This window comes from Salinibacterium sp. PAMC 21357 (genome assembly GCF_000247645.1).
GTDB lineage: Bacteria > Actinomycetota > Actinomycetes > Actinomycetales > Microbacteriaceae > Rhodoglobus.
Window position 1 is genome coordinate 113,846 of sequence record NZ_AHWA01000005.1, and the last position, 57,671, is coordinate 171,516.

At 60.0% G+C, this 57,671-nt stretch carries 54 protein-coding genes and 1 pseudogene (1 of these 55 cut by a window edge); 45 read left to right on the forward strand and 10 right to left on the reverse strand.

Annotated features, from left to right (window positions below):
- Positions 1-1,326, forward strand: the 3' portion of a protein-coding gene (locus ON14_RS10800) for a M50 family metallopeptidase (RefSeq protein ID WP_010205110.1). 3 nt of this gene lie to the left of the window's left edge; only the last 1,326 of its 1,329 coding nucleotides appear in the window; the start codon falls outside the window, past its left edge; its stop codon occupies positions 1,324-1,326.
- Positions 1,327-1,434: 108 nt separating this feature from the next.
- Here the strand turns inward: ON14_RS10800 and ON14_RS10805 are convergent, their stop codons facing one another.
- Positions 1,435-2,631 carry an acetyl-CoA C-acetyltransferase gene (locus ON14_RS10805; RefSeq protein ID WP_010205111.1) on the reverse strand — a complete coding sequence of 399 codons (1,197 nt, stop codon included), beginning with the start codon at positions 2,629-2,631 and terminating at the stop codon, positions 1,435-1,437.
- 126 nt (positions 2,632-2,757) lie between these two features.
- On the opposite strand from ON14_RS10805, the gene ON14_RS10810 reads away from it, so the two are divergent.
- The 19 genes from ON14_RS10810 (at position 2,758) to rbfA (ending at position 21,812) form a co-directional block, all read left to right on the forward strand.
- Entirely contained in the window at positions 2,758-3,948 is a 1,191-nt protein-coding gene (locus ON14_RS10810) for a substrate-binding domain-containing protein (RefSeq protein ID WP_010205112.1), read from the forward strand.
- A 14-nt stretch (positions 3,949-3,962) separates the two neighbouring features.
- On the forward strand, positions 3,963-4,718 hold the full coding sequence (locus ON14_RS10815) for an ABC transporter ATP-binding protein (protein ID WP_010205113.1): 756 nt from the start codon (positions 3,963-3,965) through the stop codon (positions 4,716-4,718).
- A complete protein-coding gene (locus ON14_RS10820) occupies positions 4,715-5,440 on the forward strand; it encodes an ABC transporter ATP-binding protein (protein ID WP_010205114.1) in 726 nt (241 codons plus the stop codon). Before ON14_RS10815 ends, ON14_RS10820 begins: the two co-directional genes overlap by 4 nt.
- Entirely contained in the window at positions 5,437-6,312 is an 876-nt protein-coding gene (locus ON14_RS10825; RefSeq protein ID WP_010205115.1) for a branched-chain amino acid ABC transporter permease, read from the forward strand. Before ON14_RS10820 ends, ON14_RS10825 begins: the two co-directional genes overlap by 4 nt.
- Positions 6,309-7,388 (forward strand): branched-chain amino acid ABC transporter permease, encoded by a 1,080-nt coding sequence (locus ON14_RS10830; protein ID WP_010205116.1) that lies wholly within the window; start codon positions 6,309-6,311, stop codon positions 7,386-7,388. The genes ON14_RS10825 and ON14_RS10830 overlap by 4 nt, the downstream gene beginning before the upstream one ends.
- A complete protein-coding gene (locus ON14_RS10835; protein ID WP_010205117.1) occupies positions 7,385-8,947 on the forward strand; it encodes a class I adenylate-forming enzyme family protein in 1,563 nt (520 codons plus the stop codon). The genes ON14_RS10830 and ON14_RS10835 overlap by 4 nt, the downstream gene beginning before the upstream one ends.
- Positions 8,944-9,600, forward strand: coding sequence for a TetR/AcrR family transcriptional regulator (locus ON14_RS10840; RefSeq protein ID WP_010205118.1), 657 nt, complete (start codon positions 8,944-8,946; stop codon positions 9,598-9,600). Before ON14_RS10835 ends, ON14_RS10840 begins: the two co-directional genes overlap by 4 nt.
- Positions 9,597-10,343: a 3-hydroxybutyrate dehydrogenase gene (locus tag ON14_RS10845; RefSeq protein ID WP_010205119.1), complete on the forward strand. Its 747-nt coding sequence runs from the start codon at positions 9,597-9,599 to the stop codon at positions 10,341-10,343. The genes ON14_RS10840 and ON14_RS10845 overlap by 4 nt, the downstream gene beginning before the upstream one ends.
- Positions 10,340-10,978 carry an alpha/beta fold hydrolase gene (locus ON14_RS10850; protein ID WP_237719729.1) on the forward strand — a complete coding sequence of 213 codons (639 nt, stop codon included), beginning with the start codon at positions 10,340-10,342 and terminating at the stop codon, positions 10,976-10,978. Before ON14_RS10845 ends, ON14_RS10850 begins: the two co-directional genes overlap by 4 nt.
- Positions 10,975-11,247, forward strand: a complete 273-nt coding sequence (locus tag ON14_RS16205) for a hypothetical protein (protein ID WP_237719730.1) — start codon at positions 10,975-10,977, stop codon at positions 11,245-11,247. Before ON14_RS10850 ends, ON14_RS16205 begins: the two co-directional genes overlap by 4 nt.
- The gene (locus ON14_RS10855; protein WP_010205120.1) at positions 11,244-12,020 is read left to right on the forward strand and encodes a CoA transferase subunit A; all 777 of its coding nucleotides are present in this window, start codon (positions 11,244-11,246) and stop codon (positions 12,018-12,020) included. The genes ON14_RS16205 and ON14_RS10855 overlap by 4 nt, the downstream gene beginning before the upstream one ends.
- Positions 12,020-12,664 carry a CoA transferase subunit B gene (locus ON14_RS10860; RefSeq protein ID WP_010205121.1) on the forward strand — a complete coding sequence of 215 codons (645 nt, stop codon included), beginning with the start codon at positions 12,020-12,022 and terminating at the stop codon, positions 12,662-12,664. The genes ON14_RS10855 and ON14_RS10860 overlap by 1 nt, the downstream gene beginning before the upstream one ends.
- Before the next feature lie 70 nt (positions 12,665-12,734).
- On the forward strand, positions 12,735-13,793 hold the full coding sequence (locus ON14_RS10865; protein WP_010205122.1) for an alpha/beta fold hydrolase: 1,059 nt from the start codon (positions 12,735-12,737) through the stop codon (positions 13,791-13,793).
- A gap of 40 nt (positions 13,794-13,833) precedes the next feature.
- Complete coding sequence (ispG, locus tag ON14_RS10870; RefSeq protein ID WP_010205123.1) at positions 13,834-14,982, forward strand: flavodoxin-dependent (E)-4-hydroxy-3-methylbut-2-enyl-diphosphate synthase; 1,149 nt, start codon at positions 13,834-13,836, stop codon at positions 14,980-14,982.
- An 18-nt stretch (positions 14,983-15,000) separates the two neighbouring features.
- Positions 15,001-16,782, forward strand: a complete 1,782-nt coding sequence (locus ON14_RS10875) for a proline--tRNA ligase (protein WP_010205124.1) — start codon at positions 15,001-15,003, stop codon at positions 16,780-16,782.
- 74 nt (positions 16,783-16,856) lie between these two features.
- Positions 16,857-17,858 (forward strand): transcription termination factor NusA, encoded by a 1,002-nt coding sequence (gene nusA / locus ON14_RS10880; protein WP_010205125.1) that lies wholly within the window; start codon positions 16,857-16,859, stop codon positions 17,856-17,858.
- Between the two features lie 132 nt (positions 17,859-17,990).
- Positions 17,991-18,281: a YlxR family protein gene (locus ON14_RS15500; RefSeq protein WP_010205126.1), complete on the forward strand. Its 291-nt coding sequence runs from the start codon at positions 17,991-17,993 to the stop codon at positions 18,279-18,281.
- Positions 18,282-18,371: 90 nt separating this feature from the next.
- On the forward strand, positions 18,372-21,170 hold the full coding sequence (gene infB / locus ON14_RS10885; RefSeq protein WP_010205127.1) for a translation initiation factor IF-2: 2,799 nt from the start codon (positions 18,372-18,374) through the stop codon (positions 21,168-21,170).
- A gap of 126 nt (positions 21,171-21,296) precedes the next feature.
- Positions 21,297-21,812 carry a 30S ribosome-binding factor RbfA gene (gene rbfA / locus ON14_RS10890; RefSeq protein WP_010205128.1) on the forward strand — a complete coding sequence of 172 codons (516 nt, stop codon included), beginning with the start codon at positions 21,297-21,299 and terminating at the stop codon, positions 21,810-21,812.
- Here the strand turns inward: rbfA and ON14_RS10895 are convergent.
- Both ON14_RS10895 and ON14_RS10900 read right to left on the reverse strand, forming a co-directional pair.
- Complete coding sequence (locus ON14_RS10895; protein ID WP_010205129.1) at positions 21,809-22,702, reverse strand: A/G-specific adenine glycosylase; 894 nt, start codon at positions 22,700-22,702, stop codon at positions 21,809-21,811. The genes rbfA and ON14_RS10895 overlap by 4 nt on opposite strands.
- Entirely contained in the window at positions 22,699-23,715 is a 1,017-nt protein-coding gene (locus ON14_RS10900) for a ketopantoate reductase family protein (protein ID WP_010205130.1), read from the reverse strand. Before ON14_RS10900 ends, ON14_RS10895 begins: the two co-directional genes overlap by 4 nt.
- Before the next feature lie 136 nt (positions 23,716-23,851).
- Between ON14_RS10900 and truB the strand changes: the two genes are divergently transcribed.
- The 5 genes from truB to ON14_RS10925 all read left to right on the forward strand — a co-directional run bounded on the left by truB (position 23,852) and on the right by ON14_RS10925 (position 27,972).
- On the forward strand, positions 23,852-24,853 hold the full coding sequence (truB, locus tag ON14_RS10905) for a tRNA pseudouridine(55) synthase TruB (RefSeq protein ID WP_010205131.1): 1,002 nt from the start codon (positions 23,852-23,854) through the stop codon (positions 24,851-24,853).
- Positions 24,846-25,214, forward strand: a complete 369-nt coding sequence (locus ON14_RS10910) for a hypothetical protein (protein ID WP_010205132.1) — start codon at positions 24,846-24,848, stop codon at positions 25,212-25,214. Before truB ends, ON14_RS10910 begins: the two co-directional genes overlap by 8 nt.
- 24 nt (positions 25,215-25,238) lie before the next feature.
- On the forward strand, positions 25,239-25,652 hold the full coding sequence (locus ON14_RS10915; RefSeq protein ID WP_010205133.1) for a hypothetical protein: 414 nt from the start codon (positions 25,239-25,241) through the stop codon (positions 25,650-25,652).
- Between the two features lies 1 nt (position 25,653).
- A complete protein-coding gene (locus ON14_RS10920) occupies positions 25,654-26,610 on the forward strand; it encodes a bifunctional riboflavin kinase/FAD synthetase (protein WP_010205134.1) in 957 nt (318 codons plus the stop codon).
- Between the two features lie 114 nt (positions 26,611-26,724).
- Entirely contained in the window at positions 26,725-27,972 is a 1,248-nt protein-coding gene (locus ON14_RS10925) for an MFS transporter (protein WP_010205135.1), read from the forward strand.
- 54 nt (positions 27,973-28,026) lie between these two features.
- Here the strand turns inward: ON14_RS10925 and ON14_RS10930 are convergent, their stop codons facing one another.
- The gene (locus tag ON14_RS10930; RefSeq protein WP_010205136.1) at positions 28,027-28,989 is read right to left on the reverse strand and encodes an ROK family protein; all 963 of its coding nucleotides are present in this window, start codon (positions 28,987-28,989) and stop codon (positions 28,027-28,029) included.
- Positions 28,990-29,178: 189 nt separating this feature from the next.
- On the opposite strand from ON14_RS10930, the gene ON14_RS10935 reads away from it, so the two are divergent.
- From ON14_RS10935 to ON14_RS10970, 9 genes and pseudogenes are all read left to right on the forward strand, one after another.
- Positions 29,179-30,123, forward strand: a complete 945-nt coding sequence (locus tag ON14_RS10935; RefSeq protein WP_010205137.1) for a sugar-binding transcriptional regulator — start codon at positions 29,179-29,181, stop codon at positions 30,121-30,123.
- Positions 30,120-31,133: a deoxyribose-phosphate aldolase gene (deoC, locus tag ON14_RS10940; RefSeq protein ID WP_010205138.1), complete on the forward strand. Its 1,014-nt coding sequence runs from the start codon at positions 30,120-30,122 to the stop codon at positions 31,131-31,133. Before ON14_RS10935 ends, deoC begins: the two co-directional genes overlap by 4 nt.
- An 8-nt stretch (positions 31,134-31,141) precedes the next feature.
- A complete protein-coding gene (locus ON14_RS10945) occupies positions 31,142-32,653 on the forward strand; it encodes an aldehyde dehydrogenase family protein (protein WP_010205139.1) in 1,512 nt (503 codons plus the stop codon).
- Positions 32,650-33,507: an aldehyde dehydrogenase family protein gene (locus tag ON14_RS10950; protein WP_010205140.1), complete on the forward strand. Its 858-nt coding sequence runs from the start codon at positions 32,650-32,652 to the stop codon at positions 33,505-33,507. The genes ON14_RS10945 and ON14_RS10950 overlap by 4 nt, the downstream gene beginning before the upstream one ends.
- Positions 33,508-33,565: 58 nt before the next feature.
- A complete protein-coding gene (locus tag ON14_RS15725) occupies positions 33,566-34,192 on the forward strand; it encodes a CAP domain-containing protein (protein WP_141630043.1) in 627 nt (208 codons plus the stop codon).
- Positions 34,189-34,401 (forward strand): hypothetical protein, encoded by a 213-nt coding sequence (locus tag ON14_RS15860; protein ID WP_158000088.1) that lies wholly within the window; start codon positions 34,189-34,191, stop codon positions 34,399-34,401. Before ON14_RS15725 ends, ON14_RS15860 begins: the two co-directional genes overlap by 4 nt.
- Before the next feature lie 78 nt (positions 34,402-34,479).
- Positions 34,480-35,951, forward strand: a pseudogene (locus ON14_RS10960) (SDR family oxidoreductase).
- Positions 35,952-35,991: 40 nt separating this feature from the next.
- Positions 35,992-36,906 carry a ribokinase gene (locus ON14_RS10965; protein ID WP_010205142.1) on the forward strand — a complete coding sequence of 305 codons (915 nt, stop codon included), beginning with the start codon at positions 35,992-35,994 and terminating at the stop codon, positions 36,904-36,906.
- 76 nt (positions 36,907-36,982) lie between these two features.
- Positions 36,983-37,927, forward strand: a complete 945-nt coding sequence (locus tag ON14_RS10970; protein ID WP_010205143.1) for a glycerophosphodiester phosphodiesterase — start codon at positions 36,983-36,985, stop codon at positions 37,925-37,927.
- A 14-nt stretch (positions 37,928-37,941) separates the two neighbouring features.
- On the opposite strand, the gene ON14_RS10975 is transcribed toward ON14_RS10970, so the two are convergent.
- The gene (locus tag ON14_RS10975) at positions 37,942-39,273 is read right to left on the reverse strand and encodes a M20/M25/M40 family metallo-hydrolase (protein ID WP_010205144.1); all 1,332 of its coding nucleotides are present in this window, start codon (positions 39,271-39,273) and stop codon (positions 37,942-37,944) included.
- A complete protein-coding gene (locus ON14_RS15865) occupies positions 39,270-39,428 on the reverse strand; it encodes a hypothetical protein (protein WP_158000089.1) in 159 nt (52 codons plus the stop codon). Before ON14_RS15865 ends, ON14_RS10975 begins: the two co-directional genes overlap by 4 nt.
- Before the next feature lie 73 nt (positions 39,429-39,501).
- Here ON14_RS15865 and ON14_RS10980 point away from each other — a divergent pair, with 73 nt between their 5' ends.
- From ON14_RS10980 to ON14_RS10995, 4 genes are all read left to right on the forward strand, one after another.
- Positions 39,502-41,283 carry a DUF2207 family protein gene (locus ON14_RS10980; protein ID WP_141630044.1) on the forward strand — a complete coding sequence of 594 codons (1,782 nt, stop codon included), beginning with the start codon at positions 39,502-39,504 and terminating at the stop codon, positions 41,281-41,283.
- Positions 41,284-41,321: 38 nt separating this feature from the next.
- Positions 41,322-41,666: a DUF6804 family protein gene (locus ON14_RS10985; RefSeq protein WP_026037679.1), complete on the forward strand. Its 345-nt coding sequence runs from the start codon at positions 41,322-41,324 to the stop codon at positions 41,664-41,666.
- Positions 41,667-41,860: 194 nt separating this feature from the next.
- The gene (locus ON14_RS10990; protein WP_010205147.1) at positions 41,861-44,005 is read left to right on the forward strand and encodes an SNF2-related protein; all 2,145 of its coding nucleotides are present in this window, start codon (positions 41,861-41,863) and stop codon (positions 44,003-44,005) included.
- A gap of 131 nt (positions 44,006-44,136) precedes the next feature.
- Complete coding sequence (locus ON14_RS10995; protein ID WP_026037680.1) at positions 44,137-45,597, forward strand: aspartate ammonia-lyase; 1,461 nt, start codon at positions 44,137-44,139, stop codon at positions 45,595-45,597.
- An 89-nt stretch (positions 45,598-45,686) separates the two neighbouring features.
- Here ON14_RS10995 and ON14_RS11000 read toward each other — a convergent pair whose 3' ends face one another.
- Together ON14_RS11000 and ON14_RS11005 are read right to left on the reverse strand one after the other, a co-directional pair.
- Complete coding sequence (locus ON14_RS11000) at positions 45,687-46,286, reverse strand: hypothetical protein (protein ID WP_010205149.1); 600 nt, start codon at positions 46,284-46,286, stop codon at positions 45,687-45,689.
- A gap of 9 nt (positions 46,287-46,295) precedes the next feature.
- Positions 46,296-47,771, reverse strand: a complete 1,476-nt coding sequence (locus ON14_RS11005) for a DNA-3-methyladenine glycosylase 2 family protein (RefSeq protein ID WP_026037681.1) — start codon at positions 47,769-47,771, stop codon at positions 46,296-46,298.
- A 126-nt stretch (positions 47,772-47,897) separates the two neighbouring features.
- On the opposite strand from ON14_RS11005, the gene ON14_RS11010 reads away from it, so the two are divergent.
- Both ON14_RS11010 and ON14_RS11015 read left to right on the forward strand, forming a co-directional pair.
- On the forward strand, positions 47,898-48,725 hold the full coding sequence (locus ON14_RS11010; RefSeq protein ID WP_010205151.1) for a hypothetical protein: 828 nt from the start codon (positions 47,898-47,900) through the stop codon (positions 48,723-48,725).
- 42 nt (positions 48,726-48,767) lie between these two features.
- Positions 48,768-50,012 carry a PrsW family intramembrane metalloprotease gene (locus ON14_RS11015; protein ID WP_010205152.1) on the forward strand — a complete coding sequence of 415 codons (1,245 nt, stop codon included), beginning with the start codon at positions 48,768-48,770 and terminating at the stop codon, positions 50,010-50,012.
- 3 nt (positions 50,013-50,015) lie between these two features.
- Here the strand turns inward: ON14_RS11015 and ON14_RS11020 are convergent, their stop codons facing one another.
- Positions 50,016-51,092 (reverse strand): hypothetical protein, encoded by a 1,077-nt coding sequence (locus ON14_RS11020; RefSeq protein WP_010205153.1) that lies wholly within the window; start codon positions 51,090-51,092, stop codon positions 50,016-50,018.
- A gap of 192 nt (positions 51,093-51,284) precedes the next feature.
- On the opposite strand from ON14_RS11020, the gene ON14_RS11025 reads away from it, so the two are divergent.
- From ON14_RS11025 to ON14_RS11045, 5 genes are all read left to right on the forward strand, one after another.
- Positions 51,285-53,531, forward strand: a complete 2,247-nt coding sequence (locus ON14_RS11025; protein WP_010205154.1) for a HelD family protein — start codon at positions 51,285-51,287, stop codon at positions 53,529-53,531.
- 221 nt (positions 53,532-53,752) lie between these two features.
- Positions 53,753-54,553: an NERD domain-containing protein gene (locus ON14_RS11030; RefSeq protein WP_202800947.1), complete on the forward strand. Its 801-nt coding sequence runs from the start codon at positions 53,753-53,755 to the stop codon at positions 54,551-54,553.
- A 51-nt stretch (positions 54,554-54,604) separates the two neighbouring features.
- Positions 54,605-55,069 carry a VanZ family protein gene (locus tag ON14_RS11035; protein ID WP_010205156.1) on the forward strand — a complete coding sequence of 155 codons (465 nt, stop codon included), beginning with the start codon at positions 54,605-54,607 and terminating at the stop codon, positions 55,067-55,069.
- 64 nt (positions 55,070-55,133) lie between these two features.
- Positions 55,134-55,520 (forward strand): lysoplasmalogenase family protein, encoded by a 387-nt coding sequence (locus ON14_RS11040; protein WP_010205157.1) that lies wholly within the window; start codon positions 55,134-55,136, stop codon positions 55,518-55,520.
- Between the two features lie 107 nt (positions 55,521-55,627).
- Positions 55,628-56,311, forward strand: coding sequence for a hypothetical protein (locus ON14_RS11045; RefSeq protein WP_141630045.1), 684 nt, complete (start codon positions 55,628-55,630; stop codon positions 56,309-56,311).
- Positions 56,312-56,314: 3 nt separating this feature from the next.
- Here the strand turns inward: ON14_RS11045 and ON14_RS11050 are convergent, their stop codons facing one another.
- Positions 56,315-57,496, reverse strand: a complete 1,182-nt coding sequence (locus ON14_RS11050; protein WP_010205159.1) for a MarP family serine protease — start codon at positions 57,494-57,496, stop codon at positions 56,315-56,317.
- Positions 57,497-57,671: the final 175 nt, after the last annotated feature.

The window sequence follows — 57,671 nt, forward strand, 5'->3', positions numbered from 1 at the left end:
GAAAACGTGCTCTTGTATATTCTCGGCATCTTGGTTGTTGTCGTCGGCCTTGCCGTGTCTATCGGCCTGCATGAGGTTGGCCACTTGCTCCCCGCCAAACTATTCGGTGTGCGCGTAAGTCAGTACATGATCGGTTTCGGCCCGACGATTTTTTCCCGCAAGCGCGGCGAAACTGAGTATGGTTTCAAGGCTATTCCGCTCGGTGGGTATATCGCGATGGCCGGAATGTATCCTCCCGGAAAGGCCAACGACAAAGGGCGCACGGCCACAACGGGCATTTTCCAGACTCTGGTTCAGGACGCTCGCACCGCGAGTGCTGACACTCTCGTCGACGTCGACGAATCGCGGGCTTTCTATAACTTGCCCGTCTATAAGCGTGTAATCATCATGCTGGGCGGCCCGCTGATGAACCTACTCATCGGAATTGTGATGTTTGCGATCCTGCTCATGGGTTTCGGTATTCCACAGACGACGACCACGATTAGCAGCGTTTCGGAGTGCGTGATCCCAGCGACGGCAGACCGTCAGGCCTGCGAGAGTACTGATCCTGAAGCTCCGGGGTATGCGGCGGGAATGCTTCCTGGAGACCGCCTCGTGTCAATGAATGGCGAGTCGGTAAATTCTTGGGCTGAAGCCACTGAATACATCCGTGCTGCGGCGGGCGACGAGCTGACGGTCGTCGTAGAACGTGATGGCCAGAACCTCACGCTCGTGACGGAGCCGCTGCTTACCGAACGCTATGTGCTTGACGATCGCGGTCAGATTGTCGAAAACGCCAATGGTGAGCCGCAGACCGAGGAGTACGGATTCTTGGGCATCGGTTCCGCTGTAGATACGGTTCAGCAGCCGGTGGCCGCCGTGTTGCCTGCTGTTGGTGACAATGTCGCGGCTGTTGGCAATGTCATTCTGCACCTTCCCCAACGAATGATCGATGTTGCTGGGGCGGCGTTTGGGCCGGGCGACCGTGATCCCAACGGTCCGATTGGTGTCGTTGGCGTTGGTCGTATTGCCGGCGAAATCGCGAGCCTCGATTCTGCGCCGGTTGCGGATCGAATTGCGTCGTTGATTGGTCTAATCGGTTCCCTCAACGTGGCGCTGTTCGTCTTCAATCTTGTGCCGTTGATGCCACTCGATGGCGGGCATATTCTTGGCGCGCTGTTTGAGGGCGTTCGCCGCTTCTTCGCGAAGTTGTTTGGCAAGCCCGACCCGGGCCCCGTCGACACCGCGAAGATCATCCCGTTGACGCTTGTCGTCGTAGTTCTTCTTGGTGCTATGACGCTGCTGTTGGTTTACGCAGACATCGTTAAACCGATTTCGTTCTTCTAGCCCCAAGGCCGTTGTTCTTTTAGGCCAAGGGCCCGTGCCGACAATTCTGTGGCGAAACTTTGTGATGCGTTGCGGTCTGGTCGTGCTGCCAGACCGCAACGCATGGTCTTAGCGGGTAAGCAGTAGCGCGTCGCCTTGTCCGCCGCCACCGCACAGCGCTACCGCAGCCCGGCCTGAGCCGCGGCGTGCGAGCTCGTGGGCGGCGTGCACGACGAGTCGCGCTCCGGATGCCCCGACCGGGTGCCCGATCGCGATTGCACCACCGTGAATGTTCACGATGTCGTGGCTGAGCCCAAGTTCCGCCGTTGAGCGGAGGCTGACGGCCGCAAAGGCTTCGTTGATCTCGGCGAAGTCGAGGTCGCTTGCACTCCACCCGGCATTCTCCAGTGCTGCGGCAATAGCGCGGGCAGGCTGCGAGTGCAACGAGTTGTCAGGGCCAGCGACGTGGCCGGAACGGTCAAGAACGGCGAGCCACGTGAGACCGTGTTCTTCTGCCCAAGCGCGGCTCGCCAGGATAACGGCCGAGGCGCCGTCGCTCAGCGGCGACGAGTTTCCGGCAGTGATGGTTCCGGCAGGATCGAACGCGGGACGAAGGCCAGCGAGGGTCTCGACGGTAGTGTTGGCGCGCACGCCCTCATCCGTGTCGAGCACCAGGTCATCACCTTTGCGTTGGGGGATGGTGACGGGAGCGATTTCGTCCACGAAAACGCCGGCCTCAATGGCGGCGGCTGCGCGCTGGTGCGACGCTGCGGCGATTTCGTCTTGTTCGGTGCGACCGATGTTCAGGCGACCATTGTGACGCTCGGTGCTTGCGCCCATTGATTCGGCGTCGAACGCATCAGTCAGCGCATCGTGCGCGGCAGAGTCAAGCGCAGAGACAGTGCCGTAAGCCCAGCCCATGCGTGACCCGGGGAGCACGTGCGGTGCGTTGGTCATGGATTCTTGACCGCCGGCAGCCACGACATTGGCTTCGCCGAGGCGGATGAGGCGCGCAGCATCCACAATCGCGGCAAGTCCAGACAGGCAGACTTTGTTTACGGTGACGGTGGGAGTCTTCCACGCGAGGCCGGCAGCGATCGAGGTTTGCCTGGCAGGGTTCTGACCGGCGCCGGCCTGAATTACTTGACCGAAGATGACTTGATCGATGTCGTCGACATTCACGCCTGAACGCTCGACGGCGGCGCGAAGTGCTACTGCGCCGAGCTCAACGGCCGTGAGGGAACCGAGTTGTCCGCGCAGTTTTCCTTGTGGGGTGCGTGTTGCGGAAAGGATTACTACATCGTTGGGTGCAGGGGTGTTGGCCACTGTGCAAACTCCTTTGTTGGTGTGCCGTATTGACAGCGCGGTTGAGCAACCATAGGCTACATGAAACCTGAACCGGGTCTCAGGTTCAGATCACAATCCTCCTAAGGCAGCAGGAAAGGTCCCATCATGCGGGTCAATAAAAAGTACCTCGCTCCGGCGTTAATTGCGACGGTTGCACTCACACTGGCAGGCTGTGCCCCCAGCGTCGATAGCGGAACCGGCGGCGACGAACTTGCCCCCGTTGATATTTCGATCATTACTTCCCAGACCGGCCCGCTCGCGGCCTACGGCGAGGCCTACCTCGCGGGCTTCGACGCCGGTCTCGATTACGCCACTGACGGCACAGGCACCGTTGATGGCCGCGAGCTCAACATTGAGATCACGGATGATGCGGGAGACGCCGACAAGGCGGTTACCGCAGCGAAAGACGTGATCGGTCAAGGTCAGAAGATCATCATCGGTACCGTCTCCTCCGGAATCGCCCTCGCGATTGCAGAACAGGCCGAACAAAACAAGATTCTCTACATCTCCGGCCCCGCAGCCGCAGACGGCATCACCGGCGTGAACGACTACACGTTCCGTTCTGGTCGCCAGAGCTACCAAGACGTCGCGACTGCCGGTACTTTCATCGGTGATCCTGCCGGTAAGTCCGTTCTTGTCTTCGGTCAAGACACCGCATTCGGCCAGGGCAACGTTGCCGCAGCAACCGCCGTTCTTGGCGGCCAGGGCGCAGAAGTAACGAGCTTGCTCGTACCCGAAGATGCAACAGAGTTCACTCCGTTCGCCCAGCAGATCGTTGACACACAGCCCGACCTCGTGTTCGTCGCGTGGGCCGGAGCGACGTCCGGAGCAATGTGGCAGGCACTCAGCCAGCAGGGCGTCTTCGACAGCGTTCCCGTAGCCACCGGTCTTGGCGACGTCTCGACCTACGGTGCTTATGGCCCCGCGAGCGACAAGATCAGCTTCCTCAACCACTACTTCGGTGGTGCAACAGATAACGACGCCAACAAGGCGATGGTGAGCTATCTCGAAGCAGAGGGTAAGCAAGCTGACCTGTTCTCTCCTGACGGTTTCGTTGCCGCTCAGATGGTTGTTCAAGCAGTGCGTGAAGGTGGCGACGATGTCGATGCCATGATTGCGGCGCTCGAAGGCTGGACGTTCGATTCGGTCAAGGGGTCGATCACGGTTCGTGCCGAAGATCATGCCATGATCCAGCCGATGTTCCAGGTCTCGCTCGTTGCTGATGGCGACTCGTGGATGCCTGAGTTGATCGAGGCCGTCGATGCTGACGCTGTCACCCCGCCCATCGCCGAGTAAGTAGCTAACTAACAATGTCGAACCAGCCCGTGCTCACGGTCGAGCACCTTGCCCTCACGATCGGGGGTGCCGTCATCATTGATGACGTGTCGCTCTCGATCTCCCAGGGTGAGATGCTCGGCGTGATCGGCCCGAATGGGGCCGGAAAAACCACGCTCTTCAATCTCATTTCTGGAGTGATGACTCCCACCAGCGGAGCCGTCGCTTTGGAGGGGCGTGATGTCACGAATCAGACTATTGATGCGCGGGCCCGGGCTGGGCTCGGCAGAACTTTTCAAACATCCAGTCTCTTCCCGGCGCTGAGCGCGCTGGAGAATGTTCGACTGGCCGCCCAAGTAAAACTGGGTGGTGCAACATCAGTACTGCGGTTTCCGCGGTCGAACGACAAAGCAACAACAATCGCCCGAGCTCGACTCGACGAGGTAGGGCTCAATCACCACAGCGCCACGGTGGCCGGGGTTCTTTCCCACGGCGACAAACGCAAGCTCGAAATCGCGATGCTCCTGGCCACTGACCCCAGCGTCATCCTTCTCGACGAGCCGATGGCGGGGGTCGCCTCTGGCGATGTTGCCGGGCTCACCGAAGTGATTCGCCAGGTCCATCAGTCGGGACGCACGGTTCTGATGGTCGAACATCATATGGATGTCGTCCTCGGCCTGGTAGACCGCGTTGCGGTTATGCACCATGGCCAGTTACTCGCCTGCGACACCCCGGACGCTGTTATGGCAGACGAAGCGGTGCAGAAGGCTTATTTGGGAGCTCCACTATGACTGAATCGACCGGCGCTACGCCGACGGTGACAGATTCGATCCTGACGGTTTCTGATCTCAGCGCCAGCATTGACGGCCAGCAGGTTGTTGAATCGGTGAGCTTCGAGATGCTTCCGGTGGGGGTCACGGCTCTCTTGGGTCGCAATGGTGTGGGTAAGACGAGCACGTTGCGGGCGATCTTGGGGCTCATCGAGCGCTCGGGCGAGGTGACGATTGCGGGGGAGCGCGTCGACCGCGAACCTACGCACCGCATTGTGCAGCGCGGTGTTGGTTATGTCCCTGAGGACCGTGAGGTGTTCGCGTCCCTGACGGTTGCAGAAAATCTGCGCCTGGCAGAGCGAAATTCTTCGCCGAACCGTCGACTAATTGAAGAACTTTTTCCTGATCTCACTGAGCGTGCCAGTCAATTGGCGGGAACTCTTTCGGGTGGCCAGCAGCAGATGGTGTCGCTGGCTCGCGCTCTCGTCAACGAGAACCGGGTGTTGCTCGTCGATGAGCCGACCAAGGGCCTCGCGCCCCTCATCGTGATGGATGTTGCGCGCGCGCTTGAGCGCGCCGCCGAAACTGTGCCGGTGCTGTTGGTTGAACAAAATTTGCAGGTTGTGCGGATGCTCGCCCAGAAGGTGATCGTGCTTGAGGGTGGCCGCGTTGTCTATGACGGTGGTGCCGAAGAGCTATTGGGCAACGAAGCTCTGACAAAAGAATTGCTGGGGGTCGCATGAGCACCATAGTTTTGTTGCTGATCACAGGGTTGGGGCTTGGTGCTCTTTACTTCTTGGTCGCATCCGGTCTGTCGCTGATTTATGGCCTCATGGGCGTGCTGAACTTTGCCCATGGTTCTTTTCTGACGCTCGGTGCTTTTGCGGGTTGGGAGTTGGCGAGGCGGATGGGCGGCGAAAGCTGGGGCACGCTGATTGCGTCTTTGCTTCTCGGCATGGTCGTCGGTGCTCTTGCTGCTGCCGCTACCGAGTTTTTCCTCATCCGGCGCCTCTATAACCGGCATATTGAGCAGGTGCTTGTCACTGTCGGTTTGGCGCTCGCGACAGTGGCTCTGTTCGATGGCATCTGGGGTACCGACGCCATCTACGTCACGGCACCGTCATGGTTGTCTCAGACCACCGAAATCTTGGGAGCCCGCGTTCCTAATGACCGCTTCTTGCTGATCGGTGCCGCAGTACTTGTGCTCATCGGCATCGTTGCCTTCTTGCGGTATACGCGTTTCGGGCTCGTCATTCGGGCGGGGGTGGAGAACCGTTCGATGGTTACCGCCCTCGGCATCGATGTGCGCAAAGCCTTTACCGTCGTGTTCGCGATTGGTGGTGCTGCAGCCGGACTGGGTGGCGTGCTCGCCTCGCACTACTTCGGTTACGTCTCGCCCCAGCTCGGGGGCTCGCTGCTGATCTTCGCCTTCATCGTTACGGTGATCGGTGGCCTGGGCTCTCTTTCCGGTGCGGCGATCGCGTCGGTCGCCGTTGCGATCCTTCAGCAGTTCGCGAACTACTTCTGGGGTGGAACAGGCGACCTCATGGTCGTGCTGTTGCTCGCCGTGGTGCTCTTGGTTCGTCCGACCGGAATTATGGGGAAGAAAGCATGAAGTCGCTCACGAACCTCAGCCAGCGCACGTGGTGGATTGTTGGCGGCGTCTTGGTGGCGTTTGCTGCCGTTCTCCCGCTGCTGAATATCTCGATCCCCGGTGTATTGCCCGGCGCTACGTACACACCAGGCACTTTGCAGTTGCTGGCCCTCGCCTTGCTCTTTGCCTCGCTGGCGTTGAGCTACCACCTGCTGTTTGGTACCGCCGGGATGCTGTCTTTCGGCCACGCGTTGTACTTCGCGCTTGGCGCTTACGGACTGGGCATTGTGTTGCAGCAGACCGAGCTCACACTGATCCCGGCATTGGGGCTCACGCTCGCGGTGGTTATCGCCGCCGCCTATTTGCTCGGTTCTTTGAGCCTGAGGGTCACGGGGATCTCGTTCGCGATGGTGACGCTGGCTTTCGCTCAGGCTGGCAACGTGCTCGTGCGTCGTAATCCGACTCTGACCGGTGGTGAGGAGGGGCTGCGTCTCGATACTGAGCACGTTCCCGACTTCTTCATTGGCGTGGTCAATACGCGCAATCTTTATTGGCTCGCGCTCGCCCTGTTGGTCGTCGTGTTTGTGGTCGTTGCCTGGTTCGAGAACTCCCGTGCGGGTCATGCGGTCACTGCTACTCGCGAGAATGAGTTGCGCGTGCGCGTGTTGGGTCTGCGTCCCTTTGGCGTGAAGCTGATGGCGTTCGTGATTGCCTCAGTGCTGGCATCGCTGGTCGGAATGGTGCATTTGCTGTTGCAGAGCGGAACAACGCCGCGGGCGACATCCGCAGACTTCACACTCACGATATTGGTGATTGTCGTGCTCGGTGGTGTCGGATCTCGCTGGGGCGCGATCATCGGCGGGATCATCTACACGTTGCTGGATCAGCGGCTCACGGCGCTCGCGGGCTCCGATGCAATTGCCGATCTTCCCGCAATATTGCGGATTCCTCTCTCAGAACCGCTCTTTATCTTGGGCACGCTGTTTATCCTTGTGGTGTTGTTCCTTCCCGGAGGAATCGCTGGTGCAGCGCGGCGCCTAGGAACAGGCACCAACGCCACACCACTCGCGCGCAAGCAGCTTGAGGAGGCGGAATGATCCAGTCTGATGGGCTGCACACGTTAGGGCGGTGGACGGCTGACCGCGCGATTGCCACTCCAGATCGAGTGGCCGTCGATGACCGTGGTGTCGTGCTGACCTACCGTCAACTGGATGATCGAGCTACTGCCCTTGCCCGCGCTTTTCTGGCTGGCGGCTACGGCGTCGGCGATCGCATCGCCACGATCACGGGAAACAGCTCCGATCATGTTGTGGTGTTCTTTGCCTGCGCCAAAGCGGGACTCGTGCTTGTTCCCCTGTCGTGGCGGTTGTCTCCCCGGGAGATCGCTCAGCAACTCGAACAAGCTGATCCCGCACTACTGATCGTGGAGGACGAGTTTTCGACCCTCGCAACGCTGTCCACTGACCGGCTCGTCGCTCCCATTGCTCGGGGAATCTTGGGCACCCACGGTATCGAACGCGACATGGTGGCTCCGCTACGGAGCACCGCGGAGCTCCCGCTGCACCATGAAGTGCGTGATGACGACCCTCTGCTCATCATTTTCACCTCGGGCACCCTCGACCAGGCCAAGGGTGCCATCCTGAGCCACGCCAATTGTTTCTGGACCAACCTGTCCCTCTCCCGCACCGCCGAGATCACGAGCGCCGATACGGTGCTCGCCGTCATGCCGCAGTACCACGTCGGTGGCTGGAACATTCAGCCGCTACTGGCGTGGTGGATGGGGGCCACGGTGGTGCTCGAGCGCACCTTCGACCCCGCCCGAGTGCTGCAGCTCATCGCCGATCGTCGCATCACCACGATGATGGGCGTGCCCGCCAACTACTTGATTCTGTCGCAGCATCCGCGATTCGCGTCCAGCGATCTCTCGAGTCTCGCCCACGCCATTGTGGGAGGAGCACCCATGCCCGAACCGCTGTTGCGGGTCTGGCACAGCCGCGGAGTTGCCCTCACCCAGGGCTACGGCCTTACCGAGGCGGCACCCAACGTGCTCTGTCTTCCGGATGAGGAAGCGCGCGTGCGAATTGGCTCGGCCGGTAAGCCCTACCCGCATGTGGACGTCGACATTGCCGACCCCGTGACCGGCGAACGCATCGAAGGAGCAGGGCAAGGCGAGTTGCTCGTGCACGGCCCTGGAGTCTTTAGCGGCTACTTTCGTGCCCCAGAAGCCACGGCGCTGGCGCTGCGCAACGGCTGGCTCGCGACCGGCGACCTCGTGAGCCGAGACGCCGAAGGCTACTACCGCGTGCTCGACCGCATCAAAGACATCTTCATCACTGGGGGAGAGTCCGTCGCTCCCGCAGAAATCGAGGGCGTGTTGTTTGGGCATCCGGCCATCGCCGATGTTGCTGTTGTCGGCGTCCCAGATGCCACGTGGGGCGAAGTTGCTATCGCGTGGGTGGTGGTGCGCTCGGGCGCTGCCACCGACGAAATCGATGTACTGAACTTTGCGCGCACCGGCCTCGCCAAGTTCAAGGTGCCAAAGCGTGTGATTTTTGTCGAACACATCCCACGATCATCCAGCGACAAAGTCCGTCGCCGGGTGCTGTTGGAGCAGTGGACAGAACAGTCAGCACAACCAGGACGGATCAGTTCATGAGCACACCACTTACCGCTCGCGGTACCCGCACCAAGACAAAACTGATCGAGGCTGCTGAGACGGTCTTTGCCCGCTACGGCTACACCGATGCCTCCGTTGTGCGCATCACGGAGGAAGCCGGAGTCGGCCAGGGGACGTTCTATCTCTACTTCTCCAGCAAGCTCGAGATCTTCGAAGAACTCGTGGAGGATCTGAACCGCCGCGTGCGTCGTGCCATGAGCGAAGCCTCTGGCGCAGCATCCACTCGCATCGAATCAGAGCGCGCCGGCTTTCGCGCCTTCTTTGAATTCACTGCCGAGCACCCGGCTCTCTACCGCGTGGTGCGAGAGGCCGAATTTGTCTCGCCCAAATCATTGCGGCTGCACTATTCGCGCATCGTCGATGGCTACATCGAGGGGCTAAAAGAAGCCCAATTGCTCGGAGAAATCGGTGACATTGACCCGACAGTGGCAGCGTGGGCGCTCATGGGCATTGGTGAAATGATCGGGATGCGCTGGGTTCTGTGGGGCGATTCGGCCGACGCCGGAAACGACGCCGATCCGACCGCGAGTGGCACCTCCCGGGTTCCCGACGAAGTTCTCGATCAGATGATTACGTTTATCCGCCGTGCTCTGGCTGTGCCAGAGCCGCGCAACGAAGGAGTCGAGAAATGACCGATCTCACGGGCCGCAGAGCCCTTGTCACCGGGGGAGCGAGTGGAATTGGTGCCGCGTGCACCGAGGCTCTGGCCTCCGCCGGCGCCCACGTCATTGTGGCTGACCTCAACGGTGATGCGGCTAAAGCTCAAGCCGACCTCATCGGCGGTGAAGCGTGGCAGATTGATCTCACAGACACAGCGGCGCTCGCCGATCTCTCGCTTGATATCGACATTCTCGTGAACAACGCGGGCATCCAACATGTGAGCCCCATCGAGAGCTTCGATCCGGTGATGTTCGGCCGCATCCTCGACCTCATGGTTGAGGCGCCGTTCTTGCTCGTGCGGGCTGCTCTTCCGAAGATGTACGAGCGCGAGTTTGGGCGCATCATCAATATCAGCTCGGTGCACGGCCTCCGCGCCTCGCCCTATAAGTCGGCGTATGTCACGGCGAAGCACGGGCTCGAGGGCTTCTCCAAGGTCACGGCGTTGGAAGGTGGCGCGCACGGTGTCACGAGCAATTGCGTGAACCCTGGCTACGTGCGCACGCCGCTAGTTGAAAAGCAGATCGTGGATCAGGCAAAGGTGCACGGGATTCCCGAATCCGAAGTGGTCGAAAAGGTCATGCTCACGGAGAGCGCCATCAAACGTCTTCTTGAGCCGAGTGAGGTGGCCGATCTCGTGCTGTGGCTCGCCGGCGACACCGCTGGCATGGTCACCGGTGCCTCGTACACGATGGATGGCGGCTGGAGCGCACGATGACCACGCAACAGAGCACCATCACGTGCCCGGTCGACGGCGGCGAGCTCACGGCTGCCGTCTGGCAACCGGAGACAGAACCACGCGGCACAATCCTGCTGATCCACGGCATTTCGGCGTCGCACAGGTCGTGGCCACTCGTCGCGAAAGCCTTTCCTGAGTACCGCGTCATCGCTCCCGATCTGCGGGGCCGCGGCGCCAGTCGTGACCTTCCGGCTCCGTTCGGGATGCCGCAGCACGCCAAGGACATGAACGCGCTGTTGGCCGCAACCGGCACTGACTCGGCGCTCGTCGTCGGGCACTCGATGGGTGCTTTCGTCGCGACAACCTTGGCGGCGCAGTTCCCGGAGCGTGTCTCTGGCCTGCTCTTGATTGATGGCGGTTTGCCGATTCCGGCGCCCGCCGGAGTCTCAATGGAGGATTTGCCGCAGGTGATCTTGGGGCCGGCTGTTGATCGGCTCTCGATGACGTTTGAAAACCGCGAGAGCTACCAAGATTTCTGGCGAGTGCACCCAGCGTTCGCCGATGATTTCACGGAAGCCATTCGCGATTACGTCGACTACGACCTCGTGGCACCGCCCCCGAGCTGCACCCCGCGAGCAACTTGGCGGCGGTCAGTTTCGATGCCCTGCAATTGAGCGGCGACACCGACTATCTGGCGGGGCTTCAGGGGCTCACGATGCCGGTGCATTTCATCCGGGCACCGCGGGGTCTTCTCAATCAGGTCCCGGCGTTGTATTCTCCCCAAGAGTGCGACCAATGGCGGTCTGAACTTCCCCACGTGACGTTCTCTGAGGCTGCCGACGTGAATCACTACACAATTACTTTGACGCAGCGTGGCGCAGATGGTGTTGCGGGCGTCATGACTGAACTATTGGCGAATCAACCGCGGGAGGTCCGAGCGTGACTATCGATAAGACAGTGGGGTCGGCGGCAGAATCAATCGCTGATATTCCCCGTGGGGCATCTCTGGCCGTTGGCGGATTTGGCCTGTGCGGTAATCCGATGGTGCTCATCCAGGCACTGCTTGAGCTGGGGTCAGACGACCTCAGTATCGTCAGCAATAACTGTGGAGTGGATGACTGGGGGCTCGGCGTTCTGCTCGCTGCCCGCCGTATCCGCAAGATGACGTCGTCGTATGTTGGCGAAAACAAAGAGTTTGAGCGCCAGTTCCTCACGGGCGAGCTCGAAGTCGAGTTGACCCCGCAGGGCACCCTCGCCGAAAAGCTGCGTGCTGGCGGTTCGGGAATTGGCGCATTCTTCACCCAGACTGGTGTCGGAACCCAGGTTGCCGAGGGTGGTTTGCCTCGCCGCTACGACGGTTCGGGTGGCGTGGCTATTGCCTCACCACAAAAAGAGGTGCGTTCGTTCGATGTGAACGGCACCGCGAAAGATTTCGTGCTTGAAGAATCAATCACGACTGACTTCTCGCTCGTTCACGCCCTCAAGGGAGACCGTCACGGCAACCTCGTCTTTGCGAAGTCGGCCCGAAACTTCTCGCCGCTCGCCGCGATGGCGGGCCGCATTTGCATCGCTCAGGTCGAAGAGCTGGTGGAGCCGGGCGAGATTGAGCCGGATGCCGTTCACCTGCCCGGCGTGTATGTCACGCGAATCCTTGAAGTTGGCTCCGATGTCGAGAAACGGATCGAACGTCGCACAGTGCAGAAGGTGGTTGCGTAATGGCTTTGACTCGTGAAGAAATGGCGGCGCGTGCCGCTCTCGAACTGGCAGATGGTTCTTATGTGAACCTCGGTATCGGGCTTCCGACGCTCGTGCCGAACTATGTTCCCGAGGGGCGCACGGTTGTATTGCAGTCGGAGAACGGCATCCTGGGTGTTGGTCCGTACCCGACCGAAGAAAACGTCGATCCCGACCTGATCAACGCCGGAAAAGAGACCGTCACCACGCTTCCCGGTACGGCTTTCTTTGACTCCGCCATGAGTTTCGGCATGATTCGCGGTGGCAAGATCGACGCGGCCATCCTCGGAGCCATGCAGGTTTCGGTTGCCGGTGACCTCGCCAACTGGATGATCCCCGGCAAGATGATCAAGGGCCCGGGCGGTGCCATGGACCTCGTGCACGGCGCAGCTCGCGTCATCGTGCTCATGGAGCATGTTGCTAAAGATGGCAGCCCCAAGATTGTGAATGAATGCTCCCTGCCCCTCACCGGTCGTGGTGTCGTTCACCGCATCATCACCGACCTCGCGGTAATAGACGTGACCGATCGTGGTCTCGTGCTTCGGGAACTCGCTCCCGGCGTTGACGAAGCAACTGTTCGCGCCGCCACCGAACCCGAGCTCATCGTCGAGCTCATAGCCCCGTAACCAACAAACAAAAACGCAGAACATCCGCAGTCTCACGAGCACCCGCAGTCTCACCAACTAAGGACACCCCATGGCAACTCTTCTTGACGGTATCGTTCAGCACAGCGTCACAACACCGCGCATCGTCGCGTCGGTTCTGGAACGGCCATCCGACACCGCAACCTCGACGGTGGTGTTCGTGCACGGAAACGTGTCATCGTCGCTGTTTTGGCAGCCGACGATGCTTGCTCTGGATAGCCACGTTCGCGCGCTGGCGATTGATCTGCGCGGCTTCGGCGACAGTGAAACTTTGCCGGTGGATGCCACGCGTGGCGTTCGGGACTTCTCCGACGACATCGCTTCCGTGCTCGACACCCTCGGTATCGACCGGGCAAGCTTTGTCGGGTGGAGCATGGGCGGCGGAGTCGTCATGCAGTTCATGCTCGATCACGCCGACCGTGTCGATACCGTCTCGTTTGTGTCACCTGTCTCACCCTTCGGCTTTGGCGGAACCACGGGTGCGAATGGTGAGCTTCTGAATCCCGAGTGCTCTGGCACGGGCGGCGGGGGAGCGAACCCCGAATTCGTTGCGCAATTGAACGCGGGCAACACGACTGACGATTCACCGACATCCGCTCGTCTGGTGTTCCGCACGGCCTATGTTGTGGATGCCGCAGCCCACACCGAACACGAAGATCTGTGGGTCGAGTCGATGCTCACGACCGCGACCGGCGAAGACAACTATCCGGGTGATTCGGTCGCCGTTGAGGCATGGCCCGGCTTTGGCCCAGGAGGACGCGGAGTGCTCAACACCATGACTCCCGACCATTTCAACGTCAGCGGAATCACTGAGCTAGAGACGAAGCCGCGAGTGTTGTGGGTGCGCGGTCTGAACGATGCGATTGTCTCGGATGCTTCTGGTTTCGATCTGAACTTCCTTGGCCAGTTGGGTGTGATTCCGGGCTGGCCCGGGGTTGAGGTTGCTCCGCCCCAGCCGATGATCGAACAGACCCGTGCCGTTTTCGACCGCTATGTCGCCAATGGAGGCGAATATATCGAACTCGCGTGGGAAAACTGCGGTCATTCGGCGCACCTCGAGCGTCCCGCTGAGTTCGTTGAGGCGCTCTCTGCTCATCTCGCCGCGCGCTAGCGTTCCGCAGATGTTCAGGAGTCGGCTTTAGGATGGGCTAGTGCCAGCAATCAATCTTGGAATGCCGAAAGTTCCCGAAGTCCTCGCTCCCCGTCGCAAGACCCGCCAAATCAAAGTGGGTTCGGTAGGAGTGGGCAGCGAGTCGCAGGTCAGCGTTCAGTCGATGACCACGACGCAAACGACGAACATTGACGGAACGCTCCAGCAGATTGCCGAACTCACGGCGTCGGGCTGCGACATCGTCCGCGTTGCGGTTCCTCATCAAGATGACGCGGATGTCTTGCACATCATTGCGAAGAAGAGCCAGATTCCGGTTATTGCCGATATTCACTTTCAGCCGCGCTATGTTTTCTCGGCGATTGATGCGGGAGTGGGCGCCGTGCGCGTCAATCCCGGCAACATCCGCAAGTTTGATGACAAGGTCGGCGACATTGCCAAGGCAGCCAAAGATGCCGGTGTGAGCCTGCGTATCGGTATCAACGCCGGTTCGCTTGAGCCAAGCCTGCTGCAAAAGTATGGCAAGGCTACTGCTGAGGCGCTCGTCGAGAGCGCGGTCTGGGAGGCAAGCCTCTTTGAAGAGCACGACTTCCACGACTTCAAGATTTCAGTCAAGCACAATGACCCCATCGTGATGGTGAAGGCGTACCGCATGCTTGCCGAGCGCGGTGACTGGCCGCTGCACTTGGGCGTTACCGAAGCTGGCCCCGAATTTCAAGGCACGATCAAGAGCGCTACGGCGTTCGGCATCCTGCTTTCTGAAGGCATCGGTGACACGATTCGTGTTTCCCTGTCGGCACCGCCCGCTCAAGAAGTGAAGGTCGGATTGCAGATTCTGCAGTCGCTGAACCTTCGTGAGCGCAAGCTAGAAATCGTCTCGTGCCCCAGCTGTGGTCGCGCTCAGGTCGACGTGTACAAGCTCGCTAACGACGTCACTGAGGGTCTCGAAGGCATGACGGTTCCGCTGCGCGTTGCCGTGATGGGCTGTGTCGTCAATGGGCCCGGTGAGGCCCGTGAAGCTGACCTCGGTGTTGCCAGTGGTAACGGCAAGGGGCAGATCTTTGTGAAGGGCGAAGTCATCAAGACCGTTCCCGAATCAGAGATCGTTGCGACGCTTATCGAAGAGGCCAATCGCATCGCAGCCGAAATGCCTGCCGGCGAGATCGGTACCCCGCAAGTATTGACCCCGTAGCGCCACTAACATTGAGACGTGTCTACACGTCTTTCTCAACTCTTTGTCCGCACGCTCCGCGAAGATCCCGTTGATGCTGAGGTAGCCAGCCACCGCCTTTTGGTGCGTGCCGGCTACATCCGTCGTCAGGCTCCTGGTGTCTTTGCGTGGTTGCCGCTTGGTCTCAAGGTTCGCCGCAAGATCGAGGCGATCATCCGTGACGAGCTCGAATCGTTCGGCGCTCAAGAGGTGCACTTTCCCGCGCTGCTGCCACGGGAGCCCTATGAGCTGACGGGGCGCTGGACTGAGTACGGTGACGGCATTTTCCGTCTTCAGGATCGCAAGGGCGCCGACTATCTGTTGGCCCCAACGCACGAAGAGGTCTTCACGCTGCTCGTGAAAGACCTTTACTCGAGCTACAAAGATCTGCCACTTTCGCTGTATCAAATTCAGGACAAGTATCGCGATGAGGCGCGCCCGCGTGCTGGCCTACTGCGCGGTCGCGAATTCACGATGAAAGACAGCTACTCCTTCGATTACACGGATGCTGGCCTCGACCTGTCGTACCAGCAGCACCGTGATGCTTACGAGCGCATTTTCACTCGCCTCGGGCTCGAATACGTCATTGTGTCGGCGGATGCTGGAGCGATGGGTGGCTCGAAGAGTGAAGAGTTCTTGCACCCCACCCCTGTTGGCGAAGACACGTTCGTTCGCACCGCTGGCGGGTACGCGGCAAACGTGGAGGCGTATCGCACGACGACGCCCGAAGCGCTGCCGATTGAGGGCTTGCCCGCGGCGCTAGTTTTCGACTCGCCAAATACGCCGACGATCGAGACGCTTGTTGCGCTTGCTAATGAGCAGCAGCCGCGCGACGATCGTCCGTGGACGGCGGCAGACACGCTTAAGAACATCGTTCTTGCGCTCAAATCGATTGACGGATCCCGTGAACTCGTCGTGGTCGGTCTTCCTGGCGACCGTGATGTCGACCTCAAGCGTGCCGAGGTCGCCTTCGCCCCCGCTGAGGTTGAAGCGGCAACGGCTGAAGACTTTGCTGCGCTTGCCAAGCTCGAGGGAAACCCCGGCTTCGTGAAGGGCTATATCGGTCCGTGGTCGTCTGAGGGCGCCGTGCTCGGCGAGAAATCGGCAACCGGGGTTCGTTTCGTTCTCGATCCTCGCGTCGTCGATGGCACGCAGTGGATCACGGGCGCAAACCTCCACGAGAAGCACGTGCTTGGTCTCGTTGCCGGTCGCGACTTTGTCGGCGACGGCATCGTTGAGGTGTCGGATGTTCGTGCCGGCGACCCTGCTCCCGACGGCAGCGGCCCCATTGAAACCGCTCGCGGCATGGAGATCGGTCACGTCTTTCAGCTCGGCCGCAAGTATGCCGAAGTCCTCGGACTCAAGGTCCTCGATGAGAATGGAAAACTTGTCACCGTCACCATGGGTTCGTATGGCATCGGTGTAACACGCCTGATGGCAGCCATTGCGGAGACAACCAACGACGGCAAGGGCCTCTTGTGGCCTAAGAACATCAGCCCGTTTGACGTGCACATCGTCGCGGCCGGCAAAGACCCCGTCATTTTCGAGACCGCCGAGAACCTCGTTTCTGCGCTGGAGAGTGCCGGTCTCGACGTGCTCTTCGACGATCGCCTCAAGGTTTCGCCCGGGGTGAAATTCGGCGATGCCGAGTTGCTGGGCATTCCCAAGATCGTGATTGTTGGCCGCGATGCTGCCAACGGAATGGTTGAAGTTTGGGATCGCGTCACCAACGAGCGCACCAGCACGAGCATCGCCGAAGTTGGTGCCGCGCTCCTCGCCTAAGGCGGCTAAACTAGCCTATTCGGATCCAGTAAGGATCCGGTTTATCACCCCTAAATGAATATCGGAGGCCCTCAATGGATATCGACTTGAGCGTGCTGCGCATGATGGAGCGCGAACGAGAGATACCGTTCGAAGAACTGGTGCAGATCATTGAGCAGGCAATCATGAGTGCCTATCTCAAGCACGTTGAGGCTCCCGAAGGTACAGCTGCAGAGATTGCTCCAACGGCTCGCGTCGTTCTCGATCGCAAGACCGGGCACGTTAGCGTGTGGGTTCCTGAATACGACGAAGAAGGCGCAGTCGTCGGCGAGGCTGAAGACAGCCCCACTGATTTCGGCCGCATCGCGGCTTTCGCGGCGAAGCAGGTCATCAATCAGCGGTTACGCGACATTGGTGACGACAAGGTTCTCGGCGAATTCAAAGGTCGCGAAGGCGACATCGTTGCTGGCGTCATTCAACAGGGCCCCAACCCACGGATGATCCACATCGATCTCGGCACTGTAGAGGCGATTATGCCTCCCGAAGAGCAAGTGCCGACCGAAGAGTACAAGCACGGTTCTCGCTTGCGCGTCTACGTCACTGCCGTCAATAAAGGTGACAAAGGCCCACAGATCACGGTCAGCCGCACCCATCCTTCGCTCGTACGCAAGCTCTTTGCGCTCGAAGTTCCGGAGATCGCTAGCGGCCTCGTTGAGATCACGTCAGTAGCTCGCGAAGCCGGTCACCGCACCAAGATGGCGGTGCGCGCGACTGAATCAGGCATCAACGCCAAGGGATCCTGCATTGGTGAGCTTGGCCAGCGCGTTCGCGCTGTGACCGCAGAGCTCAACAACGAGAAAATTGACATTGTCGACTACTCCGAAAACCTTGCAACCTTCGTCGCAAATGCGCTGTCGCCGGCCAAGGTGTCGAGTTCATTCGTCATCGACGAAGCAACGAAAGCGGTTCGCGCCCTCGTTCCCGACTACCAGCTTTCGCTGGCGATCGGCAAAGAAGGGCAGAACGCGCGCCTGGCGGCAAAGCTCACCGGCGCACGCATCGACATCCAGCCAGACTCAATCCTCGACGGCGAGTAGTCGCTCGGCCGCTGTCGACACTGCGTGCACATCGCGGAGTCGACAGTGGTCGAGGGCCAACGGTGCTCGCGAGCACGCAACTCGTGCCGAAACTGGGCGCGGGGGAGTGCGTGATTGGAGAGTAGGGGTATCATGGAAGCAATAAGGACGTGCATCGGCTGTCGCGCAAGTGGCAGCAGATCGTCGTTACTGAGAGTTATCGCATCTCACGGTGCGGTTGTGGCCGACCATTCGGCCGCACTTCCGGGTCGTGGTGCCTGGCTTCACCCCACGCTCACGTGTTACGAGACTGCAGTCAAACGCAGAGCTTTTGCGCGTGCGTTGAAGGTGGAACCACCACTAGATACCGAAGCACTTCTTTCAGTGTTAGCTGAATATGAGGCGGGACATCAACCGGTGTCCCCTAACGAACAGGCTGATTGACCTATGGACAACTAATGAGCAACTCGAAATGAGTTCCGTCAGTAATTAGTGGTCTGCCCCTGTCTGGGAGCAGACCCAGACAGGAGAAAAGTGGCTGCCAAACCACGCGTACACGAAGTTGCCGCCGAAGCCGGCGTCGATAGCAAGGCTGCACTAGCGAAGCTCAAAGAAATGGGCGAATTCGTTAAAGGCCCTTCGTCAAGCATTGAACCACCCGTCGCACGACGGTTGAAAGCTGCTCTTGAAGCAGACGCCGCGAAAGCCCCAGCAGAGCCGGAGCAGCCCAAGGCTGCGCCTAAGGCCGCGCCTAAGGCTGCGCCGAAACCCAAAACGCCGGTGCCTAGCGCTCCGACCCCGGCCGAAGTTGTTGTAGAAGCTCCAGCTCCCACTCCGGCTCCAGCGCCTGAGCCGACTCACGAACCAGAAGAGGGCGCGGCTCCCGCGCCTTTGACGGTCGCTGAGCGCCAAGCTCAGGCACTAGCCGCAGAAAAGGCCCAAGCTGCAGAGAAGGCATCCGCTGAATCTGGCGCAAAGCCCGAAGGCAATGCCGCTGCGACTCCGAGCCCATCCTCTGTTCCTCGTCCGGGTACTCCCCGTCCGGGAAACAACCCCTTTGCCTCTAATCAAGGTATGGGACGCCCCGCTGCAAGCGGTGGTGGCAATAGTTCCATTCCTCGTCCGGGCGCACCGCGTCCCGGTCTTCCTCGTCCGGGTGCTCCTCGTCCGGGTGCTCCTCGTCCCGGCTCAGTTCGCCCAGGCGCTCCGCGTCCCGGCGGTCCAGGTCAGACGGCACGCCCCGGTGGCTTCGGTCAGCGCCCAGGCGGCCCAGGCGCCGGTGGTGGTCAGCGTCCCGGTGGCGCTGGTGCTGGAGCCGGTGCTCGTCCCGGCGGCGCACCCAACAACTTTGGTCCCAACCGTCCGCCAGGCGGCGGTCGCGGTCGCGGCCCCGGTGGCGGAACTGCTGGTGCATTCGGTCGCGGTGGCGGAAAGAGCAAGGCACGCAAGTCGAAGCGGGCGAAGCGGGCAGAGTTTGAACTGAGAGAAGCCCCGTCGCTTGGTGGCGTTAGCGTCCCTCGCGGAAACGGTAAGGAAGTTATTCGCCTTCGCCGTGGCGCATCAATCACCGACTTTGCCGACAAGATCGACACAAGCCCCGGAAACCTGGTTACCGTACTGTTCCACTTGGGACAAATGGCGACGGCAACGGAGTCTCTCGATGAGGCAACGTTCGGCATCCTGGGCGATGAGCTTGGCTTCAAGATCGAAATGGTTTCTCCTGAAGAGGAAGACCGCGAGCTGCTGCTCGGCTTCGATATGGACCTCGATCAAGAACTCGAAGACGAATCGGAAGACGAACTTGTTATTCGTCCTCCCGTTGTTACCGTCATGGGTCACGTCGACCACGGTAAGACCAAGCTGCTCGACGCCATCCGTAACGCCAACGTTGTTGCTGGCGAAGCCGGTGGCATCACACAGCACATTGGTGCCTACCAGGTCGTCAAAGAGCACGACGGCTACGAACGTCCAATCACGTTCATTGACACCCCGGGCCACGAAGCGTTCACCGCTATGCGTGCTCGTGGTGCTCAGGTCACCGACGTTGCGATCCTCGTGGTTGCCGCTGACGACGGAATCATGCCCCAGACGGTTGAAGCACTCAACCACGCTCAGGCAGCAAACGTTCCGATCGTTGTCGCAATCAACAAGATCGACAAAGAGGGTGCAAACCCGGCCAAGGTACGCCAGCAGCTCACCGAATTCGGTCTCGTTGCCGAAGAATACGGTGGAGACACGATGTTCATGGACGTCTCGGCGCTCAACAAGGTCGGTATCACCGAGCTTCTTGACGCTGTGCTCCTGACAGCGGATGCTGGGCTCGACCTGCGCGCAAACCCCAACAAGGATGCTCGTGGTGTGGCGATTGAAGCCAAGCTCGACAAGGGTCGCGGTGCTGTTGCTACCGTGCTCATCCAGTCGGGAACGCTGTCGATCGGAGACCCGATCGTTGCCGGTACCGCTTACGGTCGTGTTCGTGCAATGTTCGACGAAAACGGCGACTCTGTTCTCAAGGCTGAGCCGTCGCGTCCCGTCGCTGTGCTCGGTTTGACCTCAGTGCCCAAGGCCGGCGACGTGTTCTTGGTTACCGATGACGACCGCATGGCCCGCCAGATCGCTGAAAAGCGCGAAGCAGCAGAGCGCAACGCAATGCTCGCTCGTAGCCGCAAGCGCATCAGCCTCGAGGACTTCACGAAGGCCCTCGAAGATGGCAAGGTCGAATCGCTCAACCTCATCATCAAGGGTGACGTCTCGGGTGCTGTTGAAGCCCTCGAAGAGTCGCTGCTCAAGATTGATGTTGATGACTCGGTTCAGCTGCGCATCATCCACCGCGGTGTTGGTGCTGTTACCGAGAGCGACATCAACCTCGCCACGGTCGACAACGCGATCATCATTGGATTCAACGTTCGCCCCGACCCGAAGGCACGGGAACGTGCCGCTCGCGAAGGCGTCGACGTTCGTTTCTACTCGGTCATCTACGCCGCACTCGAAGACGTCGAGAACTCGCTCAAGGGCATGCTCAAGCCTGAGTTCGAAGAAGTCCAGTCGGGTGTTGCCGAGATCCGCGAGATCTTCCGCTCCTCCAAGGTCGGAAACATTGCCGGTGTCATCGTGCGCTCGGGAACGATCACGCGAAACGCCAAAGCACGAGTTATCCGCGAAGGCGTCGTCGTTGGCGACAACCTCGCGATCGACTCGCTGCGTCGCTTCAAGGATGACGTCACTGAAGTTCGTACCGACTACGAAGCCGGTATCGGTCTTGGTAAGTTCAACGACATCCAAATCGGTGACGAGATCGAGACAATTGAAATGAAGGAAAAGCCGCGGGTCTAACTCGATGGCTTATGACGGCAACCTGAGCAGGAAGCGGAGCTACGCAAGCTCCGCAAGCTTCCTGCTCAGGTTGCCGTCAACGCCTCGGTACACCCCGAGGCAGCACAAGTAATAGAAGGAGTAGAGATGGTTGACGCAGCTCGTGCCGCCAAAATGGCCGACCGTATCAAAGTGATTGTTGCCAAGACTCTGGAGCGTGGCATCAGAGATCCGCGTCTCGGATTTGTCACCATCACTGATGTTCGCGTCACCGGCGATCTTCAGCACGCTTCGGTGTTCTTCACTGTCTACGGCACCGACGAGGAACGCCTCGAGAGTGCAGCGGCCCTGAAATCTGCTACCGGTCTAGTACGTCGCGAGGTGGGCAAGAACCTCACGGCACGCCTCACGCCGTCTATCGAGTTCATTCCCGACGGAATCCCCGAGAACGCTGCGTTGATCGATTCGCTTCTCAACGAAGCTCACGAGCGTGACGCATCGATCGGCTCCCTGAAGCAGAATGCTACCTATGCCGGGGATGAAGACCCGTACGTCAAGCCTCGAGATTTTGCCGCCGAAGAAGAAGCAGCAGGCTTCGACGATGACGACGACGATGACGACGACGATGACGATGATGCGGTCTACGTCAGCAAAGACGACTAGGGCAGTTCGTAGTCGGCACCACTAGGTACCACGAGTCCGTCGGCGAGTAATCCGTCGAGAGCTCGCGTCCGCTGCTCGCTGTCAGCCCAGACCTGATCTATTTCGAGTGCCGTAACCGGTACATCGCTCGCTCGCAATTCCGCAAGAATGAGGCCTCGTACCTGACGGTCAGACCCCTCGAACCGTTTTTGGATCGCTTGCCGCTTTCCCGCATAGGGCGGGTAGCCGGCGGCGCGCCACTGGCAAAGCTCTCGTACTGGGCACTCTTCACACAGCGGCTTCCTGGCGGTGCACACGATGGCGCCGAGTTCCATCACAGCCGCATTGGTGGCTCGCGCCTCAGGGATGTCGGCGGGAAGCAACTCTTCCATAGCCGTGAGGTCTCGTTTGGTTGAAGGAGGGCCGGCCTCGCCCTGACCAAGCACAGCGCGGGCGATAACGCGACGCACATTGGTGTCCACAACCGGATGCCGGTGCCCATAGGCGAACGCGGCTACCGCCCGAGCGGTGTAATCCCCAATGCCGGGCAGCGCTAAGAGGGATGGCACATCTTCAGGAACCACTCCAGCGTGCTGCTCGGTAATCGCAGTCGCGGCAGCGTGTAGGTTGAGCGCGCGTCTGGGGTACCCCAAACGTTCCCACGCCCGCACGGCGTCTCCGGGAGATGCTGAGGCGAGGGCCTCTGGGGTTGGCCAACGTGCTAGCCATTGTTCGAGGCGCGGAATGACGCGCACCACGGGCGTTTGTTGAAGCATGATCTCGCTGACGAGAATGCCCCATGCTCCGAAGCCGTCGTGGCGCCACGGTAGGTCGCGACCATTTTCGGCGAACCACTCTCGGATCAACTGCGAGACGGTGGCGAGTTCGGCGGCCGACGTCTCAGCGGTCACTTGTCGGTACCGGGCCGAGTGAGCGCATCGAACCGGGCGGCAACATCATCAGGGCTAAAGAACTCACCGCTTTTTTCGACCGCGTGAACGAGTTCGACCATGAGCGTGTTGACGCGCGCGGTGCTCTGGTTGGTAGCGGCGAAACGTACGACTGCGCCGTTCAAGGCATCCACTTCGCTCGGTTGCCCCCGCCGGATACTTTGCAGCGTCGAACCGGGGTTGGGGATGCGCCCCATGCGTTTGGCCATGATACGCGGCAACAGTTGACCGAGCCACAGCGGGGTCCGGGCAAACGTGTGTAGTCGGCGGTGGCTAAGACCTTGCACAGTTTCGAAGCGGATGCCATCGGCAAGACCGACCTGCACCGCTTCGCGCATGCTCGCGGTCATGATGTGGCGGAGTGCGGGGTGCGTGACCACGGCCTGAACGCTGCGGCCGGTAATGGCGGGAAGCGCGTTGACCTGATTGATGACAAGTTTGGTCCATTGAGCGCCGCGAAAGTTGGGAACGGCAAAGGTTGGCATTACCTCGTTGAGGATGTGTGCGGCGTAGCGGGCCGGAACGTCGTTGTCGCCGACAACTCCGAGATAACTGGGGCCGGCGGCGGTGACATGAATTTTGCCGGGGGAGAGGAATGACGATGCGAACGTCGCGAGGCCGCCGATTACATCGGATCGCGGAGAAGCGTGGGCGGCTGTCTCAAGTGAATCGAGACCATTCTGAAAAATTACCACCGGCACATTGCGTAGATATTTGATGTTCTCACGAAGAGCCTGTTCAGCATCGTGCGCCTTAGTCGCAACGATCACTAGCTCGTTGACGCGGGTGAGGGTTGACGCTGCTCGCACAGGTGAGGTGCTTTCGCCCCATTCGCCGGTGAGTGCGAGTCCTGACCGGCGAATTGCCTGGAGGTGAGCTCCGCGCGCCGTGACTTCGACATCGTTGCCGGCGCGGGCAAGCAGAGCCGCTATTGCGCCACCAACGGCGCCCGCCCCAATAACGCCGATTCGCATAGCCAAAGTCTAAGTGCACCACCCTGTGATTCCTTGGGGGCTGACCGGCGGTGTCGCACGGTGTGTGAGGTGCGAGAGAATTGGCTAATGTTGTTGCGCTACCCATCTGGGGTTGCTGAGCTGGGGAGGTACGGGCATGGCTAAGCCTCCGCGCAACCCTGCAAGCGGAATCCTGTTCATTGACAAGCCGCAGGGGATCACCAGTCACGGGGTAATCGCCCGTGCGCGAGCATCCGTCGGCACCCGCAAGATTGGTCACGCGGGCACGCTCGACCCTATGGCGACTGGTCTGCTCGTGCTCGGTGCCAACAATGCGACCCGGCTTTTGACGTATCTGGTCGGTCTCGATAAGCAATACACCGCCACCATTCGCCTCGGCGCGTCGTCAAACACTGATGATGCTGACGGCGAGATCTCTGAACCAGCGGATGCCGCAGCAATTGCTGCGATCACCGATGATGCCATTGCTGCCGCTGTCGCCCAATTCACGGGGGCGATCATGCAGCGGCCGAGCTCCGTAAGCGCCATCAAAGTTGATGGAAGGCGTGCGTATACCCTGGTTCGTTCGGGAGAAGAAGTCGTGCTCGCCGAGCGTGCCGTGACCGTGTCAGCGTTCGACGTGCTGGAGATCGAGCGCGGAGAGTTCATCGATATCAAGGTTCGGGTTGACTGCACCTCGGGTACCTACATTCGAGCGTTGGCGCGTGACGTTGGGCAGGTGCTGGCAATTGGCGGCCACCTCACCGTCTTGCGACGCACCCGAGTTGGTCCCTTTAGTGTCGAGACTGCCAGCACTCTTGACGACGATCTTGAGCAGAAGCTCGTTGCGCCCGCGAAGGTCGCTGGCACCTTATTCGCTACGGTAGAGCTCACCGACCAAGAGTGCTTTGAATTGTCCCGGGGGCAGCAGGTTCCGCTTGGTCCTGTAGGAACTGGTCCGCAAGCGGTGGTGAACGCTGCCGGCCGTCTCGTTGGTTTGGCGGAAGTCGTTGACGGTCGCACGCGCATCCTTTCGAACTTTCCGGCGGATGCCATCCCGGCGTCAGAGCCAACGGTGTCACACGGTGCGAAGCTAGACGGCGCGGCCTCAAGCGAAACGGCAGCAGCGGCCGAGGATGGTGCGCCGAACGATGGTTGAGTGGTTTGTTTGGGTGCAGGTCATCATTGCGGTGCTTGCGGGTACGGCCGCCATTATTGTGGGGTTCGCCGGGGTAAAACCCAACGACTACACCTTGGGCGCCACCCTGCTTGTTGAAGCCATGCTCCTGGTTCAGCTAGTGATGGCAATAATTGCGCCGTTCGTGGGCAATGTTGCCACCGGCAGCGCCTTAGAGTTCTGGATCTATTTGGTCTCGGCAATTCTGATTCCACCAGCAGCGGTCATGTGGGGGCTCATCGAACGCAACCGCTGGAGTAGCGTCGTGCTCGGTGTTGCGTGCTTGTCGATCGCGGTCATGGTCTATCGAATGAGCCAAATCTGGTTTGTTCAACTGGCCTAGCCCAGAGCGCCTAAAGTTGATGCGATGACTAGCAAGGATTCTTCTACTGCCGCGGGTATTGGCCGCGTGCTTATTGCCGTGTATGCGGTGATGGCATTGGGCGCTACTGCGCGTTCGCTATTTCAAATTGCCACCAAGTTTAATGAGGCGCCGGTTGCGTACTTGCTCTCTGCGCTCGCCGGGGTGGTTTACATAGTGGCGACTGTCGCGCTCATTCGCGCGGGCCAACGCTGGTTCATGGTTGCGGTTGTCGCGATAGTTTTCGAGCTAGTCGGTGTGCTTACGGTCGGCACCTTGAGTTTGGTCGACGCCGTGTTGTTCCCGGCCGACACCGTGTGGTCGTCCTTCGGCGCTGGCTATCTCTTTATCCCTCTCGCACTTCCCGTTCTTGGCCTGTTCTGGCTGTATCGGGTGCATAAGTCTCAGGAGAGTCGCTGACATGGAGTTGTTCGAATCAATCGCCGATGTGCCGCCTGACTTTGGTGAGGTTGCGCTGACGATCGGCAAGTTCGATGGTGTGCACGGCGGTCACCGGGCAGTACTTGCGCGACTGCGCGAGGTTGCTGCCGAACGTGGACTCCGTTCGGTCGTCGTCACATTCGATCGCAATCCGATGAGTTTGCTGAACCCCACAGCGTGCCCCCAACCGCTGCTGAGCAAGGAACAAAAACTTGAACGTCTCGCGACGACAGCTGTTGACGCGACCCTGGTGCTGACGTTCGATCGAGCGCTCAGTGAGGTTACCCCCGAGAATTTCGTCAGTACGGTGCTTGCTGGTGTGCTCGATACCAAGGTCGTTCTTGTCGGTGCCGATTTCCGCTTCGGAGCTCACGGCGCTGGCAATGTCGCACTGTTGCGATCTTTAGGTGAACAACACGGCTTTGAGGTCGTCGTCATTGACGACATCTCTCTCGAAGAAGGGCGTCGAGTCTCCTCGACGTTCGTGCGCGAGCTTCTTGCCGAGGGCAACGTCGCCGAAGCGGGACAACTGCTGACGGCTCTGCACTCGGTTCGTGGGGTGGTGGTTCTTGGTCAACAACGCGGTCGCGAACTGGGGTATCCGACAGCCAACCTGCAACGTGATCCAGAAGGATTCATCCCGGCAGACGGCGTCTATGCCGCGTGGCTTGTCATCGACGGTATTCGTTTTGCGTCAGCGGTGTCCATCGGCAACAACCCGACATTCGATGGCGTGCCGGAGAAACAGGTCGAGGCTCACGCTCTTGATCAAGACTTCGATATCTACGGCAAGCGTGTAGAAATCGAGTTCGTGGAATACGTTCGCGGAATGGTGAAATATACGACGGTCGAAGCGCTCATCGAACAAATGTGCCTCGACGAGATTGCCGTGAGAGAAATCTTGGGCGTCCCCGCGAAAGAGACGCCCAAGAAATAGTTATCGAAAGCTAGTTCTTGAGCAGCTTGTTGCCGACACGAGTGGCCGACACGAGTTGCCGACAATACCCACCATCGTAGGGGTAGGGCTGAAACGAGACGTAGACTCGTGCGAATGACTACTCCCACGCGCACCCTCTGGAGGGGACGCATTCTCGCGCTGGCTGGCATCCTCTTTGTCGCCCTTAACGTGCGCACCGCTGTCGCTGCGATTTCCCCCATCATCGGCGTTATCGAGAACGACATTCCCATCTCCAGCCTTGGCCTTGGCGTACTCGGGATGCTTCCGCCCATTGCCTTCGCCATTGCGGGGCTCGGCGCGCCAGCGCTTGCTCGCTCCCGTGGCCTCGACGTCAGCTTGTTCATCGCCGCTGCGGCGATGGTCGTGGGCTCAAGCGTCCGTGCGCTTAGCGATAACTATGTTCTATTGGTGCTCGGCAGCTTCATCGCGCTGGCCGGAATGGGAGTAGGCAACGTCCTTCTCCCGCCCGCCGTCAAGAAGTACTTTCCTGACCGTTTGGGCACGGTCACGGGTGGTTACGTCGTGCTCATCTCGTTGGGTGCCGCGATTCCGGCGTTGTTTGCGGCACCGATCGCTGAAGCTGCTGGCTGGCGAGTATCCGTTGCAGTGTGGGCGGCGCTTGCTCTGACAGCCTTGATCCCGTGGCTGCTGTTGTCGTTGCGGGGGAGTCGAAGCAAGCGCAGTATCTCTAGTGACGTAACTGTTGTTCCGTCGGTCTCCAGCATTTCAGTGTGGGCAGTGGCTAGGTCGAAGACGGCCTGGGCGATCACAATCGCGTTTGGTGTCTCCTCAATGGGGTTCTATTCGTTTTTTGCCTGGCTTCCCGAGATTCTCATCGAATCGGCCAAGTTCACGCCGGTAGAGGCGGGAGCAACGCTGTCGCTTTTCGGGCTGATCGGTATTCCTCTGGGCATCCTGAGCCCGATCCTGGCGAGTCGCATTTCGAACATCGGGCTCGTGATTGCCGGGGGAGTCTTTGCCGGAGCACTCGGTTATCTTGGGCTCGCGATCGCGCCGACGACCGCCACTTGGCTGTGGGTTGCCCTCGCCGGCGTCGGCACGATTCTGTTCCCGCTGTGCCTCGTGCTTATTAATCTGCGCACGCGTAGTCACGAAGGGTCAGCGGCGCTCAGCGGATTTGTGCAGAGCGTCGCCTACACTCTTGCCGCTGTCGGCCCGTTCGCAGTTGCTCTCGTGCGGGAGTTGAGCGGTGGCTGGTTTTGGCCGCTCATGTTTTTGCTCGCCACCAGCCTGCTAGCGCTCATCAGCGCCGTCATGCTCAGACGCCCCAGCTTTGTCGAAGACGAGATAGAGATCCCCGTAGCGGTATTCGACGAGTAGCCGGTGCGGTTCGTTCGGGATATCCGCCTTTGCGCGACATCCCGAACGGTGCGGCTAGTTTTCAAGGGCGGAAGTGCTCAATCGTTCGGGGTGATGAACGAGAGAAGCAGCCCCAATGAGCGGCCCGTCGCTAGACAGGCCTGACGCGACAACGCGCACCTTGGTAATGAACGGGAACGGTGCCCGGTCGGTGATGGCCTCGGCGACGAGGTCGATGTAATCCGCGGCAACGTGAGAGAAGCCGCCGCCAATCGCGACTAGTTCGAGATCAACGAGGGCCGTGGCCGACGCAATTCCGTGCCCGACGGCGCGTGCCGATCGGCGCACAGCGTTTACAGCGATGTCGTTTCCGGCCGCATAGTCCGCTGCGAGTTCTTCGCCGGTGGTGCCGGTCCAACCGTGAGTCTGAGCCCATTCGACCGTTTTGGGCCCTGAGGCAACGGCTTCGACGCAGCCGGTTCCGCCACAGCCACAAATCGTGTCTTCTCCGCCGACTTCGATGTGGCCGAAGTGACCGCCATTCCCCGTGGGGCCATCAACGAGGCGGTTGTCGAGGATGAGGCCGCCGCCGACGCCGGTGGAGACCACCATTCCCATGAAGTACTTCACGCCCTGCGCTGAACCAACCCAGTGTTCCGCCAGCGCAATGCAGTTTCCATCGCCGCGCAGTGCCACAGTGTGTCCGGGGAGAGTCTCTTCGACGAGGGCTCGCACGCCGTAGTCGCGCCATGCCGGCAGATTGAGCGGAGAAACCTCGCCTCGAGATACGGAGATGGGGCCGGCGCTGCCGATCCCGGCTCCAAGAAGTGTGGCGTTGTTGGGCAGCGCTGCGGCCGACTGCCGTACAACGGTGCGCACGCTCTCGGCGAGTTGTTCGCTTGAGGATGCGCGGCCGGTGGGGGCGCGAAAGCGGCTCGAGGCGAGTACAACACCGTTGGGGTCAACGAGGGCGGCCTCAACTTTGGTTCCGCCAATATCGATGGCGAGGGCATAGTGATTTGATGTGGTGGTGGTCACGGCATCCACCTTATTGGGTGCGCGCGGTGATGGATGTTCATTTGCTGTCGTTCGTGTGGCGTTCAGCTTGAGGGTGTTGGCTGCACATGTGCGCACCACCGCAGCGCACAATCTGCTCATCTGAGCAAGCACCCCCGCATTTGTTGCAGCGGGGTGCGCTTGACTCTATCGTTGAGACAGGAGGCAGCAGTGGATGAATCAACCGAGCTCTTGGCAGTACGCGTTGCCGAGCTCTATTACGAAGAGAACAAGACCCAAGACGAAGTGGGTGCGCTCCTCGGGATCACGCGGTGGAAGGTCGGCCGCCTCCTTACTCGTGCCCGTGAAGTGGGAATCGTGCGCATCGAGATCATTCACCCCCGAGCCCGCCGACTGGATGTCGAACGCCAATTAAGAGAGCGCTTCGGCCTCAAAGACGCCGTTGTTGTCCCGCTGCCTGCCGATGACGAAGAAGTTAGCCCGCGCGTGGCTCAGGCCGCTGCCGATTACCTCGCTGCTGTTCGCCCCGTTCCTCGCTCTCTCGGCGTGAGCTGGGGTCGTACTCTCGACGAGGTTGCCAGACTGCTCGCCCCCGGGTGGACCGTCGGGGTGCAAGTCGTGCAGATCAATGGTGGCGTGAGCCTCAATAGCAAGCAGGGCACAGCAGCTCAGACCGCAGTAACAATTGCGCAGAAGGGGCACGGTCAAGCGACGCTGCTGCCGATCCCCGCCATTCTGGAGCAGGTCGAAACGAAGCGTGCGATCGAGCGCGACCGTGCTGTTGCTAGTGTTCGAGCGCTCGGTGCTTCGGCATCCGCCTATCTGTATAGCGCCGGTGTTGCCGGGGCTAGTTCGGTTCACGTCGACAGCGGTTATCTGACCGAGGCCGATGTTGATGAGCTTGTTGCTAAGGGTGCTGTTGGCGATGTTGTTGGTCGCTATATCGATAGCGCTGGCGAGATCGTTGACACCGCTCTGGATGAGCGCACGGTTGGCATCGGTCTCGATGAGCTTCGTGCCGCCGAGCACGCAATTTTTGTCGTCGCTGGCGACGCTAAACATGACGTCGCTCGCGCCGTCGTTACGAGTGGGTTGTGTTCCGTCATCGTTACCGATGAGGCCACCGCCCACGCACTCCTGGAGGAAACCACATGACAATCGAACCGGCCATCGCGCTCGCTCCTGCTGAGCGCGCGGTCAACCTCATCGGCTCAGATCTGACCGAGAAGTCACTCAAGCTTCACCTCGACGGGCTTTCGGGTGTCGACGCGGTCGGGCTTGAGCAACGTGCGGCAGGTCTCGGCACGCGTTCCATCAAGACGACGTCTAAAGCGTGGGCTCTTGACACCATCATTAAGCTCATTGACCTGACGACGCTCGAGGGTGCGGACACCCCCGGCAAGGTGCGCTCGCTCGCGGCCAAGGCCGTGCTGCCTGACCCTTCGGATGCGTCAACCCCTCGGGTTGCTGCTGTCTGCGTCTATGGCGACATGGTTCCGTACGCCGCTGACGCCCTCGGATCTGCGTGGTCGAACGGGGCAGACAACGGGATCAACGTTGCCGCTGTCGCTACCGCATTCCCCAGCGGCCGATCCTCGTTGCCGATCAAGATCATGGACACCAAGGAAGCCGTCGCCAACGGCGCTGACGAAATCGACATGGTCATTGACCGTGGTGCTTTCCTCTCCGGCCGTTACGGCATCGTCTTCGACCAGATCGTCGCGGTAAAAGAAGCGTGCCGTCGTGAGAACGGAACGTATGCCCACCTCAAGGTGATCCTCGAGACTGGCGAACTCAACACCTACGACAACGTGCGTAAAGCATCATGGTTGGCGATCCTGGCTGGGGGAGACTTCATCAAGACCTCCACCGGAAAGGTTGCGCCGGCTGCGACACTTCCTGTCACCCTCCTGATGCTTGAGGTTGTGCGCGACTGGCACCTACTCACCGGAGAGAAGATCGGCGTGAAGCCGGCTGGTGGCATCCGCACCTCTAAAGATGCGATCAAGTACCTCGTCACGGTTGCTGAAACGGTGGGCGAGGAATGGCTTCAACCGCACCTGTTCCGTTTCGGAGCATCCAGTCTTCTCAATGACGTGCTCCTCCAGCGTCAGAAGCTCACCACCGGCCACTACTCTGGCCCCGACTACGTCACGATTGACTAAGGCACCCCATGACTGAGAATGACAAAGCACTGAGCGTGAAGGCCCCCAGCTTTCTCGATTACGCTCCCGCCCCAGAATCTACGTCGGTTCTGCACCTGAAGAAGCACTACGGGCTCTTCATTGATGGTGAATTTGTGGATGGTCGTGGAGACGCGTTCACCACCATTTCTCCGGCAACCGAGAAAGAGATTGCCTCGATCTCCAACGCTAACAACGCTGATGTGGATGTTGCGGTTGCCGCAGCCCGCAAAGCGTACGACCGTACGTGGTCGAAGCTCTCGGGCGCTGACCGCGGCAAGTACCTCTTCCGGATCGCCCGTCTTGTTCAGGAGCGCGCCCGTGAGCTTGCGGTCGCGGAAAGCCTCGACAATGGAAAGCCGATCAAGGAGAGCCGCGATGTTGACATCCCTCTCGTTGCTGCCTGGTTCTTCTACTACGCCGGGTGGGCCGACAAGCTCGACTACGCCGGTCTCGGACCGAACCCGCAGTCGCTCGGTGTTGCCGCTCAGGTGATCCCGTGGAACTTCCCGCTGCTCATGCTCGCGTGGAAGATCGCTCCGGCGCTCGCAGCAGGCAACACTGTCGTGATCAAGCCGGCCGAAACCACTCCGCTGAGTGCAATGATTTTTGCCGAGATCCTTCAGCAGGCTGACCTGCCCAAGGGTGTCGTCAACATCATCACGGGCGCTGGCGATACCGGCCAGGCACTCGTCAACCACCCCGACGTCAACAAGGTTGCCTTCACCGGTTCGACCGGCGTTGGTCGTGCGATCGCCAAGTCCATCGCGGGCAGCGGCAAAAAGGTCACTCTCGAACTTGGCGGCAAGAACGCGAACATCGTCTTCGACGACGCCCCCATGGATCAAGCCATTGAGGGCATCGTCAACGGTATCTTCTTCAACCAGGGGCACGTCTGCTGTGCAGGCTCGCGTCTTCTGGTTCAAGAGAACGTTCACGACGAGGTTGTTGATCGTCTCAAGGCGCGACTTTCCACTTTGCGCATGGGCGACCCGCTCGACAAGAACACCGATATCGGTGCCATCAACTCGAAGGCTCAGCTCGACCGCATCCGCGAACTCAGCAACGTCGGCGAAGCCGAAGGTGCCGAGCGGTGGACTGCCGACTGCGCGATCCCCGAGAACGGTTTCTGGTTCGCACCAACAATCTTCACGAACGTGTCGACCTCGAGTCGCATCGCTCGCGAAGAAGTCTTCGGGCCAGTGCTGAGCGTGCTGACGTTCCGCACCCCAGCAGAAGCCATCGCCAAGGCAAACAACACGCCCTACGGGCTCTCTGCGGGCATTTGGAGCGAGAAGGGCTCCCGCGTGCTCGCCGTGGCTGACAAGCTGCGTGCTGGCGTCATCTGGGCCAACACGTTCAACCGTTTCGATCCTGCGTCGCCCTTCGGCGGCTACAAGGAGAGTGGCTACGGCCGCGAGGGTGGCCGTCACGGACTGGCCGCTTACCTAGAATCCGCTGGATGGGCCGCGCCCGCCGTCACGAAAGGTGGCAAGAAATGACCCGTCTCACGGTTCCTAAGACCTACAAGCTCTACATCGGTGGCAAGTTCCCGCGCAGCGAGAGCGGCCGCACCTATGAAGTAGCAACCAAGAAGGGCGTATTCCTCGCGAACGCGTCACTGGCAAGCCGCAAAGACGCTCGGGATGCGGTGGTAGCGGCCCGTGCTGCTGTCAGTGGCTGGTCGGGTGCTACTGGCTACAACCGCGGCCAGGTGCTTTACCGCATCGCTGAGCTGTTGGAGGGTCGTCGCGAACAGTTCATCGACGAGCTCATGGCTACCGAGGCGCTGTCAAAGGCGGCAGCGACTACTCAGGTCGACACCGCCATTGATGCGTGGGTTTGGTATGCCGGTTGGGCTGACAAGTACGTGCAGGTTGCTGGCAACGGTAACCCCGTTTCTGGCCCGTACTTCAACCTCTCCACGCCAGAGCCCAGCGGTGTTATTGCCATCGTCGCGCCTCAGGATTCATCGTCATTGTTGGGTCTCGTGAGCGTCATTGCTCCGGCTCTCGTCAGCGGAAACACTGTTGTCGTTGTGGCTCATCAGGGCGCACCGCTCAGCGCGATCAGCTTCTCTGAGGTTCTCGCAACGAGCGACGTTCCTGGTGGTGTCGTCAACATCCTCACGGGGTCACCGGCCGAGATCGCCCCGTGGCTAGCCAGCCATGCGGATGTCAACGGTCTCGACCTCGCTGGAGCAGAACAGCTCGAGTGGGTCGACCTTCAAATCGCGGCTGCCGACACGCTCAAGCGCGTCTCCGGCCCGGTTGTCGGAGTTCCCGCGCCATCCGTTGAACGCATTGTTCAGTGGACCGAAACGAAGACGGTCTGGCACACGAAGTCTCTGATTTAGCCGAGAGGTGTGGCGTGAAGCTTGATCTCAGCGGCTATCTGCGGATACTTGCTGGGTAATGATCTTTTCACGCCACACCCTCGCTCGCCTCAGTGGCGCTCTTTTCGCGCTGCTAATCGCAGTAATTGTGCTGCCTCTTTCGACTGCAGCTCCCGCCACCGCAGCTGCCGCTGACACGATCCACGGGCTGGTAAATCAAGTGCGCTGGGATGCCGGTCAGAGCGGCCTCATCCGCAATCCTGAGATGGATGCTGTTGCGCTCGCGTGGGCCAAACAGATGGCTGCGAAAAACAGCATGTCGCACAATCCCAGCTATTCGAGCCAGATTCCGAGCGGTTGGAACAAGGCTGGCGAGAATGTTGCCAACGGCTATCGCACAGCGCAAGCAATGCACGATGCTGGATGGGATCGCCGGGCCACAAAGCCAACATTCTGGGTTCATTCACCGACGTCGGCATCGCGTTCTACGAGAGTGGTGGAACAACGTGGGGAGTGCAGGTTTTCGCTAATTACGCTGGCCACACCGGACCTGCGGTTCCCGCGGCGCCAGCTGCTGCAGCGCCGGCGCCTGCGGTCGCGCCAGCGCCCGCACCTGCGCCAGAAACCGAACCATCAGCTGCGGGAGCGCCAAGTGCTGACGCGACGGACAAGGCCAGTGCAAGTGACGACGCGGCTAATGGCGTGACGAGTTCTCCCGAAGCGGTGTCGCAGAATGGGGCGGTACGCGATATGGATTCCACGCTGCCGTCAGAAATGTCTCGTGCTGAATTGCAGGCGAGTGTGTACGGCAATAAACCCGACCAGACCTGGATCGCTTGGGCGGTCTTTGGCAGCATCGTGCTGCTCGCCGGCGCCATCTGGTTTGTCGTGTGGCGCAGGTTCGCTCGCCGCTGACGAAGCAGACTGACGTTCGCGTCGTGGCGTGATTGTAACTGTGCGCTTCTTCTCAGTTGGGCTGATTAGTGTTCTAGCATGCGCGTTCTTGTAACTGGAGCAACAGGATATTTGGGTGGCCGACTTGTCCCTCGGCTGATTGATGCCGGACACACCGTGCGGGTGCTTGTGCGCAATCCTCGCAAGCTGCACGACGTGCCGTGGCGCGACGATGTTGAGACCGTCGTTGGCGACCTGACGGATGCTGCGACGCTTTCCGATGCGGTAGCTGACATCGATGCGCTCTACTATCTTGTGCACGCCATGGGGGCAAAAGGCGACTTCGAAGAGACAGAAAAAAAGTCGGCCAATAATCTCGCTGATGCGGCAGCCAAAGCGAAAGTCTCCCGCATCATTTACTTGGGCGGCCTCCACCCCGAGGGTGACATCAGTGGGCTCAGTCGCCACCTGCGCAGTCGTGCAGAAGTTGGCCGCATCTTGATGGACTCCGGCGTGCCGACCATTGCATTCAACGCCGGCGTTGTGATTGGCTCTGGTTCCGCTTCCTTCGAAATGATCCGCCATCTCACCGAAGTCTTGCCCTATATGCCTGCGCCGAAATGGGTACGCAACTTTATTCAGCCGATCGCCGTTAGAGACGTGCTGTACTACCTAGTTTCCGCTCTTGAACTCGACAAAGAACTCAATCGCAGTTTCGACATTGGCGGCCCGGATGTTTTGCGCTACGGCCAAATGATGAATGGATACGCCCTCGAGGCGGGACTTCACCAGCGCCCCATTGCGTCCTTGCCGGTGCTGACGCCGTGGCTTGCTTCGCAGTGGGTCAACTTGGTGACGCCGATTCCACGGCTGCTAGCGGTGCCCATCATTGAGTCGCTCCAGTTCGACTGCATCGTGCGTGACGATTCCGTCGCGGATTTCATTCCCGAGCCTGACGGCGGGCTAACCAGCTATCGCGCATCAGTGCGATTGGCGCTCGTCAAAATGGGTGATGGAGAAGTGGAGACGAGTTGGCAAGATGCGACCGTCGTGGGAGCTCCGAGCGACCCGATCCCCAGCGACCCGGAGTGGACAGGTCACACGGTCTACACCGACTTGCGTGAGCGCCGTACTCCAGCATCGCCGAGTGCGCTGTGGTCTGTTGTCGAGGGCATCGGCGGCGAGAACGGGTGGTATTCGTTCCCCTTGGCGTGGGCGCTGCGAGGCTGGGCCGACAAGCTTGTTGGCGGAGTCGGTCTTCGACGTGGCGACGCCATCCGAGCACCTTGAACACGGGTGATGCCCTCGATTTCTGGCGGGTGGAAAGCATCGATCGCGGTCGTAGCCTTCGTTTGCGCGCAGAGATGAAACTGCCGGGTCGGGCATGGCTGGAATTGACTGTCGACGATAGCGGCGATGGCGGATCCCGATATCGCCAGCGGGCAGTCTTCTTTCCGAGTGGGCTGGGTGGTCGGCTCTATTGGGCGGCGATTCTTCCCTTCCACGGCGTGATCTTTAGTGGCATGGTCAATCGCATCGTCGCCGCGGCAGAAGCGGTCGAATCCGAGTAGTTCGGCATCCTGATCACCACTAATACGGTACTTTTGACTAATGTCTGGAATCGTCGTTGTCGGTAGCGCAAATATTGATCAAGTTCTTCGTGTTGAGCGAATTCCTTCGCCGGGGGAGACCGTACTCTCGCACGGGTTGAACACAGCTTTGGGCGGCAAGGGGCAAAACCAGGCTGTTGCCTCGGCTCGCGCTGGCGCAGAAACGACCTTCATCGGTGCTGTGGGCGCCGATTCTTTCGGCGAGATGGTGCGCACCGGGCTGAGCGCCGACTCCATTGGCGTCTCTCAACTGCGAACGACCCAGAAACCCACCGGCACGGCCTTGATCGCGGTCGATGGCACAGGCGAGAACACGATCATTGTTGAGCCGGGAGCCAATAGTGACGTCCTGGTACTCACGAGTGCCGACTCTGCCGCGATTAGCGCCGCCTCGGCCTTGGTGATGCAGCTGGAGATTCCACTGCAGACGGTAGTGGAAGCAGCAAGGGTCGCTCACGCGGTTGGCACCCGAGTGATTCTTAACGCCGCTCCGATCCAGGTATTGCCCCAGGTGCTGCTGGAGAATCTTGATGTCTTGATCGTCAACGAGCACGAAGCTGCTGAAATGGCCAAAGATAACGGTCTGGCCACCGAGCTGACGGGGCTGGGGGAGCGACTTCTCACGCTGGTTCCTACCGTCATCGTGACGTGGGGATCCAAGGGGGCCTCCCTGCATCGGGTAGGAACCGATGAGGTTCTCGTGCCCGCTCATCGCGTGACCGCTGTCGATGCCACGGGTGCGGGCGACACCTTCTGCGGGGCGTTCGCTGCTGGACTTGTTGAGGGGATGCTGGCGGATGACGCTCTGCGGTTTGCTGTGGCTGCGGCATCCATTTCGGTAGAAAGTCACGGGGCGGTTCCGTCCATTCCGCTTCGGGCGGCCATTGAGACACGCGCGAAAGAATCCCGCCACTAAGTAACGGATTGATAACAAGGTCGGTATAGTGGGGTCACCGTGAGCGTGCGGCAACCCGACACAGAATGGCGAGTCAATGGCGACATCGCAGAACCCGGCATCGGCATATCGAAACCACCCTGCCCGAAGGGCTGCCCTAGCGGCAGCCGTCGTAACCGCAATCACCCTAGCTCTCGTGCTGAACGCTAACGTCAGTCGTGTTCACGCTGTTGGAGCGTTCTCGTCGCTTCGCTCTCCCGGTGAAGCTGCGTTCATTGCAGGTCACCGTGGAGACAAGATGGTGGCACCAGAAAATACTCTTGAAGCACTCGGTCACGCGCTCAACAGCGCTGCAGACTATGTAGAAACTGACGTGCAGCTCACCGCCGATGGCATTCCCGTGCTCATGCACGACTGGACTGTCGACCGAACAACCGATGGCACTGGTCCCGTCTGGGCCTACGGCTATGACGAACTTTCGAGCCTCGACGCCGGCTCATGGTTTGGTGACGAATTCGCGGGAGCAACGGTTCCCACGCTCGAAGAATTCCTCAATCTGCTGCGATGGTCAACCAAGAACGCAATCCTCGAACTCAAAGGATCATGGACCGATGGGCAAGTCACTCTCGTTGCGGATCTGATCGCGCGCCATGGGGTGAGCGATCACGTCATTATTGGGAGTTTCGACATCATGACCCTGCAGGCGCTTCAACGGGTGAGCCCTGAGTTGCCCGGGATGCTCATTGTTCGTGAGATCGTTGGCGACCCCGGAGCACTTGCCGCCGCTGCGGGAGCGGTCGCGCTGGTGACCAGTAAAAAAGCCATTACGCAGGATCCAGAACTCGTTCAGAGGGTTCATGACGCGGGGTTGGGCATCCTCATCTACACCCTCAATGACTCCGAGACATGGTCGGATGCTGTCTCGCTCGGCGTCGATGGGATCGTCACTGATCGCCCGGCAGAATTGGGACAGTGGATTGCACACGAATTCACCGACAGTGACGATCGACCGTTCGCGAATGGTATTCGCGCCGCGAGCTAGAGCTGGAGCAAGAGCTAGAGCGAGGCGATTAGGGCCCGATAGAAGTTGATGCCGTCCAAGTAACTGCTGACGAGCATCCGTTCATTGCGGGCGTGAAGGGTGTCGCGAACCTCACGGGCCATCGCGAATGGGGTGAAGCGGTAGACCCCGCGACTAATGCGAGTGAAGTGGCGGCTATCGGTCGCACCATTTTGAACGTAGGGAGTCACTATCGTTCCTGGAAAGGTTTTCTCGATTGTTGATCGCAGGAGTTCCCAAGCGAGCCCGGTGGTTGGCGATACCGGTGATGGTTCGCCGGGGGAGTCAACAGTGATTCGTACCCGTTTGTCATTGATGGCGCGGGTCACGTGTTTGACGGTAGCGCTAAGGGTGGAGTTGACGGCGATTCGAACATTGATGATGGCGCTCACCCGTTCAGGCAGCGCATTCACCGCGTGACCACCTTCGAGGATCGTTACGGCTTGAGTGGTGCGCAGCATTGCGGCAAGTTCGTCGCTCTTGCGCACCAAGATGGGTACGAGTAGTCGCTGAGTCCACGACACATTCCGCAGCAGGAATCCGGTGATGCCGCCAGCGTGATCGCCCAATATGCGGAGCAAGTCAGAACCCGTTGGTGTCAGATTCGCAGGGAAGGGGCTCGAGTTCACGCGAATAATCGCCTGGGCGAGTCGCACTGCTGCGGGGGTGCGCGGTGGGGTGGAGGCGTGTCCGCCTGATTGATCCACCGTTAATCGCAGCGCAGCGGTGCCCTTTTCGGCGACACCAACCACCGCCATCGGCGCCTCAACTTGGTCGAAAACGTCATCGACGATTGCTCCGCCCTCATCGAGCACCATGACGGGCTTTACTCCACGACTCTCGAGCAGATCGACGATCGCCGAAGCTCCAGTGCCGTGCGTTTCTTCATCGTGGCCAAAGCACAAGTAGATATCTTGAGCGGGCACGAGTCCGGCCTCGAGTTGAGATTCCACTGCTTCGAGGATCGCGACGACAGAACCCTTGTTGTCTAGAGTTCCTCGTCCCCATATGAGCCGCTCTTCGCCCTTGCCGCTGAGTTCGGCGGCAAACGGTGGGCGCTTCCACCCCTCGGGTGGCGCTGCCACGACGTCATAGTGGGCGAGCAAAACGGAAGGCTCAGTGGAAGACCTTCCGCGCCAGCGGAACATGAGTGAGTACTCAAGTACTGTTTCGCGCTCAAGGCGGCTGTGGCACAGTGGATAGAGTTTGCGTAAGGCAGAGGCAAAGCGGGTGAATTCAGTCCACTCGGTGGTGCTGGAGTCTTCGCGAGAAACTGTGGGGATTCGTACTAGTTCTTGCAGGTGTTCGACAGCCAAGGCACTCTTCATGCGTCGATTCTACCGAGCACGGTGCTCGCAGCGTTTGTGGAGGCGGTGGCGAGGAGCGAGTGTGCCGCAATCGTGGCGATCGTGTCGTGGTGATTACGCTGGCCTAAGTCAGTCAACATCGGAGCGAAGATGACAAGCACACGGCCGTTGCCCACTCGAAAACGCGCGCGCCGATCTCTAGGGTTTCTCGGCGGGGTATTAGCAGCACTGGTGCTGACCGTGTCACCGATGACGGCAGCGGTGGCGGCGGAGCACCCAGCAGTAGACGTCGAGAGCGCTCGCGCGGCGAATGGCGTCGTTCAATTCGGGCTCGATGACTTCGTGTTTGACAGTTACGACGCTGAGTTCTTTCTGGATCGCGACAGCGAGGGGCGGTCAACGCTGCTGACCACGGAAACCTTTATTGCCGTGTTTCCCGCTGACCAAAACCGCGGAATGAAACGCGCGATACCCGACGACTTCGAGGGCGAGCCCGTAAACGTGTCGAATATTTCGGTCACGGATGAGACCGGAAAGCCCCGGCCGATTGAGATCGAGCACGATGAGGGCTTTACCCTCGTCACGAGCGCAGCCGACTCATTCGTCGAGGGCGCGCAGACCTACGTGTTCACCTATGAGCAATCAAACGTCACGCGCTACTACGCCGATACCGACGCCGACGAGTGGTACTGGGACACGAATGGCGTCGGTTGGAACCAACCTTTCGGTTCGGTAACCGCCACCGTTCACCTGGGAGACGGACTTTCGGGCGCGTTGACCGACACACCGCGCTGCTACTGGGGAGGTAGCGGTTCCCGAAGTACTTGCGAGATTTCCTCCAGTGGACCGAACCAGTTCACCGCGACACAGCGTTCGTTGGGCGCCCGCCAGAACCTGACGCTTGCCCTCGGCTTCGAGCCGGGCACCTTCACCGCGCGTGAGACGGCCTACCTGTCGGCGGCATCGGGTTTCGTGCAGCCGCTGGGGGCGCTGGGTGCGCTCGCAGCCTTGGTCTGGGCTTTTCGCACGCGGCGCACCACGCTTGCTGACGCACCCGGCCGCCCGACGATTATCGCGGAGTACTCGCCGCCTCAAGACGTCTCGCTCATCACGTCGGCGCTGCTGCTCGGCAAACGGAATAAGGCTATTGCGGCGCAGATTCTCGAATTCGCGGTCAAGGGAAAGCTGCGCATCCGTGAGTCTGAGTCACGCGGGTTCTTTTCATCGCAGACGACCTACCGTCTCGAACTCGTCGACCCCACCGGCGTGCAAGATACCCCGCTTGAGATTCTGCGCGAATTATTTGGAACGTCGTTGATGCACGGAGCCGTGCGCGATCTGGCAAAGCCAGACCAGAAGCTCAGCCAGAAGCTTTACAAGATTGTGCAGCGCGAGAACACGGGGCTCGTAGCGGCGGGGTATAGGCGAAAAATCTCGGCCAGCAGCTATCTGCCCGTTCTGGTTTCCGTCGTTTCTGGGATCGTAGCGGTCGTCTTCGGGTTCCTTCTGATTGAGCAGTCATTGGGGGCGGCCATCCCGTTCGTGCTGATTGCAGTTGCGATCGCTGCCGGTATCGCAACGGTGATGGTGTTGTTTCGCGTGCCAGTGACGGCGCGTGGTGCAGAAGCAAGAGATCACCTTGAAGGGCTGGAGCTCTACATCACGCTCGCCGAAGCTGACCGCTTACGGATGCTGCAGAGCCCCGAAGGTGCGCTTCGTGAGCGAAGCGAGTCCACCGGGGAGGCGGACGTGCTCAAGATCTACGAGAAGCTCTTGCCGTACGCCGTGCTGTTTGGGCTTGAAGAGCGGTGGTCTGAAGAGTTGGGACGTTACTACAGCGAGAGGTCCCCAGATTGGTACGCCGGTTCTGGCGCCTTTAACGGGGCGATTTTTGCGTCCGGCATCTCGAGCATGTCTAGCTCTATCGCGAGTTCCTATTCCGGCAGTGCCTCCAGCAGCTCCAGCGGTGGTTCGGGTGGCGGCGGATCGTCAGGCGGTGGCGGCGGTGGCGGAGGTGGAGGCGGCGTTTAGCGCCAGTTCCGCGTGCTGAGACCGGTATATTTGATCTAATGAGTGCAACGTATCCCGACCGGCCCCGCCGAGTGGTTCTGCCAGCCGCGATTCTCGCTGTGCTCGTGCTTCTCGTTGGCGCCGCAATAATCGACACAGAAATTTTCACGGTAGTTCGCTACGTCGTGAGCATCCTGGCGCTAATTTGTGTTGTGTTGGTAGCGCAGGCACGCCAGTGGTGGTGGGCGATTGCACTCATTCCCATCGCGATCCTGTGGAATCCGGTATTTCCCATCGCGATAGAGAATGCCCAGTTGTTCGCAGGCCTGCACTACGTCGCGGCCCTCATCTTCATCGTTGTCGGTGTTTTTGTTCGCGTCGCCGAATCCCAAAGTCGAGGTTAGTTCGCTCAAGTAGCGCACAATCGCAATTTTCTGCGTACACTGGTAACGCATCCCTTGAGACCACCAATCGCACCGCAGTTGGGTCTGGCTCACTCGAGTGGATGTTGTCACTCAGTATGAGGTTCCATTCGTGGCAACGTCTCTGAGTCTGCGATCCATGTGACTGAGACTTTTGCCTAGCGCCAGGAGAATAATTGACCAACTCGTCAAAGACCGATCCCTCGCAGCGCAATAAGCGACCCAAAAACTCTGGTCAGCGTCAGGCTGGCGCTCAACGCCGGCGTACACGTCCCGGTGACGACACCGGCGTGATTCCGGTACTCGCCCGTGCTGCTCGCGAGGTAGAAACGGCCGTCCAAAAGGGCCCGCTCAAGCCCGCTAACCGCGCTCGGTTTCAGGTCGCCGCGCTGTTACTTCGCGAAGAGCGTGCACGGGTCAAGGTTGATCCAACGCTGACGGACTCCGAACGGGCTAACGAACAAAAGCGACTTGACGGTCTTGCCGGCATCCTCGCAAAGACCGCCGCTCGCGACACGAGCTTGCTGTCGATGCTGGGGGAGGCCGCCCCGATCACTCCCGCAGCGAAAGCTCTTCGCCGCGACCTTCTACTGGCAGCCGGTGTTGAACTGAGCCCAGAAGAACTCATTATTTCTGCCGAGCCGAAGCCGGTCGACAAACAGGTCGACAAGCAGGTTGTGCCCGCATCCGTTCGTCAGATGCAGATGGCGAACCCATTTTTGGCGCCCGACTTTAGTGCTGTGGCCGCTAAACCTGAGCACAGCAATCGGCTTGCCAACTGGGAGCTTATCGACCCGCTGTTCCGTGCTTTCGAGCACGGTTCTGGCGGTGGTGCTGCATCGATGGCGCTGCCAGAGGCAGCATCGCTTCGCACTCGCGGAGATCTCGATCTCATGCGTCACCAGGCCCGCTTCGTCGAAGTGGTCAAGCAGGGGCACCGCACCTTCTTGCTCGCTGATGAGCCCGGGCTTGGCAAGACCGCTCAGGCACTCATGGCCGCAGAGGCCTCCAACTCTTATCCGCTGCTGGTTGTGGTTCCCAACGTTGTCAAAACCAACTGGGAGCGCGAAGTAGAGCTGTGGACCCCTGGCCGCAGCGCCACGGTTGTGCACGGTGACGGTGACTCTGTCGATGCGTTTAGCGATGTCGTCATCGTCAACTATGAAGTGCTTGACCGTCACGTTGGTTGGCTCGGTCGATTCGGGTTCAAGGGCATGGTTGTCGATGAAGCCCACTTCATTAAGAACCTCAAATCTGAACGGTCAAAACACGTACTCAGCTTGTCGCAGAGCATTCGCGCGACCTACCCGAAAGCGCTCATCATGGCGCTCACCGGTACCCCGCTGATCAACTCGATCGAAGACTTCCGGGCAATCTGGCAGTACTTGGGCTGGATCGACGGCACAAAGCCGCTCGCACCTCTCATGTCAAAGCTCGAAGAATCCGAATTGACGCCGGCCGACCCGGGGTTCTTCTCCGAAGCCCGACGTGCGGTTATCGACATGGGCATCGTGCGTCGTAAGAAGGTGGATGTCGCAGCAGACATCCCTGCTCGTCGTATTGCCGATATCCCGGTTGAGCTCGACGATGACCTCGGTCGCTCCATCCGGGCCGCCGAGCAAGCGCTCACCGCCCGATTGGTCGATCGCTTCACGCGAGTACGCAACCTCAAGCCAGACGTAGCGGTGGAAGATCTCATCCGCGTGGTCGCTCATGCGGAACTCGAAGAGTCCAAAAGCGCGACCACCGGCGAAAACGTCTTCACTATGGTGCGGCGCATCGGTCAAGCGAAAGCAACGCTCGCCGCCGACTACACGGCACAGTTGGCTCGCTCGGTTGGCAAAGTTGTCTTCTTCGCGAAGCACATCGATGTGATGGACACGGCTGAAGCGCACTTCGCCAAGGTTGGCTTAAAGTCAGTCTCCATCCGTGGAGACCAAAGCGCCAAAGCACGCCAAAACGCGATCGATTCTTTTGCCAACGACCCGCAGGTTGCGGTTGTCGTTGCCTCTCTCAGTGCTGCTGGTGTCGGACTGAACTTGCAGGCGGCGTCCAACGTCGTTCTCGCAGAACTTAGTTGGACTAACGCTGAACAGACTCAAGCGATCGACCGCGTGCACCGCATTGGTCAAGAGCTTCCGGTGACGGCTTGGCGCATCATCGCTGCGCACACAATCGATGCGCGCATCGCCGAGCTCATCGATAGTAAGGCTGGCCTAGCGGCTCGCGCACTCGACGGCTCAGATGACGATGTTGTTGCAGAATCGAACATTCAATTGCAGGCACTTTCTGCCCTCCTGCGGGATGCAATCAAGAATTAGCACCTCGTTAAGAACTGCCTTTCTGCCTGCCTCGGTGCTCCTGTTTATGCTGGTCACGAAGCGTAGACTGAGGGTGTGAGTGACACGCATGTTTTGTCGTGCCAACCGTCAACGGAGATGAGAACCAACAGTTGAGCAACGCTTCTTCGCAGAAGACCGCAACCCGCATCGAATCCGATTCGCTCGGATCCTTAGAAATTCCTGCAGACGCCTATTGGGGAGTACACACTCTTCGCGCAATGCAGAACTTTCCGATCACGAGACGCGCGATCTCTGTTTACCCTGATCTTGTGCGCGCACTGGCCCACATCAAGCAGGCTGCCGCGCGCGCCAATGCCGAGCTCGGTGTGCTGGAATCCAAGAAGGCGCACGCCATCGATGCCGCCTGCCAAGAGATCCTCGACGGAGCACTGCACGCAGAGTTCTGTGTCGGTGTAATCCAGGGTGGCGCTGGCACCTCAACGAATATGAACGCCAACGAGGTAATCGCCAACCGCGCCCTCGAGATATTGGGGCACCAGAAGGGGGAATACTCCTTCCTTCACCCCATTGACGACGTTAACCGCAGCCAGAGTACGAACGATGTCTACCCGACGGCGATCAAACTCGCGATGGTATTTGGTGTTCACCGGTTGCTAGCTGAACACGAGCAGTTGTCGGCCTCCTTTGCTAACAAGGGGCGCGAGTTCGTCAAGATTCTCAAAATCGGCCGCACGCAGATGCAAGACGCGGTTCCCATGACGCTTGGTCAAGAATTCACGGGCTTTGCGCACACGCTAGAAGAAGACCACGCCCGCCTTACCGATGTCTTGCCGTTCATGAGCGAGATCAACATGGGGGCTACCGCAATCGGAACAGGGATTACCGCTGATTCCCGGTATGCCGAGGCAGTTCGGCGTCACTTGACCGAAGCCACTGGCATCGAAATGAAAACCGCTTTCGACCTGATCGAAGCCACGAGCGATGTCGGAATCTTCATGTCGCTCAGCGGAATTCTCAAGCGCTCTGCAGTCAAGCTCTCCAAGATTTGCAACGACCTCCGCTTGCTCTCGAGTGGCCCGCAAGCAGGTTTCGGTGAGATCAACCTTCCCGCTAAGCAGGCGGGTTCCTCGATCATGCCTGGCAAGGTCAACCCGGTTATCCCCGAGGTCGTCAACCAGGTCGCCTTCAGCGTCATTGGTGCAGACGCCACGGTGACGGCGGCTGCCGAAGGGGGCCAGCTGCAACTCAACGCTTTCGAACCTGTCATTGCCCATTCGCTGCTTCAGTCGCTGTCGTGGATGACGAATGCGTGCCGCACGTTGCGCGAAAACTGCATCGATGGCATCACCGCCAACGAAGAACGACTTGCGGCGCAGGTCGAATCAAGCGTTGGTGTGGTTACGGCGCTCACGCCATACATCGGGTACGCAGCAGCAGCCACACTGGCCCACACAGCGCTCACGACGAACGCGTCAATTGCGCAGCTTGTCGTTTCTGCCGGGCTGATGAAAGAAGAAGATGTGGCTCGTGTGCTCACGCCGGAACGCTTGAGTGGTGTTTCGCCGATGACCGCCGCCATTTCTCTTCCGTGGCTAGAAGAAGAAAAGTAGGCTCCGAAGAACACGAAAGCCCGCTAACCCCTCGTTGTGAGGAGTTAGCGGGCTTTTTCGGTTAAGCGCGCCTGTGACGGGCGCGGACGCTACTTCTGTGAGGCCGTTGTGGTGTTTTCGGGCTCGTCGTCATCGTCATCATCGAGAGAGGCAAGCGCCTCGTCTCTGGCCATTCCGGCGGTGGTGAAGGCGCGATCGATGGCGCTCTCACCTCGCTCGCGGATCTCTGCGGCTGTCTTGGTGGCGTTGTCGCGCACGTCGTCGGCCGTCTCGGTTACGCGTCCGACAGCGCCGCGTGCGGTCGCCGCAGCACGGTCAGCGAGTTCCTTCGCCGACGCCACAGCGTTGTCGGTGAGCTCCTGAGCGGAAACTTTCGCGGAGTGCGCAAAATCGATGGCGGTCTCGCGCGCCGACCCAGCAAACTCGCGGGCATGGTCGGAAACATCCTTCGCCGTTTCGGTGACAAAACCGGGGGTTGCTTTCACCACCGCTTCGGCCTTATCTCGCAAAATTGGAGCCTGCGTTCGCGCATAGTCCTCGACCGAAGTGCGGGCGTGCGACACCCGAGGGCTCTCCCAAAGCTCAGTAGCTTTGCCCTTCATTTGGTCGTAGCGTTCGCGCCCAGCGCGTGCGCCAACCACGTAGCCAACGGCGATACCGAATCCGAGAATCAACAGTCTTGCGTTCATGTGCCCAGCCTACGGTGACGTCGGCTTTCGCTCCACCTGTGCGGGGAGCGATCGCCACAAATGCATGCACGCGTAGCTGCGCCACGGTGCCCAGCGCGATGCGTACTGCGTCAACGCGGATGCTGTGGTCGGCAGCCCTAATTCGCCAGCGCCTTGGCGAACGACGAGGTCGCTACTGAGCATTGTGTCGGGGTTTCCCAGAACGCGCATGGCCATGTAGCCCGCGGTCCAGGGGCCGATGCCGGGCAGGGCGACAAGCTTTGCTGTGAATTCGTTGACAGGCGTCGCTACATCGAGGTTGAGTTCGCCGGTGGCGAGGGCGTCGGCGACCGCAAGAATGCTCTCGACGCGAGTTCGCGGCCCCCGAAGCACGTCGCGCCCTGACACGACAATCTGGGCAGCGGTAGGGAACAGGCCGTCGCTGCCTAGCTCGCGAGCAACACGGGCGTGTACCGTTCGCGCTGCTGCGACCGAGATCTGCTGACCAATCAATGTGCGAAATAGGGTCTCTTCGGTGTCGACGCTTCCCGGGAGCCGCATTCCGGGTACCCGGGCCACTGACGCGGCCAGTGCGGGGTCGGAGGCCAACGCGCGGTCAATGGCGTGTGAATCGGCGTCGAGATCGAAAAGGCGTCGCACGCGAGACACAAGCGGTGCGACATCCGAAATGGTGGCTAATTGTGCCGTGCAGACGATGCCCTGGTCAATAAGCTGCAGTCGCACAGTCGCGACCCCGCCGGGAAGGCGCAGTGCCCGTTCAAGGCTCGACTCTGTCGCCGTCTCGATGCCATCGACAGCGTGATGGGCGAAGAAAGTCATGAGCCCGGGCCCATCGAATGGCGCGCGAGTGGGGAGTTTGAGCGTCAATGTTGATGGTCGTTCATTACCGAGGTGCGGATGAGCGGAGCCACCTCGTCTCGCTAACGTTCGCAACTGAGATGGCGTGGTTTCGTAGACGGCCTGAATGGTGTCATTGAATTGGCGGATGCTCGAAAAGCCGGCAGCGAACGCGACGTCCGAAACGCTGAGCGCTGTCGCGCTAAGAAGAGTGCGTGCCGCCTGTGCCCTGTGCGCCCGGGCGAGAGCAAGGGGCCCGGCTCCGAGCTCTGCTGAGAGAACCCGCGTGAGATGACGACTGGTGTACCCCAGCCGGGCGGCCAATCCAGAGACACCTTCACGTTCGACGACACCGTCGCCGATGAGCCGCATTGCTCGCGAGGCAAGATCATCACTGAGGTTCCAGTCGGGGGAGCCAGGCACCGCATCCGGTTGGCACCGCTTACACGCACGCAAACCGGCTTCGTGGGCGGCGGCGGCGGTTCGGTAAAACCGTACGTTTCGGGGTTTCGGGGCTACGGCGGGGCAGCTGGGGCGGCAGTAGATTCCCGTGGAGTGCACGCCGGCGATAAATTGCCCATCGAACCGAGCATCTCGTGCGCAGAGTGCTCTATATTGTTCGTCGAAACTTAGAGTGGTCACTGGCATGACTCAAGGTTGCCACCATCGAGCCCCGCTGACCAGCGGAAATCAGACATCACCTCGCTGAGGCTTCTGCTCGGGTTTCGTGCGGTAGGCCGTTCGTAATGCGGCGAGAGCGACTACAGTCGCACCGTGGAATCTTCGTGGACAGTTCTGACCTTTCTTGTGGCCGTCTGGCTGATTGCGTTCTCAACGCAATTGGCGGACTACGCAACCGCACGCTTCGATCATCTCCGGCTCGCTCGCGGTGTTCGTACCCGGTTGCGACTGCACCCCGTCGCGTGGATAGTGCCCACCGCCGGCGTGGGCATAGTGGCGTTGACGATCGCTGCGGACTGGAGCACGCGCCTATTCTTTGCTCTCCCGGCGCAGATACCGGCCGCGATCCTGATTGCGCTCGGAACTGTCGTTGTGGCCGTGGCAGTTGTCGCGATAATCGCTGTTGTCGCAGTGCGCCCTCCCTCTGATAGCTATCGACTGGTTCGCGACGAACTCATCGAATCGACGGGATTGCGCATCCATCAAGATCAGGTCGATGAGTTTCGACTACGTGTGACCGCGATCGATACCGCCTCGCAGAGTCACCAAAAGTTAGATGCGACGAACGCGGCCGCGGTACTGCGGTTGAGCCTGCGTTCCCCTCATCGTCTTATCGCGCCGGTGCTGTCAATCGCGGTGGTCGTTGTTGCAATCGCCGAGGTGGCGGCAGGAACATCGCCATCGTGGGGTGTTGCGATCTCACTCTTGACTGTTCTTGCGAGCGTCATCGTTGGGGTAATGGCGGCTCGGGCATCTCTTGCTTTGGGCATTTCGGTTCGCTCGACGCAGGACGTGTATCGCGGCGAACTCATGAGCCTCATCGTGGAAGCCGAACGGTCATCCAAGAAGCGAGTCGCCGGTCTCGGCGACCGAGTCACGCGTGCCTTGAGCATTCTGCGCGAGCAACAAGCCGAGCAATAGATCTCCCCGGGGAGCCACTCCTCGCACGCTAGGGTTCTTCACATGACCGCGAGCGAACCACCTTCTGCGACTCCCGAGTTCACCGCATCCGCAGGGGGTGCGATTCAGCAGCCGATGAATGCGCCGGCCGAGGTCGCCAGCGAAGCGCAACAGAATCAGTTGCACTTGGGACCGCCGCCGCGTCGCGGCCCTGGACTCGTTGTGCTCGGCATCATCGGAGTAGTGGCTCTCTCTTTCGTCTCTCTCTTTGTCGCTGTCTACGTGATTTCGGCCATTGGAACCGATGCGTTCGCGGTCGGGGGCGTTTTGGCAGTCGTTCCCCTTGCGGTTGTTTTCTTCACCGTTCGTTGGATCGATCGCTGGGAGCCAGAGCCGCGCTTGGCGGTTGTCTTTGCGTTCCTCTGGGGTGCAGGGGTTGCGGTGCTGCTAGCTCTGATTGTGGGCGCAGAAATTGAGAACGTCGTCGCGTCGCTCGGCGGCCCAGGACCGGCCTACGCATTCTTCGCTTCGGCGGTACAAGCTCCTGTTGTTGAAGAAGCAGGAAAGGCGCTGGGCATCCTTGTCATCTACTGGGCCGCTCGTCGACACTTTGATGGCCCGATCGATGGGCTGGTGTACGCCGCGTGGATCGCCGGCGGCTTCGCGTTTACGGAGAACATTTTGTACTTCGGGTCCGAACTCGTCAAGGTCGACGGTGAAGGTGCATTCTTGCTTCAGATGTTCCTTGTGCGCGGGCTAATGTCGCCATTCGCCCATGTCATGTTTACTGCCTGCACGGGGATCGCGCTGGGATTCGCGGTGCGCTCGACTAGCCGGCCAAAAGCAGTAGGGATTTTTGCTGTCGGATTGGCGCTGGCGATTGCTCTCCACGCTCTCTGGAATGGAGCGTTGTACTTCGTCAGCGACTTCTTCGGCTATTACGCCATCGTGCAGTTTCCGCTATTCGTGGTCGCGATCGTGATCGTTCTCTACCTTCGCAAGCAAGAGGCGAAACTCACCTTCGACAGGCTCGCAGAGTATGCGAATGCTGGCTGGTTCAACCACGATGAGGTGCCAGTGCTTGCAACCGCGAGCGGGCGTCGGCAAGCAATGACGTGGGCGACGCAACACAATAAGCGCGCTGCGATGAAGGCCTATATTCAGGATGCGACACGTCTCGCATTTGCCCGTCAGCGAATCATCACGGGCCGAGACCAGATCAGCGCAACCACCGACGAGGCGGTGCTGCTTGGTGCAATCGTCGAGGCGCGTCACGCTCTCACCGGGGCACCTCATCCGTCTGCTTAGCCGTTAGGCGAACGTCCGAAACGCAAACTGCGCTATCCAGAACGCTGCGACGAGGCTGACCATCACTGCAGTGGTGATCGAAGCCCCGTTTTTGAGGCGTTGGCCCTGAGGTGCGACAAGGTTCACGCTGTAATCGCCGATCCGTTCGTCGGCGTAGTTGCGTGATTGCCGCAATGCCTTCGTGCCAACGGTGTCTGCGATGCCCAGCAGTCGACGATGTTGGGCGGGGTCTACTAGGTCAAACTCTTTGATCGAATAAACCAGCAACCAGTTGTCGATGACTTCCACATCGTAGGGCGCCGCGTGGTCGATAAGGAGGGCCATCAGGTCGGGCGTGAACACGTAGAGGGCGTCACGCTCATACTCACGCGGACAGTACAACGTGAAGTGGGAGTTGAAGTCACCCTCCAACTTCAGTACCTGGTTCTTTGCGAACGACTGCGGAAGGTTGGTGACACCAAACAGTTGGTTGTTCGAGACAGCATCGAGCACCATGTGGGGGAGTGCTCGGTCTAGTTCGAGAGCCAAGTAACCCCAGTTGTGCGTTCGGCGGTTCTTGCCCGAGCCAGTGACATAGCTGAAGTTGCCGTAGTCGAGCGCGCGACCCTCACTACTACGAAAGCGGTTGCGAACTGATTTGCTGCTGCCGTGACCGAAGATCAGGCCGGGATAGCTGATCGCGGTGTCGCGGGGTGCGAAGGTGAGCGCGTTATCTTCGGCAAATTTGTTCATGCGATAGTAGCGTTGCCACGAACTGCCGCGGCGCCGCCACACCCGGATCCCCACCACTAGGGAAAACCCCGTGACGGCCAATGTGATCACGAAAAAGAGTGCGGCCGGGATCGCGGGAAGAAGTGAGCCTTCGGCCTGTGCTGTTCGAACGACACTGGCAAGTGAGCCCGCTACCTGAGTGCCGATGACGATGACAAAGAGCACGGCAATAGCGGAGACGAAAACAACTTTTACGGCCGTCGAGAACTGCGAATAGCCGAACCAGTCCCGGCGGTTGGTGCGAAATTCTGTGACATCGTGAGCGTCGACCGGGTAGATCAGACCGGAGTAGTCAATAGAACGAAGCATGCGCCCATCGTAAGGGGTTGCCCGTTAACAGACTCATCGCCCACCGGTGCGGCACTGCCTGCGACTCTGGTGAGCGATGAGTGTTACTGCTTTCAGCGTGCCACCATGTTTCGCTGAGCGCAATAGGGCAGCGGCGAATTCATAGTCAAAAACGGCGTACGATTGGAGGTCGCAATTTGGAGAGGACCCCGGATGTCATCGAGTGAGCTTGAACGGGAACGAGAGTACGTTCACGGCCTCTATCGCCGCCTCGATTCCCTTCGAGATGCCGCGCAACAGCAACTTGAGTCGGTTCGGCGCAGCGCCCCCGGCGGTACTCACCAGAACCGATCTGAACGAGATGCGTTCGCTCGCATCTATGAAGACCGTGTTGGTCAATTGCGGGAAATCGACGAGCGACTTGCCTTCGGGCGCCTAGAGCTAGAGCCGGATGACGAGAGTAGCGAGCGCGTCCTGCGCTACATCGGCCGCATTGGTCTTCGAGATGACGACCAGATACCGCTACTACTCGATTGGCGCGTTCCTCAAGCGCGTGCTTTCTATCAGGCAACCGCAGCGACCCCTCTCGGTGCACGAGCTCGGCGCCACTTGCAGAGCAGCGGTCGCGATATCGTGCGCATCGACGATGAGATCTTTGACTCCGAAATTCTTGAGAACGACGCGGTTTCACTTCAGGGTGAGGCAGCTCTCATGGCGAGTCTCACGGCAGAACGTACTGGACGGATGGGCGACATCGTCGCAACGATTCAGGCGGAGCAAGATGCCATCATTCGTTCCGAGCTCAGCGGCGCGCTTGTAGTTCAGGGTGGGCCGGGTACCGGAAAGACAGCGGTGGCGCTACACCGCGCTGCCTACCTGCTCTATTCGCATCGTGAACGCTTGTCGACATCCGGTGTGTTGATCGTTGGTCCCTCGCGTTCATTCTTGCGGTACATCGAGGCCGTTCTGCCGTCGCTCGGCGAGACCGGTGTTGTGCTTGCGAGCCTCGGGCAACTGTTCCCTGGGGTGGATGCTCGCCGCGAAGATAATGATGCAGTCGCGAGCCTGAAAGGCTCGCTGGAGATGGCTGCTCTGATTCGGAGGGCCGTTCGTTCGCGCCAGGTGGTTCCTACCGAGACTCGGCGAATGGAGATCAACGGCGAGATTCTGGATGTCCCTGCCGACCTGATTCGACGCGCCATGCAAAAAGCGTGGGACTCCCACAAACCTCACAATGTAGCTCGCATTTCATTCAACAAGGCCGCGATCTCTGCTCTGAGCAGGATGCTCGCTGACCAACTCCGTTCGCACGGCAACACGATTGACGACTCCGATCAGAAGTGGTTGCGTGAAGATGTTCGCACCGCGCATGACGTTAAGGTCGCGCTCAATACTGCGTGGATGCCGCTCTCGCCCGAGAAGCTCATCAACGACCTCTATGCCCGGCCGATGTGGTTGCGCAGCCTGACGCCGCGCTGGACGCCCGACGAGAGGCAGCTGTTGCTGCGCGAGCGCGATACGCCGTTCACGATCAGTGACGTTGCGATGCTCGATGAAGCTGCGGAATGGCTCGGAGAAGTGGATGTCGCTCACACGGCGGCGGAGCAGGAGCATGCTCAGCAGCGCAAGCGCGACCTCGAGAACGCCGCCGCCGCCATCGAGAACATGGGCGTCGAAGGCATGATCGATGCCGAGACTTTGGCTGACGGGTTTGAGGTGAGGGTAGATCGGGCATCAACGGCCGATATTGCTGCCGCTGATCGCTCGTGGGCGTACGGTCACATCGTTGTCGATGAGGCGCAGGAGCTGTCACCGATGCAGTGGAGACTTTTAGGTCGTCGTAACCCGCTGAAGTCGTTCACGATTGTGGGGGATGTTGCTCAAGCCAGTGCTGCTGCGGCCACGACTCGCTGGGACACGGCGCTCGCTGCTCACGTTGGCAGCTCGTGGCGCCTGGAGGAACTCACTGTCAACTACCGCACGCCATCACAGATTGTTGCGGTTGCTGAGGCAATGGCGCTCGCCCATGCGGTCTCGATTACGCCGTCGCGTGCAGTGCGTGAAAGTCCCTGGCCTGTGGCGGTTACTGTGGCATCGGCGCAAAACCGTGCGTCGAGTGTTGTTGACGCTGTGCGCGCCGATCGCGCTATTTCGTCTGAGGGCACGATCGCTGTCATTGTGAGCGAGTCACTCACTGCTGACATCCTGGATGCGCTCACGCGCGAATTTGCGAACGAGGTGGGTGAAGGCGCGGCTGGTCTCAATCGACCGATTGCTGTGTTGACGCCTCGCGAGTCGAAGGGGCTGGAGTTTGACTCGGTCATTGTCGTCGAGCCGCAACGCATCGTTAGCGAGATCGCCCGGGGTGCTGCTGCGCTCTATGTGGCGATGACGCGGCCAACGCAACGACTGAGCATCGTGGCATCCGAGGGGCTTCCGGAAGGTATTCCCGAACCGTAATAGGGGTGCTCTTGGCTGTTCACCCCCACTCGGGTATGCCCAATAGTGGGGGTTTCGGGAGATTCTCAGGTTGGGCAGTATGTATCTAGAAGTTATTCCTCGGGGGAGGAACCTTCACTCGGGAGCGATTCTTCGCCACGAGTCGGGCCGGAGGCGGGGGAGCCTCCGGCCCAACGTATTTCTGCATGCATCTTGGTGCGTGTGAGAGCTGGAGGGTCTGCGTGCCGCAGAATCATGATCTTCGCGGCCGGATCGCTGGACAATCAGCTATGGCCGCGGTAATCGAGGCGCAATCGCATCGTGCGCCGCGACGCCGACTGGCGCGCATCTTCGGCGCATCGCCTCTCGCCGCAGAAGGTAAAGCGCACTATCGCGGCGCTGTCGGCGAGCTTCTGGTCGGTTCAATTCTTGATCGGCTCGGGCATAGTTGGGATGTATTGCACGGGGTGCCCCTTGGCGCCTCATCGCTTGACCACTTTGCGGTGGGTCGAGCCGGGGTTTTCGCCTGTGTGGTTCGCAACTGTCAGGGTGGAGAGGTTGCCGTCAATGGCGATGAGATCGTCATCTCCAAGAGCGTCGACAGGGGAATTCTCGACGCTAGGGCGGCTGCACGAACTGTCTCAGCGGCATTAACAGCCGCGACGGAAACCCCCGTCACTGTGACGGGGGTACTCGTTTTGGTGGAACCAACGAAGGTCGCGGTGTTGCAGGCGCCAGACGATGTTCATGTGCTCACCTCAATGCAGCTTGAGCAGTGGCTACTCTCTTCTCCAGCGGTGCTCTCTGGTGCGGATGTCGCGCAAATCTCTGCAGTTGCCGAACTGAACCAGACGTGGCCGCAGCCTCAACAGGCTGCACGCAAGGCGCGAAATTTGACCCGAGCTTTCGTGCGAATCCATCACGAGGTGCGCTCGGCAGCGGTGCGTCGTTTTTTCTGGGTTGTCGCAGCCCTGTCGGCAACATTTTTGTGGGTGTGGGTTTTGGTGTCGATCTTGACGTCACTTGTCGTCAATTCATCCTGAGTTGTTAGCGAGTCGAGAGCTTTCACTGGGTGTGTAGTGCACCATGGATGAATGTTTCGGCGTCATCCATACCTCAGCGCCGCCACATTCGGATATCTCGCCGTTGTGGCGTGGCTAACACTGAGCCCGCAGGCTCCGGATCAACGTGATGGCCCGCTCTGGCAGCTCGCCCTGTATCTAGATCAGTTTTCGGCAACCCAGTGGCTGACCTTTAACGACCTCGAGTTTGTGGCAAATATTGGCCTTTTTGTTCCGGTTGGGCTGTTCTTCGTTCTGCTGGTGGGCAAGCGGCTGTGGTGGCTAGCGCTTGGGCTTGCGATCGGGCTGACGGTCGGCATTGAGTGGGTGCAGCAGTTTATTCCCTCGCGAGTATCTGATGCGCGCGATATTCTTTCGAACTCTTTGGGAGCGGCGATCGGTGTCGTTTTCACGCTGAGTGTTGCTGCGGGTCGCGAGCGCGCCCGCGCCGCAGCGAGACGGCGACGGCGTAACGATAATCTGCCGCAATCGCGCTAATGACGACTACGCAAAGGCCCGTTCCGGTGCACGCTGGTTGGTTCCCTATTTAGCGGTGTCGGCGGTGCACATCCTCAGTCTCGTGCTCGGGGCGGATGATGTTGCGCACGTGACAAAACTGCTGCTGCTGATGCCGCTGCTCATGGTGGTCGTTGTCGGTTCACAACGTCGTAGTTTCGGAACCGCGGAGATCGCAGTGCTTGCAGCGTTGTCGTTCGCCTGGATTGGCGATGTGTTTGTCTCAGATGCCAGTAGTTCGAGCTTTGTCATTGGTCTGGCAGCGTTCCTGTTATGCCATGTGGTGTACTTCACAATTTTCGTTCGCACAGTTCGAACTCGTCGGATTCCCCTGGCGGCCTTACTGCTCGTGGGGTGGTGGGGTGGAACGCTCTTCTTGCTCTCCGACACCTCGCTCGCTTGGGCGTTGTTTGCGCCGACAAGAACGTGGTGAAACTCGGATTCCGTCATTATGACGCTGTACGTTGTCGGGCAGCTGCTCATAGTGACAGGCATCCTTCAGGCGCGAGAGCGCTCACGGGAGCCTGCTAGCGTGTCGGGGTGACTTCAGAGCCTCCGCTAGAGCCCATGCATCGCCGCGTCGCGGTGGTTCCTGTCATCGTGGCGGTTGTCGCCTTGCTGGTGTTCGCTGTCATTGTCACGATTGTGATTACCTTAGCCGCGTCGACATCTCCGGCTGACCGCTCGCAACCTCCGGTTCCGAGCGCCACAGCGTCAGCCAGCGATCACGAGGTCCCAGCTAATCCCGAATCGTCGATCGTCGCACCGACGACAGAGTCGACAGGCGAGCACTGCGTGGATTACACGGCCGAGACAAGTGCTCTCGACATCGACGAAGTGACAATCGCCGAGACTGAGCGTGGTGATCTTGACGTCGAGATCACGCTAACAACATCCGTTCCTAGCGGTTTCGCCCAATTGGGCATTTATGCAGAACCCACCGACGATGATCGCGCCTACCAATTCTCTGTAGAGCTCGCCGATGGTGAAGTTGACGGCGCAACCTCGCACGATTTTGATCGCGACAAGAGTGACGATATGGAGACCGACAGCGCCGAGGTCGATGGCGAGACTGTGCGCTTCACTGTTCCCCGCGGTGTAGCCAAAAAGTTGGGTGATGACTGGCGGTGGTTTGCGTTCACGACGGTCGCTGAAGGATCAGCGGATGCATGCCCCGGCGACCCCGGATCCTTCGAAACGCTTCGCTTCGAGCGCGACGACTAACGACTAACCGGGGATACAGGCGCCGCTCGATACGGTGTTTGTCAGTGCGGCCGCTTCATCGACGACTGGCTGCAGCTCGGTGAGCGTCATTGCATAGCCGACGTTGTCTTGATCGGCGCTCCGGGCGAAGACAGCCCCGACGACGTCGCCATCCAAAGTGAGCAGCGGCCCACCGGAGTTTCCCGGATTGACCTGACCCGCGAGCGTGTAAACCTCCCGGGGAAAAGCGCCAACCCCATAAATATTAGGGCTGTCAGCGGTGCTGACGTGTTGCACCAGTGCCGCATCGACCGTGATCGGGCCGCCGAACGGGTAGCCCTCTATGGCGGTGCTGGCGCCAGGGCGAGCAGTGACTCCCATGCGCAGCGGATCGGGGCTAAGACCGGGAACCGCGATTATCGCGAGGTCGTCTTGTGCGTCAAAGTACACGATTGTTCCGGTGAGCACTTGGCCGTTGAGTGCCTCGATAACAGGCCTTTCGGTGCCCGCAACGACGTGGGCGTTGGTGACAACTCGCTCGTCGGCGACGACGAAACCGGTTCCTGTTTGTGCTTGGCCACAGGCGTACGCATTGCCGGTAATGCGCACGACGGACTCGGCCGCTGCTGCGAGCGGCACGCTATCGGTATCGATACTCGGTACTTCTGCGTTCCCAACCCCCAATTCGGAACTGAAGAACGGCATCCCGGTGTCAGTAAGGGCGGTGCGCAGCTGCGCGATGCGAACTTCAACGTCGAGGGGCGTCAAATCCTGAATCGCGCCGATAACCGTCGAACCAGCAATAGTGCGCGACAGCACAGGAGATCCCAATTGCGCTGCGCTGAAACTTACGGTCGAAATAATCAGCGCAGCAAGAACACCGATCGCGGCGCCACCGGCGGCTCGATCGATGTGGCGGAGCCGACTCGTTTTTAGCTCTTCACGCAGTGCTCGCGCGATGGCGGCGCCAATAGCGTGACCGATCGTGATCAGACCTATTGCGGCGGCAATGGTAACGGCGACGCGAACCCGAGGATAGGCAATTGAGCTCGAGATCATCGGCGCGAGCAATACCGCGGCGACCACTCCGACGACGACGCCCGTGATGACGAAGAAGCTTCGCGTGAGTCCAATGGTGATGCCATAAATGATGTAGCCCACGAGCAGCGCAATGAGCAGCAAGTCGAGTAGCGGGGCAACGTTCACTTCACAACCCTAAACCGCTATCGTGCTTCTCGCGTCGAGTCGGGAGAAGCACAGAACCGAGATAATCTCTGCGTGAAGCATCTGGGGGATTCACGTGAATGACGTAAAAGACGACACGAGCGCCGCCACTGCTGTGATGTTGCAGGTTGCCGTTCCGGCAATTGTTGGTTTCGTT

What these genes read in the sequence shown, in the direction of transcription:
- ON14_RS10825 (WP_010205115.1), top strand. Translation starts at nt 5,437, where the DNA reads ATGAGCACCATAGTTTTGTTGCTGATCACAGGGTTGGGGCTTGGTGCT.
- ON14_RS10985 (WP_026037679.1), top strand. Translation starts at nt 41,322, where the DNA reads ATGAGTGCAACGTATCCCGACCGGCCCCGCCGAGTGGTTCTGCCAGCC.
- ON14_RS10970 (WP_010205143.1), top strand. Translation starts at nt 36,983, where the DNA reads ATGGCGACATCGCAGAACCCGGCATCGGCATATCGAAACCACCCTGCC.
- ON14_RS10910 (WP_010205132.1), top strand. Translation starts at nt 24,846, where the DNA reads ATGGTTGAGTGGTTTGTTTGGGTGCAGGTCATCATTGCGGTGCTTGCG.
- truB (WP_010205131.1), top strand. Translation starts at nt 23,852, where the DNA reads ATGGCTAAGCCTCCGCGCAACCCTGCAAGCGGAATCCTGTTCATTGAC.
- ON14_RS10925 (WP_010205135.1), top strand. Translation starts at nt 26,725, where the DNA reads ATGACTACTCCCACGCGCACCCTCTGGAGGGGACGCATTCTCGCGCTG.
- nusA (WP_010205125.1), top strand. Translation starts at nt 16,857, where the DNA reads ATGGATATCGACTTGAGCGTGCTGCGCATGATGGAGCGCGAACGAGAG.
- ON14_RS10845 (WP_010205119.1), top strand. Translation starts at nt 9,597, where the DNA reads ATGACCGATCTCACGGGCCGCAGAGCCCTTGTCACCGGGGGAGCGAGT.
- ON14_RS11025 (WP_010205154.1), top strand. Translation starts at nt 51,285, where the DNA reads ATGTCATCGAGTGAGCTTGAACGGGAACGAGAGTACGTTCACGGCCTC.
- ON14_RS10965 (WP_010205142.1), top strand. Translation starts at nt 35,992, where the DNA reads ATGTCTGGAATCGTCGTTGTCGGTAGCGCAAATATTGATCAAGTTCTT.
- ON14_RS10820 (WP_010205114.1), top strand. Translation starts at nt 4,715, where the DNA reads ATGACTGAATCGACCGGCGCTACGCCGACGGTGACAGATTCGATCCTG.
- ON14_RS11020 (WP_010205153.1), bottom strand. Translation starts at nt 51,092, where the DNA reads ATGCTTCGTTCTATTGACTACTCCGGTCTGATCTACCCGGTCGACGCT.
- ON14_RS10945 (WP_010205139.1), top strand. Translation starts at nt 31,142, where the DNA reads ATGACTGAGAATGACAAAGCACTGAGCGTGAAGGCCCCCAGCTTTCTC.
- ON14_RS10860 (WP_010205121.1), top strand. Translation starts at nt 12,020, where the DNA reads ATGGCTTTGACTCGTGAAGAAATGGCGGCGCGTGCCGCTCTCGAACTG.
- ON14_RS11015 (WP_010205152.1), top strand. Translation starts at nt 48,768, where the DNA reads ATGACCGCGAGCGAACCACCTTCTGCGACTCCCGAGTTCACCGCATCC.
- ON14_RS11035 (WP_010205156.1), top strand. Translation starts at nt 54,605, where the DNA reads ATGTTTCGGCGTCATCCATACCTCAGCGCCGCCACATTCGGATATCTC.
- ON14_RS11005 (WP_026037681.1), bottom strand. Translation starts at nt 47,771, where the DNA reads ATGCCAGTGACCACTCTAAGTTTCGACGAACAATATAGAGCACTCTGC.
- ON14_RS10980 (WP_141630044.1), top strand. Translation starts at nt 39,502, where the DNA reads ATGACGGCAGCGGTGGCGGCGGAGCACCCAGCAGTAGACGTCGAGAGC.
- ON14_RS15725 (WP_141630043.1), top strand. Translation starts at nt 33,566, where the DNA reads ATGATCTTTTCACGCCACACCCTCGCTCGCCTCAGTGGCGCTCTTTTC.
- deoC (WP_010205138.1), top strand. Translation starts at nt 30,120, where the DNA reads ATGACAATCGAACCGGCCATCGCGCTCGCTCCTGCTGAGCGCGCGGTC.
- ON14_RS10950 (WP_010205140.1), top strand. Translation starts at nt 32,650, where the DNA reads ATGACCCGTCTCACGGTTCCTAAGACCTACAAGCTCTACATCGGTGGC.
- ON14_RS10920 (WP_010205134.1), top strand. Translation starts at nt 25,654, where the DNA reads ATGGAGTTGTTCGAATCAATCGCCGATGTGCCGCCTGACTTTGGTGAG.
- ON14_RS10900 (WP_010205130.1), bottom strand. Translation starts at nt 23,715, where the DNA reads ATGCGAATCGGCGTTATTGGGGCGGGCGCCGTTGGTGGCGCAATAGCG.
- ON14_RS15500 (WP_010205126.1), top strand. Translation starts at nt 17,991, where the DNA reads ATGGAAGCAATAAGGACGTGCATCGGCTGTCGCGCAAGTGGCAGCAGA.
- ON14_RS10865 (WP_010205122.1), top strand. Translation starts at nt 12,735, where the DNA reads ATGGCAACTCTTCTTGACGGTATCGTTCAGCACAGCGTCACAACACCG.
- ON14_RS10830 (WP_010205116.1), top strand. Translation starts at nt 6,309, where the DNA reads ATGAAGTCGCTCACGAACCTCAGCCAGCGCACGTGGTGGATTGTTGGC.
- ON14_RS10915 (WP_010205133.1), top strand. Translation starts at nt 25,239, where the DNA reads ATGACTAGCAAGGATTCTTCTACTGCCGCGGGTATTGGCCGCGTGCTT.
- ON14_RS11000 (WP_010205149.1), bottom strand. Translation starts at nt 46,286, where the DNA reads ATGAACGCAAGACTGTTGATTCTCGGATTCGGTATCGCCGTTGGCTAC.
- rbfA (WP_010205128.1), top strand. Translation starts at nt 21,297, where the DNA reads ATGGTTGACGCAGCTCGTGCCGCCAAAATGGCCGACCGTATCAAAGTG.
- ON14_RS10835 (WP_010205117.1), top strand. Translation starts at nt 7,385, where the DNA reads ATGATCCAGTCTGATGGGCTGCACACGTTAGGGCGGTGGACGGCTGAC.
- ON14_RS10850 (WP_237719729.1), top strand. Translation starts at nt 10,340, where the DNA reads ATGACCACGCAACAGAGCACCATCACGTGCCCGGTCGACGGCGGCGAG.
- ON14_RS10975 (WP_010205144.1), bottom strand. Translation starts at nt 39,273, where the DNA reads ATGAAGAGTGCCTTGGCTGTCGAACACCTGCAAGAACTAGTACGAATC.
- ON14_RS10810 (WP_010205112.1), top strand. Translation starts at nt 2,758, where the DNA reads ATGCGGGTCAATAAAAAGTACCTCGCTCCGGCGTTAATTGCGACGGTT.
- ON14_RS10815 (WP_010205113.1), top strand. Translation starts at nt 3,963, where the DNA reads ATGTCGAACCAGCCCGTGCTCACGGTCGAGCACCTTGCCCTCACGATC.
- ON14_RS10840 (WP_010205118.1), top strand. Translation starts at nt 8,944, where the DNA reads ATGAGCACACCACTTACCGCTCGCGGTACCCGCACCAAGACAAAACTG.